The organism is Maricaulis maris (assembly GCF_003634045.1).
In the GTDB taxonomy this organism is placed as follows: domain Bacteria; phylum Pseudomonadota; class Alphaproteobacteria; order Caulobacterales; family Maricaulaceae; genus Maricaulis; species Maricaulis maris.
This window is the reverse complement of record NZ_RBIM01000006.1, coordinates 224,619-282,289: the sequence shown is the minus strand read 5'-3', so window position 1 is coordinate 282,289 and position 57,671 is coordinate 224,619. Positions and strand designations below refer to the sequence as shown.

The 57,671-nt window shown below is 63.7% G+C and carries 29 protein-coding genes (2 of these 29 cut by a window edge); 19 read left to right on the top strand and 10 right to left on the bottom strand.

Annotated features, from left to right (window positions below):
- A protein-coding gene (locus C7435_RS13780; RefSeq protein WP_121212133.1) for a hypothetical protein crosses the window boundary here: on the bottom strand, positions 1-152 show its beginning. 637 nt of this gene lie to the left of the window's left edge; 152 of the gene's 789 nt are visible here — the first part of the coding sequence; the start codon lies at positions 150-152; the stop codon falls past the left edge of the window.
- A gap of 57 nt (positions 153-209) precedes the next feature.
- Positions 210-1,115 carry a hypothetical protein gene (locus C7435_RS13775; protein WP_121212132.1) on the bottom strand — a complete coding sequence of 302 codons (906 nt, stop codon included), beginning with the start codon at positions 1,113-1,115 and terminating at the stop codon, positions 210-212.
- Positions 1,116-1,298: 183 nt separating this feature from the next.
- Here C7435_RS13775 and C7435_RS13770 point away from each other — a divergent pair, with 183 nt between their 5' ends.
- Both C7435_RS13770 and C7435_RS13765 read left to right on the top strand, forming a co-directional pair.
- Complete coding sequence (locus C7435_RS13770) at positions 1,299-3,053, top strand: amidase (RefSeq protein WP_121212131.1); 1,755 nt, start codon at positions 1,299-1,301, stop codon at positions 3,051-3,053.
- Positions 3,054-3,077: 24 nt separating this feature from the next.
- On the top strand, positions 3,078-3,707 hold the full coding sequence (locus C7435_RS13765; RefSeq protein ID WP_121212130.1) for a glutathione S-transferase family protein: 630 nt from the start codon (positions 3,078-3,080) through the stop codon (positions 3,705-3,707).
- A gap of 35 nt (positions 3,708-3,742) precedes the next feature.
- Here C7435_RS13765 and C7435_RS13760 read toward each other — a convergent pair whose 3' ends face one another.
- Positions 3,743-5,698 carry a S9 family peptidase gene (locus C7435_RS13760; protein WP_233350780.1) on the bottom strand — a complete coding sequence of 652 codons (1,956 nt, stop codon included), beginning with the start codon at positions 5,696-5,698 and terminating at the stop codon, positions 3,743-3,745.
- 376 nt (positions 5,699-6,074) lie between these two features.
- On the opposite strand from C7435_RS13760, the gene C7435_RS13755 reads away from it, so the two are divergent.
- The 3 genes from C7435_RS13755 (at position 6,075) to C7435_RS13745 (ending at position 10,444) form a co-directional block, all read left to right on the top strand.
- Positions 6,075-8,621 (top strand): TonB-dependent receptor, encoded by a 2,547-nt coding sequence (locus tag C7435_RS13755; RefSeq protein ID WP_121212129.1) that lies wholly within the window; start codon positions 6,075-6,077, stop codon positions 8,619-8,621.
- 95 nt (positions 8,622-8,716) lie between these two features.
- The gene (locus C7435_RS13750; RefSeq protein WP_121212128.1) at positions 8,717-9,844 is read left to right on the top strand and encodes a hypothetical protein; all 1,128 of its coding nucleotides are present in this window, start codon (positions 8,717-8,719) and stop codon (positions 9,842-9,844) included.
- Positions 9,845-9,847: 3 nt separating this feature from the next.
- Positions 9,848-10,444 carry a helix-hairpin-helix domain-containing protein gene (locus C7435_RS13745; RefSeq protein ID WP_121212127.1) on the top strand — a complete coding sequence of 199 codons (597 nt, stop codon included), beginning with the start codon at positions 9,848-9,850 and terminating at the stop codon, positions 10,442-10,444.
- 8 nt (positions 10,445-10,452) lie between these two features.
- On the opposite strand, the gene C7435_RS13740 is transcribed toward C7435_RS13745, so the two are convergent.
- Together C7435_RS13740 and C7435_RS13735 are read right to left on the bottom strand one after the other, a co-directional pair.
- Positions 10,453-10,929: a CC0125/CC1285 family lipoprotein gene (locus tag C7435_RS13740; protein WP_121212126.1), complete on the bottom strand. Its 477-nt coding sequence runs from the start codon at positions 10,927-10,929 to the stop codon at positions 10,453-10,455.
- Positions 10,930-11,045: 116 nt separating this feature from the next.
- Positions 11,046-11,318: a hypothetical protein gene (locus C7435_RS13735; RefSeq protein ID WP_147422704.1), complete on the bottom strand. Its 273-nt coding sequence runs from the start codon at positions 11,316-11,318 to the stop codon at positions 11,046-11,048.
- Positions 11,319-11,505: 187 nt separating this feature from the next.
- Here C7435_RS13735 and C7435_RS13730 point away from each other — a divergent pair, with 187 nt between their 5' ends.
- The 3 genes from C7435_RS13730 to C7435_RS13720 all read left to right on the top strand — a co-directional run bounded on the left by C7435_RS13730 (position 11,506) and on the right by C7435_RS13720 (position 13,016).
- Positions 11,506-11,838 carry an ElaB/YgaM/YqjD family protein gene (locus C7435_RS13730; RefSeq protein ID WP_075189529.1) on the top strand — a complete coding sequence of 111 codons (333 nt, stop codon included), beginning with the start codon at positions 11,506-11,508 and terminating at the stop codon, positions 11,836-11,838.
- A 6-nt stretch (positions 11,839-11,844) separates the two neighbouring features.
- On the top strand, positions 11,845-12,243 hold the full coding sequence (locus C7435_RS13725; RefSeq protein WP_075189530.1) for a nucleoside transporter family protein: 399 nt from the start codon (positions 11,845-11,847) through the stop codon (positions 12,241-12,243).
- Between the two features lie 104 nt (positions 12,244-12,347).
- The gene (locus tag C7435_RS13720; protein ID WP_075189531.1) at positions 12,348-13,016 is read left to right on the top strand and encodes a hypothetical protein; all 669 of its coding nucleotides are present in this window, start codon (positions 12,348-12,350) and stop codon (positions 13,014-13,016) included.
- 601 nt (positions 13,017-13,617) lie between these two features.
- Here the strand turns inward: C7435_RS13720 and scpA are convergent.
- Positions 13,618-15,774 (bottom strand): methylmalonyl-CoA mutase, encoded by a 2,157-nt coding sequence (scpA, locus tag C7435_RS13715; protein WP_121212124.1) that lies wholly within the window; start codon positions 15,772-15,774, stop codon positions 13,618-13,620.
- The gene (locus C7435_RS13710) at positions 15,771-17,213 is read right to left on the bottom strand and encodes a methylmalonyl-CoA mutase family protein (protein ID WP_121212123.1); all 1,443 of its coding nucleotides are present in this window, start codon (positions 17,211-17,213) and stop codon (positions 15,771-15,773) included. Before C7435_RS13710 ends, scpA begins: the two co-directional genes overlap by 4 nt.
- Positions 17,214-17,370: 157 nt before the next feature.
- Between C7435_RS13710 and C7435_RS13705 the strand changes: the two genes are divergently transcribed.
- On the top strand, positions 17,371-18,105 hold the full coding sequence (locus C7435_RS13705) for a DUF2793 domain-containing protein (protein ID WP_121212122.1): 735 nt from the start codon (positions 17,371-17,373) through the stop codon (positions 18,103-18,105).
- Here C7435_RS13705 and pip read toward each other — a convergent pair whose 3' ends face one another.
- On the bottom strand, positions 18,106-19,125 hold the full coding sequence (gene pip, locus C7435_RS13700; protein WP_121212121.1) for a prolyl aminopeptidase: 1,020 nt from the start codon (positions 19,123-19,125) through the stop codon (positions 18,106-18,108).
- Positions 19,122-19,589: a hypothetical protein gene (locus C7435_RS13695; RefSeq protein WP_121212120.1), complete on the bottom strand. Its 468-nt coding sequence runs from the start codon at positions 19,587-19,589 to the stop codon at positions 19,122-19,124. The genes pip and C7435_RS13695 overlap by 4 nt, the downstream gene beginning before the upstream one ends.
- Before the next feature lie 49 nt (positions 19,590-19,638).
- Here C7435_RS13695 and C7435_RS13690 point away from each other — a divergent pair, with 49 nt between their 5' ends.
- The 6 genes from C7435_RS13690 (at position 19,639) to C7435_RS13665 (ending at position 42,532) form a co-directional block, all read left to right on the top strand.
- Positions 19,639-20,265: a beta-barrel domain-containing protein gene (locus tag C7435_RS13690; RefSeq protein ID WP_121212119.1), complete on the top strand. Its 627-nt coding sequence runs from the start codon at positions 19,639-19,641 to the stop codon at positions 20,263-20,265.
- Between the two features lie 647 nt (positions 20,266-20,912).
- On the top strand, positions 20,913-21,353 hold the full coding sequence (locus C7435_RS13685) for a hypothetical protein (protein ID WP_147422703.1): 441 nt from the start codon (positions 20,913-20,915) through the stop codon (positions 21,351-21,353).
- Between the two features lie 22 nt (positions 21,354-21,375).
- Positions 21,376-23,112, top strand: coding sequence for a Hint domain-containing protein (locus tag C7435_RS13680; RefSeq protein ID WP_121212117.1), 1,737 nt, complete (start codon positions 21,376-21,378; stop codon positions 23,110-23,112).
- Positions 23,113-23,133: 21 nt separating this feature from the next.
- A complete protein-coding gene (locus C7435_RS13675; protein WP_121212116.1) occupies positions 23,134-25,644 on the top strand; it encodes an RHS repeat domain-containing protein in 2,511 nt (836 codons plus the stop codon).
- The gene (locus C7435_RS13670; RefSeq protein WP_121212115.1) at positions 25,641-33,758 is read left to right on the top strand and encodes an RHS repeat-associated core domain-containing protein; all 8,118 of its coding nucleotides are present in this window, start codon (positions 25,641-25,643) and stop codon (positions 33,756-33,758) included. Before C7435_RS13675 ends, C7435_RS13670 begins: the two co-directional genes overlap by 4 nt.
- Positions 33,759-33,775: 17 nt before the next feature.
- Positions 33,776-42,532, top strand: a complete 8,757-nt coding sequence (locus tag C7435_RS13665) for an RHS repeat-associated core domain-containing protein (protein ID WP_121212114.1) — start codon at positions 33,776-33,778, stop codon at positions 42,530-42,532.
- A gap of 224 nt (positions 42,533-42,756) precedes the next feature.
- Here the strand turns inward: C7435_RS13665 and C7435_RS13660 are convergent, their stop codons facing one another.
- The gene (locus tag C7435_RS13660; protein WP_121212113.1) at positions 42,757-43,557 is read right to left on the bottom strand and encodes a LytR/AlgR family response regulator transcription factor; all 801 of its coding nucleotides are present in this window, start codon (positions 43,555-43,557) and stop codon (positions 42,757-42,759) included.
- A 489-nt stretch (positions 43,558-44,046) separates the two neighbouring features.
- Between C7435_RS13660 and C7435_RS13655 the strand changes: the two genes are divergently transcribed.
- From C7435_RS13655 to C7435_RS13640, 4 genes are all read left to right on the top strand, one after another.
- Positions 44,047-44,895: a LytR/AlgR family response regulator transcription factor gene (locus C7435_RS13655; RefSeq protein ID WP_121212112.1), complete on the top strand. Its 849-nt coding sequence runs from the start codon at positions 44,047-44,049 to the stop codon at positions 44,893-44,895.
- Positions 44,896-45,074: 179 nt separating this feature from the next.
- The gene (locus C7435_RS13650) at positions 45,075-48,035 is read left to right on the top strand and encodes a TonB-dependent receptor (RefSeq protein ID WP_121212111.1); all 2,961 of its coding nucleotides are present in this window, start codon (positions 45,075-45,077) and stop codon (positions 48,033-48,035) included.
- 300 nt (positions 48,036-48,335) lie between these two features.
- On the top strand, positions 48,336-51,242 hold the full coding sequence (locus C7435_RS13645) for a TonB-dependent receptor domain-containing protein (RefSeq protein ID WP_121212110.1): 2,907 nt from the start codon (positions 48,336-48,338) through the stop codon (positions 51,240-51,242).
- A gap of 444 nt (positions 51,243-51,686) precedes the next feature.
- Positions 51,687-57,671, top strand: the 5' portion of a protein-coding gene (locus tag C7435_RS13640; RefSeq protein ID WP_147422702.1) for an autotransporter outer membrane beta-barrel domain-containing protein. It continues 4,404 nt past the right edge of the window; only the first 5,985 of its 10,389 coding nucleotides appear in the window; its start codon is at positions 51,687-51,689; its stop codon lies off the right edge, out of view.

The window sequence follows — 57,671 nt, the reverse complement described above, 5'->3', positions numbered from 1 at the left end:
ACCACCCGGTGCGGCGGCAGGGCGCCGGCGAGACACAGGGTCTCGCTGTCATACTCCTCGGGCGTGAGGGTGAGATAGAGATAGGTGATGCCACCGAGTACCGCGGCAATGATGGCCATGTTGAACAGGCCTATGGCGTCGCGTCCGGACATTTCCCCCCCCCGTCGCTACGTTGAGCGTGTGATCCGCCCAGCTTCGCAGGTCGCAGCTTAGCTGCGCTCGCGTGGACCGGCCAAGTCCTGACAGATCTCATCGAGCAGGTTTTTTGCGTCGACGAGTTCCTCAAGCTCCGGCTGGGAGAGTTTGCGGGCGTCTTTCCAGCCCGTCTCCAAGGCCTTTTCCAGATCGCGGGCGGCGCTTTCCAGGCGGCGGGTGACGCCGCCATAGCCCGGGATTGCATCGTCGAATGTACGGCCTTTGAAGGCAGCAATCGCGGCGAAGGTGGTCCCCAGCACGAACAGAAGCAGGGCTTCCAGCGTCTGCAGGCCGAACGGGTTTGTGCGGGCCTCGATGACCGGGGTCAGCACGGTACCGGTCGCCTCGGCGCCGCCAAGCGCCAGGGTCGCAGCGTTCAGCTCGAGCAGGTCGCGGAAATGTGCGGCGGTCAGATTGAGCATCACCAGCACCGCCACACCGACCAGGACGCCGGCGCCGGCAAGGCCGGCCAGGATGGGGCGATTGCGGTTGGACATGTGGCGCAGGCCGAGAAAGCCAACCAGGAAGAAGGCGGCGATGACATTGGTGAAAGAGACCGTGATCGCCTGCAGCCAACCGCCCAGCAGTCCGAGGTCCGAACCGGTGGAGAAGAAATAGGCGTTCGCCAGGCCTTCAAACAGGATCAGCGTTGCCAGGATCGAAAAGTGCAGGATGTGCGAATCCGGATAGATCGCCGCCCGGTCAATCGGCTTGACCGCCGGCTTGTCCGTGCCTTGCGTATCGTCGACGGCACCGCCCCAGGTGCGGCGGAATTTCAGCAGGTCTTCGCGGCGTGCGCGGGCAATGGCACGGGCACGGCCAAGCTGGATCAGTGCGCCGGGCGCACGGGTTTCGCGGAATTCAGCAAGGTCTGGACGCAATTCCAGATCAGGCTCGATGACATTTTGATCTAAGGGCATGGCCACCCCCCCATTTCGACCAAGCCGGATTGGCTCTGGCATCATGGTTAATTTGCAATTGTGAAGCGAAATGGCTCGGATTGCGGCAATTTTGAGGGGAAACCTGCCTCATTCACCCGGTGGGCTATTGAAGTCTGCCCGAACGCGCCGCACCTTCTGGCCGATATGGGAGAGGGGATTATCATGACGGATCGGAAGACATCGCGCCGGGATCTGCTCAAGGGCGGCGCGTTCGCGGTTGTGTCGGCGGGCGCAACCGGTGCCGCCATGGCCGGCCAGCAAAGCGCTGCTGCGCCTGCCAGCCAGGCGGCGGCCGGCCCGGTTTCACCGCAGACCCTGCAGTGCGCGGAATCGCTGTTCGACATTCACTACACCGATGCCGAGCGCGAACAGGTCGTGCAGGAGATCGACGGCTGGATCGACCGGATGACCCGTCAGCGGGCGCACGAGAAACCGAACACGCTGTCGCCGGCCACCGTCTTTGATCCGCGGCTTCGCTCGCGCAGCTATCGCGACCAGCCCGACCGCGTGGTGCCGTCCAACACCGATGCCGGGGCGTTGCCAGCGAGTGATACGATGATTGCCTTTGCGCCGGTCTGGAAGCAGGCGGCCTGGATGCGTCGTGGTCTTCTGACCTCGCGCCGGCTGACCGATATTTATCTCGACCGTATCGAGCGCCATGGTGCGGCGCTGGAATGTTTTGTCACCGTGACGCCGGAGATCGCCCGCGCCGAGGCCGATCAGGCGGATCGCGAACTGGCCGCCGGTCAGGATCGCGGACCCCTCCATGGCATCCCCTACGGCATGAAAGATATCATCGACGTCGCCGGTGTCCGCGCGAGCTGGGGGGCGACGCCCTTTCAGGACCGGGTCGCCGAGGTGGACGCCACGATTGCGGTGAAGCTGCGCGAGGCCGGCGCCGTCCTGCTCGGCAAGACGACCAATGGTGCACTCGCCTATGGTGATCGCTGGTTCGGTGGCATCACCCGCAATCCGTGGAACACCGAGGAAGGCTCGTCCGGCTCCAGTGCCGGCTCGGCCTCTGCCACGGCGGCCGGGTTGGTTGCCTTCGGAATCGGTACCGAAACCCTCGGCTCCATCGTTTCACCGTCCAATCGCTGCGGCACGACCGGGCTTCGCCCGACCTTTGGCCGGGTGTCACGTCATGGCGCGATGGCGCTTTGCTGGTCACTCGACAAGATCGGCCCCATTTGCCGCTCGGTCGAGGATACCGGTTTTGTCCTCGCCGCACTCAATGGCTATGACGCTGCCGATGCCGGCTCGCTGGGCATGGGGCTGGAGATCGACGCCGGTCGGCCCGTCGCCGGCATGCGGGTCGGCTATGACCCGGCCTGGTTCGAGGCTGGCACAGAGGCCGATCGTGCGGCCCTGCAAGCAGCACGCGATGCCGGCGTCGAGCTGGTCGAAATCGCGCTGCCGGATCTGCCCTATGATGGTCTGTTCGCCGTGGTCGAGGCGGAATCCGCGGCCGCCTTTGAACAGCTCACATTGTCCGGCGAGGATGACAGCCTGGTCTGGCAGGACACGGCGGCTTGGCCGAATACCTGGCGGCGGGCGCGTTTCATCTCGGCCGTCGACCTGATCAATGTCGATCGTTTCCGGCGCGAAGTGATGGAGATGATGGATAGTATGATGGACGGGCTCGACGTCATGATCGGGCCGAATTTCGCGGGTGCGATGTTGCTGATCACCAATTATACCGGTCATCCGCAACTGGCCTTCAAGTCAGGCTATAACCAATTGCAGACCCGGACGATTTTCGGCGACCCGGTCGGCGAGGACGCCCCCACCCACCGGGTACCGCAAACCACCAGCCTGTGGGCGCCGCTTTTTGAAGAGGGTAATCTGATCGCGCTGGGGCGGGAGATCGAGCGCCGTCTTGCCGTTGCCGATGACCATCCACCCGCCTTTCTCTAGTCCAGCTGATTGCAGGGATTCCTGATGAAATTTTATGACTACAAAGCCGCACCGAGCCCGCGCCGCGCCCGTATCCTGATGGCCGAGAAGGGCATTGATATCGAGATCGAGCAGGTCGATCTGGGTGCCAAGGCGCAATTCGAAACCGGTTTTCGCGCCATCAATCCGCGCTGCACCGTTCCGGCCCTGCAGCTCGATGACGGCACCGTGCTGTGCGACAATGCCTCGATCGCCCGCTATTTCGAGGAAGTCTTCCCCGACCCGCCGATGCTGGGCCGCACGCCGCTGGAAAAGGCCCTGGTTGCCGAGTGGCTGGCCCGGGTTGAGGGTGAGGGGCTGATGGGTGTCGCGGAAGCGCTGCGCAACCGCTCGAAATTCTTCAAGGATTCGTCCGTCACCGGCCCCAATCGCTATGCCCAGGTGCCCGAACTGGTCGAGCGCGGTCGGGCGCGGGCCACGGCCTGCCTGCACGATCTCGACGTCCGGCTCGGCGAGGCGGCCTATCTCGGCGGTGATGTGTTCAGCGCTGCCGATATTGCGGCCTTTGTGTTCGTTGACTTCACCGCCTGGATCAAATTGCCGATGCCCGACGGACTCGACAATCTCGCCCGCTGGCGCGAAGCGGTCGCGGCTCGCCCCAGCATTGACGCTTGAGGCCTGCCGCCCGGGTGATCACGGCGCCCGGGTGATTACGGCGTCGGGGCGGTCTCGGTCGGACCCGGATCATGCTCGTCGAACCAGCGCAGGATTTCCGCGACCTTGGTCAATAACCGGCTTGGCCGTGAGTTGGAAATGCCGTGAAAGCTTTCCGGGATGATGACCAATCGGGTCGGGACGCCGTTGAGGTGCAGGGCGGAGTAGAATTGTTCCGTTTCCGCCCGCGGCGTCCGCAAATCCGCGCCACCGACCATCATCAGGGTCGGGGTTGTCACATTGCCGACGAGGGATAGCGGCGAACGACGCCAATATTCGTCCGGATCCTCCCACGGCGCGCTGGCAAACCAGTAGCGGTAGAAGAATTGTGGCAAGTCCGAGTAGAGCACAAAACTGGTCCAGTTGATGACCGGCTTGACCGAGGCTGCCGCGGCGAACCGGTCGGTATTGCCGATGATCCAGGCCGCCAGCAGCCCGCCGCCGGAACCGCCGGTTACAAAGAGACGGTTTTCGTCGATGAAGCCGCGCCCGAGCATGTGATCAACGGCGCCCATCAGGTCGTCATAGTCGTCGCCTGGATAGGCGTGGTGGATCAGGTTGGCGAATTCATAGCCATAGCTGGTTGAGCCGCGAGGGTTTGTGTAGAGCACGACATAGCCGGCGGCGGCCATGAGCTGGAGTTCGGCCGAAAAGGTCGGGCCATAGGCGGTGAACGGGCCGCCATGGATTTCCAGGATCATTGGCCAGCTTCGGGTCGGATCGAAACCGGGCGGATAAAGCACCCAGCCGTGAACCTCGCGACCATCCGCCGGCGAGGCCCAGCTGATCGCTTCTGCGGCGGAGAGTTGGACATTGGCGAGGGTGTCGTTGTTGAGGTTGGTGAGTTGGCTTTGCGTGCCGTCGGCGCGCACCAGGGCCAGCTCCGCCGGCTGTTGTGGCGAACCGGTCGTGATGACGATATCGCCATTCGCTGACACTGAATAATCGCCGCCGGCATAGGGGCGGCCGAAAGTGGCGCCGATCAACCCGTCCGCAACAATGCGCAGCTCGCCTGCGAGATCGACAAAGCCGACCCGGGTCGCACCGCGATCATCGAATTGCACGAACAGGCCGCTGCTGTCGCTGGCCCACTGCGGATTGCCAATGGACCGGTCGAGCGCCGCGGTGAGTGATCGCGGCTCGCCGCCCTCGGCGGGGAGGATATAGAGCTCGGTATTGTGATAGCCCATGCGATGGTCGTCATAGCCGACATAGGCGATCCAGTTTCCGTCCGGCGAGGGCCGTGGCGCAGCATCCGGTCCGGCCCGGTCCGTAAGCTGGACGATCGCGCCGGTCGCGATGTCGAGTCGGTGGAGTTCACTGTCGGGTGGTAATTCGCCCATCTGAGGGCGGCGGTCCGCGGAGAAGATCAGGGCGTCTTGATCTTGCGACCAGACGAAGTCGCCTGATCCGCCCAGCGAGTCTTCACTCAGCGGGGTGACGGTCCCGCTGTCCACGTCAATCATGTAGAAAAGTTGTGTGCCCGGCGGGATGGCGCCGGCCCCGTCGAGCCGGAACACCAGCCGGTTCTCCACTTCCGCGACGGGCGCCCGCTCGGCGTCGGGGCCCGCGGCGGGCAAGGCTGCCGCGACGGGGCCGGGTGACGGCCGGAATATCGACCAGGCCAAGCGTCGCCCGTCCGGGGACCAGGCCAGACCGCTTGGCTGACCGGACAATTGGGTGAGGTGTCTGTCAGTGCCGTCGGCGTCACGAACATGCAGGCTGACGCCATCCTCGGTCAGTCGGGTATAGGCGAGCAGGCGGCTGTCGGGCGACCAGCGCGGCGACCCGGTGATGGCATCACCCTCGACGAGCGATTGATGCTGGCTGCCATCCGGCGCGACGAGCCAAATCGAAGATTGGGTTTGGTCTGTCTCTGCGTCATTTGTGCGTCGCACATAAGCAATGGTCGAACCGTCTGGTGCGAAATGCGGGTCAGACGCGGCCTCCAATTGGAAGACAATCTCGGGACGGAGGGGTGTTGCGGTTTGTCCCCATGTTGCACCTGCGAAGGCGAATGCGGCAAGAAATCCAGTTACCGGTTTGATCACAAACACTCTCCGTCCTGTCACTGCCGGGTCAATCGAGCCCCGACCTGATTCCTGGCACATCACCGTGTCAGGACTGTGCTCCGGCTGCAACAGCATCGCAAAAAGCATCAAAATTCGAGCATGCGGTGCGGAAAATCGTGTGGGCGATGCAGCAAATGTGCTTCACCGGATGCGGCAATTCGATCAGGCTGTAGTCGCATGATGCGGCAAGACCCGATCGACCGCATCAAAAAAGAACGACGGCTGGACCGTCGTCCCAACGGGAGGAAGTTAGAGTATGTCAGTCACCACACGCACAATTCTGTTCGCCGCAACCTCGGCGATCGCTTTGTCGGGCGCCGCGGCGCTCGCCCAGGAAGCCCGCACGGTCGATGTGATCACCGTGACGGCCCAGAAACGCGAAGAAGGTATCCAGGACGTCCCGGTCGCGGTCACCGTGTACGGCGAGGAACTCCTGTCCAACGCCGGCGTCAGCGACATCAAGGATCTGGCCGTCATCGCGCCGGGCCTGAACGTCACGTCCACGTCGAACGAGTTCTCCACCACCGCCCGCATCCGCGGTATCGGCACGGTTGGCGACAATCCGGGACTTGAGTCCTCGGTCGGTGTGGTGATCAACGGTGTGCCGCGCTCGCGCAACGGCATCGGCTTTGGCGATCTCGGCGAACTGCAGGGCATTGAAGTCCTGCGCGGCCCGCAGGGCACGCTGTTCGGCGCCAACACCTCGGCCGGCATCATCAATATCCGCACCAAGGAGCCGGAATTCGAATTCGGCGCCCATGGCGAGGCAACGGTCAGCGGCGGTGGTGCCGATGGTTGGGGCATTTCCGGTGGTATGACCGGCGGACTGTCCGACAGTGTCGCGGCCCGTGTCTATGTGGCCCGTCGCCAGCGTGATGGTTTCCAGTCGGTCAACACCCACAACGGTCCGCGGACCGAGACCGAGGACGCCAATCAGGATTTTTACACCCTGAATGGTCAGCTCCTGTTCGAAATCAGCGACAATGTCAGCCTGCTTCTCGGCGCCGACTACACCAGCCGTGACGAAGATTGCTGCGGCGCGCCGAGCATCGGGTCCGGCGCGACGGCCGGGATCGTCAACGCGCTGGTGCCGGGGGCTCGCCCGCTGCCGGGTTCTGAAGATCCGTTCAGCCGCCAGATCGACTCGAACCGCGACACCACGCAGGAGATCGAGGATTCCGGTTTCCAGGGTGAACTGAACTGGGCGTTCGACAATTTCGATCTCACCCTGATCGCGTCTGACCGCAATTTCCAGCTCGCATCCGGTCAGGACACCGACTTCACCGGTGCCGACATTGTCTACCGCCTGGCGGACGAAAACACCGTGGAATTCGACACCACGACGTTTGAGGCCCGGATTGCCGGCTCGACAGAGAGCTTCGACTGGATGGTCGGGACCTATTTCTCCGATGAGACGCTTGTGCGCCGTGACGCCATTCGGACCGGCGTCCACTTTGAGCCCTTCTTGGCCCTGCTTGCCTCGGGCGGCACTTCGGCGACCACTGTGGTTGACTTGGCGAACGGCCTGGCCGGTGTTTCCGCCTTCCTCGGCAATCCGGTCCCCGGTTTCGTCGGCCTGGCCCCGGGCCAGGGCATTCCGGCCGGTGCCTGGAACGTCAATGGCGACCAGTACAATCAAGGTTCGGAAAGCCTGTCCTTCTTCACCCACAATACGTGGCACATGACGGACAATACCGACCTGACCTTTGGCCTGCGCCACACCAGCACCGACAAGTCGGCCACCTTTGACTTCGGCGACAGTGAAAGCCCGGCCTGTGCGGTCTGGGAACATGCCTTCGGTCCGGCGCTCGATTTCTCGACGGCCAGCGCCCAGCAAACCCTGGCCGTGCTCTCCGGTGCAACCAGCCTGCCGGTCGCATCGCTGGCACAGCTTGGTACCTTCACCTGTCTGCCGCAAAGCCGCGACGTGTATTCGATGATCGACCACACCCAGTCGATCGAGGAAAACGAGATGTCCGGCCTGTTGTCGCTGTCGCACCGTTTCAACGACGACCTTCTGGTCTACGGAACCTATTCGCGCGGCTACAAGGCTGGTGGTTTCAACCTGGATCGCTTCACCCAGGCCGGTACCGCAGCTGTCAACTTCACCAATGTGTTGGCGGCTCCGGAAACCTATCCGGCATCGTTCGCACCGGAGACGGTCGACAGCTTCGAACTGGGCATCAAGACAGAATGGGCGAACGACACGATCCTCGCCAACTTCTATCTCTTCCGGTCGGATTTCGACAGCTATCAGCTGAACACGTTCAATGGCATCGCCTTCTTCGTTACGTCGATCGATGGCGCGATGACGCAAGGCGCTGAGGCGGAAATCCTCTGGCTTCCCGAGAGCATGCCGGGCCTGACCGTCCAGGGTGGCGTGACCTATGCCGATGCGACCTATGACGAATTCGCCCCGACCGGTACGCCGGATGTGGATCGTCTGTCCGGTCAGAATTTCTCGTTGGCGCCGGAATGGTATGCGTCCGGTGCGCTTACCTATGAAGGTGATTTTGAGAATGGCATGACCTGGCTCGCTCACCTCGACGGTCGCTGGATGTCGGAACAGAATACCGGTTCCGATCTCGATCCGGAGAAGGTCCAGGACGCTTACGCCCTGTTCAACGGTCGCCTCGGCCTCGGCAATCAGGATGAGACCTGGTCGCTTGAAGTCTGGGGACGCAACCTGCTGGACGAGGAATATATCCAGGTCGGTTTTGACGGCCCGTTCCAGTCGGGATCCTTCAACGCTTTCCTGGGGCAGCCGCGCACGTATGGCGTAACCCTGCGCGTCCGCAACTAGGCGTTTCGACACTGCATGCGGAAGGGCCGGAGCACGCGCTCCGGCCCTTTTGCGTTGACAGGCCCCCCTTGCCCTAGGGAGGTGCCTGACCTTAAATGTTATTTCCGCTTTGGACGCTGGCCTTCAATCCGCCTTTTTCCGGTGATTTCTGGCCGCATTCTTTGGATGATTTCATGCTCGACCTCGCCATGACGCCCCGCATTCGCAAGACCTTGCTCATGGCTGCCGGGATTCTCGTCCTGGCGGCGATTGTGCTGTTTTCTTTCGGCCCCTTCTCGGTCGGGGCCATCGAATCGCGTCTGGCAACGGGGGCCCGCGAAGCGCTGGATGCGCGCGGTCATGACTGGGCCAGCGTGCGCATGGACGGTCAGCGCGCCATCGTGACCGGCGCCGCGCCGGACAATGAATCGCGTGAGGACGCACTTGCCACGGTCCTGGCCTCGACCTGGAGCGGCGGTCTCGTCGCTGGCGGGGTGACGCGGGTGAGTGATGAAACAATTGAAGCGCGCTTGCAGTCCGGTTTCGTCTTCCGCGCCGACGTCGCGATCAACGGTCGTGTCCTGATCCGTGGTGATGCGACCGATGCCGGTGCCCGTGATGCGATCGCACGTTATGCCGACGCCAATTTCCCCGGCGGTGCCGACACCGACCTGACCCTGGTGCCTGGTGGCTCGTCGTCGCCGGATTGGGAGGAGGCGGCCAAACGCCTGCTCGGCCAGCTCGCTCGTCTGGATCGCGGTGCGGTCGTGCTGCGTGGCGAGCAAGGGGCCTTGGTCGGCGAGGCACCGAACCCACAGATTGCCCAGTCGGTCAGCCAGGCGCTCGAGACCATGCCGATGCCGTTCCGGGCGGCCAGCGTGATCACCCCGTCCGGCGCGCCGGCGGAAGTCCGCGTCGCCGATGTCGAGGCCTGTTCGGCAGTTATCCTGGCGGCGCAGGGCACTGAAACTTTGCGCTTTGAACGCGCCGGGGCAACACCGAGTCCGTTCACCTCGGTCGCCCTGCGGCGCATTGGCCGCATGTTTGCGACCTGTCCGGACACGGCCGGGCTGACCGTGTCGATCCGCAGCGATACCGGTGATGCCGCGCTCGACGAGGCGCGCGTCGCGGCGGTCGCCGCCCTGGTCACCAATATCAGCGCGGAAGACCCGCGCATCGCCGTCGTTCTGGCCGATCGTCAGGATGACGCCATATCATTTGCAATCGCGACGCTTGAGGGCTGAGGCATGTTCTACCTGATCTGGGAAATGGGTATTTTGCTGCTGTTGGCAGTCGGGTTCGGCGTTTTCGTCGGCTATCAGATCTGGTCCGGCGACGCGCGCAGTGCCGAGGCTGACGCCGCCCTCGCCGAAAATGCCCGCCTCCGTCAGGAAAACGAGAATCTGGCCCGCCGCCTCGGCGAAGCGAAGTCGTCTTCGCGCGTGGTCGCGGAGCCGGTGGCAGCCCGCGCTGAAGCGCCGGAGATCGCCATGCCGGAACCGGTCGAGGCAGCAACCGATATCGCACGGCCCGGCGATACCCGGTCGACCGGGGATATCGAGCCGGTTGCCAAACCCAAGGCGAAAGCGAAGGCCAAGGCGGCATCAGCTTCGAATACAGCCAAGTCACAACCGGCCGCAACGTCGGATGCCGGACTTTCCGATATCAAGGGACTTGGACCCAAGGCTGCCTCGGCACTCAAGGCGGGCGGCGTCACTTCGGTCAGTCAGATCGCGTCATGGACCGACGCTGATATTGCGCGTTGGGACGAGGCGATCAATGGCCGCGGCCGGATCGTCCGCGATGATTGGGTCGGGCAGGCCAAGTCTCTGAGCGGCGGATAGGTCGCGCTTCAACGGGTGGCAATGGCCAGTACGTCGCGGGCGTCATAGGCGCGGACATCCCTTGGGCGCTCACCCGAGCGGACCAGTATCTCGATTGAGACCGATTTTTCGCCGGCCGAACCGTCAAAGCGCAATCCGATGCCGACGCCGCGTGAGGAGAAGCCCCGCGAGCCCGACGAGATGCCGACACCGGTGGAGACGCCAACCGGGTTGCGGTCATTGCCGTCCTGGTGACGGTTCGTGACGAGAAACCAGTCGCCACCCTGTTCCAGCGTGATTTCCGCGGCGCGCCGCAAGGCCATTTGCTCTGCCGCGTCAAAATCCGTGTCATTGCCCGCGGCAAAACGGATGCGATATCGATCTTGCTCGATCCGGGTTTGCGACCAGCCGCGATCGCCGCCATTGGCCGGGCCATACTCCGTCGGGGCATTGGCGCAGGCGGCGAGGCTGACGGCCACGGCGATCATTGAGAGTTGCAAACGCATGCAGGCCTCCTTGGCAGTTTGTCGCCTCGGTGTGATCTGTGTGTCGATACGCGTGCGTCCGGGGCAGGCTGAAGCCTGACACAGTCAAACTGACAGGTCGATGAACATGGTTCGGCTCAACGTCGGAGATAGCGATCATAAGGCGACGGTGCATGATGGCCCAGGCGATTGAGGGCCTTGTCCAACCAGTGCCAGCGCTTGCGCCGACCGCGCAGGAAGGTCCGGAAGCGGGCATCGGTTGGAATGAGGATGGCCATGCCGACAGCGACCAGGACCGCGCCGAGCGGAACTGGCGATACCGCCAACACAGCCCCGGCTGCGATCAGGACGTAGCCGACCACGCGGGTCAGAACCTGCAGGAGAATTCGGGAAATGCGGTCATTGGTCACGATCGGCCTCATCGGGCGGCAGGCGCAGTAGGGGCGCCTGCCTGAAACAATGCGCAATGGCGCGCACCGTTCCGCCAAACCATCGACGCCGGCGCGTACACATCGCACCAGTGCGGCATGACCGCGGAACGATCCCGATGGTCTCGCGTTGCGAATAGGCAGTGTTTAGCTGAAAAGGAGTTGGGACATGCCAACGAAAACCGAAGCGAAAACGGCCCAGGCCAACGGTCAGGCCCGCGATGCCGCCCGGTCCGTGAACGCCGATATGGACGAATTGCGCGACGACCTGAAAGCGCTGCGCGGCGATCTCTCGAAACTCCTGTCCGACACCGGAAGCTACGCCTCGGCCAAATCGCGCGCCGGGCTTGAAAGGTCCAAGGACCTGACCCAGAGCGCGCAGAAAAGCCTCGAGGACACCCGCGAAACGGTCGAGGACAAGGTGCGCGAAAACCCGTTGGCTGCCCTGGGTATAGCAGTCGGAGTGGGGGCTTTGTTGTCTTACGTCTCGTCGCGCCGGTAGTTCGTCATGGAAAAGGCCAAGCTTCGAATGCTGGCTGCCGTGGGCGGTGTCCTGTTCGGCTTCGCCGGCACCCTGTCCATGTCCTACGCCGTGATTGTGATTCTCACCCCGGTGCTGGGACTGGCATGGGCGGCGGTGACTGTCGGTGCAATCCTGGCGGCGCTGGCGATGGCTTGCCTGTACTTCTTCCTCCTGCCGCATAAGCCGGCAGAGGTGGAGGCAAGCCAGGCCGGGGCGCTGACGGCTGAAACCCTGGCCGACCTGCCCTTCGACACGGTCAATGAGATTGTGCGCAAACACCCGCTCAGCGCGCTGACCGTGGCCTTGGCCGCTGGCTATGTCGTCGCCAAGGATCCCGACAATGCGTCGCGGAGCGTGTCGCGCGTGCTCACCGGATTGCTCTGACCTGCCGGAACCGGGAGCATTGACATGACCAGCCGTGATTTTGCCGCCAAGCTGCGGCAGACTCGCGGCGACGGGTTTTGAAGGCATAGGCAAGCGGCAGGACGATGAGCGTATTCAGGATTGCGAGCCTGGTCGTGACGGCGGTTTCCGGCGGTGTCTTCATCGGTCGAAAACTGCTGGCCGACCAGGTCCGCAAGAAAAAGAAAGCGCTGGTTGAGCAGGCCGGGCAGGAAGTGCGTGAGCGCATGACCAGCCAGGCCCGTGACTTCGTGATCGACCATTTGAGCCGATTCTGCCTCGTCTCCTTCGTGAAAGCTGCCCTGCTGCTGATCGTGGTGGCGCTGGGCGCATCGGGCCTGCTTGCCGACTGGCTCCATGCCAGCCTCGTTTTCGTGCTGTTGGGCCTTTTCATTGTGCGCGACATCATCGTCAGCTGGCCTGTCCTGCGGTTCTCTGTGCGCGAATTGCACAAGAATCGCTGGCGGCCGCGGCTGACCCTCGCGGAAGTGGTTGCGGCCTCCACTTTCGATCAGGTGTTGGCTGAAAGCGCGCAACAGCCCCGGCTCTGGCATGACGACCTCCTGCTCGCCCTCGCTGGCGAAAGCCGGGATGGCATGGTCGAAGAGATTGCGCGTGAAGTGGCGCGCATTGCGTCCGAAACCTCCTGGCCGACCCTGAAACCCTATTTCCTGACCGGTGCCGGCATGAGCCTCGTCCTGTCGTTGCTATATGCCGGCTTCGCCTGGCTGGCCTTGCATGGGCTGGTGATCTGATCGGGGACAGGGACGCATGTCCTTGTATCCGGCACGCGTTCGCATCTCCGCCGCCCGCATTTGCGCCGGAGAGATGGGAGGAGAACGGGATGTCGGCCAATGCCGATAACCGGTTTGATTTGAAAAACGTGACATCGCCGACATCCCGTTCGCGGAGATTTCCCGGACGCTCTCGCCCCCGATTCCAATGCGCCAGGTACTGAGGGTCGGTCGTTTAGTGCCCCTGGACCTGATCGCACGCCCTGCCGGAGCATCGGGATGTCATCCCCGACGCGCGGACAGGCTCCGCTCGTTTCCGGGCACAAGTGACAGGGCCCGCGCCTCCCGTCCCGAAAACCGAGGGGAGTATCCCATGGGGTGAAGGGGGGGCGGATAAGTTTTGTGATTTTTTTGCCAGAGCGCAGTTTCCCTCTCCCTGGGGAGAGGGCCAGGGTGAGGGGTAAATCCCGGTGAACGCAGGACGAATCCCCCTCATCCGCGCTACGCGCACCTTCTCCCAAGGGAGAAGGAAGATGGTGGAGGGCGGGGATAAGTTGCGTCGGGAAGGGCGCCCCGCTGCGCGCACTACCATCCCGCTCTTCAATGGCCAGGACCGTCAGTCTCAGCCGTCCTCCAGCTCCATCCCCATGCGCTCCAGCAGCACCAGGGCACTGTCGGCGATCACGGTGCCGGGGGGGAAGACGGCGGCGGCGCCCATTTGGCGCAGAACCGGTTCGTCATCGGGCGGGATGACACCGCCGACAATGACCAGCACGTCCTCGCGGCCGCGTTTGGACAAGGCGTTGCGCAGTTCCGGGACGAGCGTCAAATGCCCGGCCGCCAGTGAGGAAGCGGCGGCGGCGTGGACCTTCTCGGAGACGGCGAGGTCTGCGGCTTCCTCCGGGGTCTGGAAGAGCGGGCCGACGACAACCTCCCAGCCGAGGTCGGCATAGGCGGAGGCGACGACCTTTTGGCCGCGATCATGCCCGTCCTGGCCCAGCTTGGCGATCAGGATTTTCGGCTTTTCCCCAAAGCGCGCCTCGAAGGCCTCGGCGAGCGAGCGGGCTTTCTTCACCCGGTCATCATCAGCGGCAATCTCGCCATACACCCCTTTGACCGTCTTGATCTTTGCGACATGGCGGTTGAAAGCGGTTTCCATGGCGTCGGAAATCTCGCCGACGGTGGCCTTGGCACGGGCGGCATCGACGGAGAGGGCGAGCAGATTGCCGGTCCCGGTGCGGGCGGCTTCGCTGAGCGCGTCCAGTGCCACCTTGAGCGCTTTGGGGTCACGTTCCGCGCGCAGGCGTTCCAGCTTCTCGATCTGTTGCTTGCGGACGAGGTAATTGTCGACCTTGAGGACGGGCACGTCCTCTTCTTCGTCGAGGCGGAATTTGTTGACGCCGGTAATGGTCTGGCGGCCGCTGTCGATCAGGGCCTGGGTGCGGGCGGCGGCTTCCTCGATCCGCAGCTTGGGAATGCCGGCCTCGATCGCCTTGGCCATGCCGCCGAGCGCGTCGACCTCGGCGATGTGATCCAGGGCGCGGGCCGCCAGGTCATGGGTCAGCCGTTCGACATAGTGCGAGCCGCCCCAGGGATCGATCGCGTCGCATAGATGCGCCTCGCTGGCCAGCAGGAGCTGGGTGTTGCGGGCGATGCGGGCCGAAAAATCGGTCGGCAGGGCGAGCGCTTCGTCGAGCGAATTCGTGTGCAGGGACTGGGTGTGTCCGTCGACCGCGGCGATCGCTTCCAGCGCCGTGCGGCCGACATTGTTGAACACGTCCTGGGCGGCCAGCGACCAGCCTGACGTCTGGCAATGGGTGCGCAGGCAGATCGACTTGTCGGATTTCGGGTTGAAGCGCTCCTTGACCAGCTTGGCCCACAACAGGCGCGCGGCGCGCAGCTTGGCGATCTCCATGAAGACATTCATGCCGATGCCGAAGAAGAAGGACAGGCGCGGCGCGAAGGTATCGACATCCAGTCCGGCATCAATCCCGGTCTGGATGTATTCCAGACCGTCAGCGATCGTGTAGGCCAGCTCGAGGTCGGCCGGGGCGCCCGCCTCCTGCATGTGATAGCCGGAGATCGAGATCGAGTTGAAGCGCGGCATGTGCTCGGACGTGTACTCGAAAATATCCGAAATGATCCGCATCGAAGGCGCCGGCGGATAGATATAGGTATTGCGGACCATGAACTCCTTGAGGATGTCGTTCTGGATCGTCCCGGAGAGCTTGTCCGGCGTCACGCCCTGTTCCTCGGCGGCGACGATATAGAGCGCCATGATCGGCAGGACGGCGCCATTCATCGTCATCGAGACCGACATCTGGTCGAGCGGAATGCCGTCGAACAGGGTGCGGGTGTCGTAGATGCTGTCGATCGCCACGCCGGCCATGCCGACATCACCGGCGACGCGCGGATGGTCTGAGTCATAGCCGCGATGCGTGGCCAGGTCGAAAGCGACCGAGAGCCCCTTCTGGCCGGCCGCCAGATTGCGGCGGTAGAAGGCGTTGGAGTCTTCTGCCGTGGAGAAACCGGCATATTGCCGGATCGTCCACGGGCGCTGGCCATACATGGTCGGGTAGGGGCCACGCACGAAGGGCGCGGCGCCGGGGACGGAGCCCAGAAAGTCGATCCCGTTGCTGTCCTCGGCGCGGTATTGCGATTGGACCGGTATGCCTTCGGCGGGCGTCCACGGCTCACGGGCACCCGAGCCGGGGCTGCGGGCTTCGCCGAGATCGATGGCGGTAAAGTCGGGGGCGGTGGTGTGGGTTGAATGGGTCATTGGGCCGCCTCCATCTCGTCTTCAAACCGCGCGGCAAAGCGGGTCGCCGACAGGGCGCCCTCCGGCGCGTTAAGGTCCGGCCAGTCGCCATCGGTTTCGACGGGCCGCGGATCGGGGTCCTTATATTGGGTGACACCGAGGATCGGCGCCTTGCCATCGGCAATGCGGGCCAGAGAGGCCTCGCGCGACTTGTCGATCTCGCCTTGCAGCCAGCCGGAGGCAAAGGCGTCGACCAGCCCGCCACGACGCTCGATCTCCTGGAACAGCGACCAGGCCGATTGGGCCAGGCTGTCGGCGAGGGTCTCGTGCAGGTAGGAGCCGGCGGCCGGGTCGGTGACCTTGCCCAGATGGCTCTCTTCGGCCAGCAGGATGTGGAGATTGCGCGCGACCCGCCGGGCAAAGCCGGTCGGGCGGCCGATCGCTTCGGTCATCGGTCGCACTGTGATCGCGTCGGCGCCACCGGCTGCGGCGGCAAAGCCGGCGCAGGCATTGCGGATCAGATTGGTCCAGGCGTCGCGCGCCGACAGCATGCGGCCGGCAGTGGTGACGTGCAGGCTCAGGCGACGGGCCTCGCCCGTGGCGCCGAAACTCTCGGCGATACGGGCGAAGATGCGGCGCGCGGCGCGCAGCTTGGCGATGGTCAGGTGGATGTCGGTGTCGGCGGCAAGGTGCGCCTCGATGGCTTTGGCTGCAGCATTGGCGTCGAGGCCGGTTTCCATTATCAGGCGCATATAGGTCGCGGCAGAGGCCGCCATGATGGCCAGCTCCTGGCTCTCACTGGCACCAGCCTCGAACATGTGGGCGGCGTTGCAGCGGAAAATCTTGAGATTGGGGAAGGCGGCCTGGGCCAGTTCGGTGAGAGCTGCGGCCTTGGGGAAGCACTGATCGTCCAGCGCAATGCCCTGGCGGGCGGCGCGTTCGACGGGGTGCAGGCCAAGACCTCCGCTGACCTGTTCGCCATCGATGCGGCGACGGGCGAACAGGGTCAGGAGGAGATGGGCGTGATGGCCCTGACCGCCAAGACTGTCGAGATGGATCGGGGCGAGCGTGAGGTCGACGCCTTTCAGGGCCGAGTCGAGCAATTCAATCTCATTGGCCTTGAGGCCGAACTCACCGGTCGGATCGAGCCGCAACTCCAGCTCCGACGTGCCGCCCATCAAATCATCAAGCGCCGCCATATTGGCGGCTTCCGGTGTCGTCTCCACCAAGGTCTGGCGCATGCCCCAGGGCAGGTGCAGGTCGCGCGGCGTGGCGTCGACCGCATGGGCGCCGTCGGGGCGGGAGAAGAAGGCTGGCCCCCGTTTGATTCCGTCGATCGTCGACCGTCCGAGTGTCGCGTCGAAATCAGCGCCGCGCAGGGCTTTTTCGGCCAGTCCGGCCCAGGTTTCGGGCGTTTGCGGCGGGAAATCCCCGGCGAGCGAGCGGATAGTGTCAGTCATGCCCGGTTTTCCTCGATCTTCGTATCGTTGTTCTGTGGCGGAGAAAATGCGCGCACGGCCCGTGCGTCAAGTGCGCCGCTGAGACGAGGACAGTGCGTTGGCCAATCCCCGCTCCGCCATTCTGCCACAGACTGGCGGGCCAGCGAGGAGAAACCCCATGTCCCAGACCAGTCCGAGACTCGATTTGCCGCTCATCATGCCGGCCCAGGCGCAAAAGCATGTCACCGTGAATGAGGCGCTGCTGCGCCTCGATGCCCTGGTGCAGACGGTGGTGGAGAGTGCCTCGGTCGATACCCAGCCTGCCGATCCTGATGAGGGCCGTGTCTGGATCATCCCCGACGGCGCCAGTGGTACTGACTGGTCCGGTTATCTGCCCGGCTCGCTGGCCGTGTTTCGCGACGGGTATTGGGCCGCCATCCCGCCGCAGGGCGGATGGCGGGTGCATGTGCGCGACACCGGATTTGACCTGGTTCACGACGCCGCAGCGGCCTGTTGGCGCGAGGCGGCTGCGGTTGAAACGATTGCGGCGGGCGTCAGCGGTGCGGCCAGTCAGGCGATTGTCATTGAGGAGATATTGTCCGGACTCGACGGAGCCAGCGCTACAACCTCCGTCGTGATACCGGCCCGCTCGGTGGTATTTTGTGTGTCCGTGCGAACCCGGGGCGCGATCAGCGGCGCGGCGTCGTTTGATTGCGGCATTGCGGGGGAGACATCGAAATTTGGTGGATCGCTGGGCATCGCGGCAGGTGCCAGCAATCTCGGCGTCATCGGACCGACCGCATTTTACAGCGACACGCCGATTGTGCTGACGGCCAAGGGTGGCGCCTTCACCGGCGGTGAGGTCGCGGTGGCGATCCATGCCTGGTTGCCGGTCGCGCCGGCTCCCGGGTGATCAGGACAATCTGGCGGCGATACAGGCCATCAGATCGTTCAGCTCGTTCTGGGTGGCTTCGGTCATGCCATGACCGTTGACGGCGACGAGCCGGAAGTCGGCATGTGGGCAGGCCGCGGCGAGGTCGAAGGCGCTGCGGGGCGGGCAGATCATGTCATAACGCGAGTGCAGAATGCCCATCGGTATGTCCGACAGGCGCTCAGCCTTGGCGAAAATCTCGCCCTCGTCGAGGAAACAGCCATGGCTGAAATAATGCGCCTCGATCAGGGAGTGTGCCGCAATGAAGTCGCGGCCACGCGGGGCCAGGGCAGTTCGTACAGCGTCGGGTGGATTGTCGAGATAGGACAGGCGGTCCTCATACTCGGTCCAGCGATAAACTGCCGAACGGCGCAGGCCCACCAATGGTGTATCCGGATCATCGAGGCCCGCGAGGTCGGGCAGGCCGGCGGCAATCTCGTCCCGCATTGCTTCAAGATACCAGGCCGCGATCGCCCGGGGTGATTGGCGCAGCGTCGGGGGCACCGGTTCAATGAAGGTTGCGAACGCATCGGGGAAGAAGCGCGGCGCCCCGGCAGCGCTGTGCCACCAGTCATGTTCTTCAGCGCGTGCCGTGAACACTGCTTCAACAATCAGGGCGCGGACCCGGTCCGGATGGGCCTGGGCGTAGACCAGGGCGAGGGTCGATCCCCAGGACGGGCCGAAAACCATCCAGGCCGGCAGGTCGAGATGGGTCCGCAGCGCTTCAATATCGGCGACCAGGTCGGCGGTGGTGTTGTTCTCCAGCGCGAGGTGCGGCGTCGACTGGCCGGCACCACGCTGGTCAAACAGGATCAGGTCGAACCGGTCCGGATCGAACATGCGACGGAATTTTGCCGAAATGCCGGAACCGGGGCCGCCGTGCAGAAACACGAGTGGTAGGCCGTCCGGATTGCCGCAGCGTTCCCAGTACAGCTCATGTCCGCCGGTAACCGCGAGGCGTCCGGTCTGATGGGGTGTGCATCCGGGAAAGAAGGCGGTCATCGGGTCTCCGTGACGAGCAGGGCACCGCTGTCCTGCGCCAGGGATTCCAGGGTATCTGCCGTCCGACTGGGCGCTGTCCGGGCCTGACGTGTCATGGAACGCCCCTTGTAACTGACGCGTATCGTCCAGATGCAGCTGGGTTCGGCGCCCGTGGTTCCGGGGCTCGCCGACGCCGCCAGTTCATGCAGGAAAACGTCGGGGCCGTCGGCGAGCGGACTGTATTCGAGCAGGAAATTCGTATCGGCAAAGCCGGCTTCGATCCGTGACCGGGCGCTTGCCAGATCAAGCGGACAATTGTGTCGGTCGGCCAAGCGTTCGGTCATGTTTATGATGGTGTAGACGACCGGTACCGCAGCGCTGTCGGCACTGGCCGGAGCGCGCGTGGTCACAATCCCGGCGGCGCCTGCCAGCGCGATCAGCAGAACGGCCGCCGCGCGAACCCCATCCGATTGAAATGCCTGCAAAGCACAGCCCCGTCCGACTTCCCGGTGCTGCTGCCAGCAAGCCCCGTCCCTGTTCAGCCAATACCAGACCAGCGCGCAACGACAAGCATCATCACGAGTCGGCGCGATATTCGGATGTGTCGGGCTGGCCTGTGGTGGGGCGGGGGAGCTGTCGGAAGCGGAAAGCAATATCGCCACCCGCACCGAAATCCTCGAAAAGGCCGAGGCCCGAGCCGCCCGCCTGACCTTGCTCAGCCCGGTCGATGGCATCGTCAATGCGGTCAATGTCACCACGATCGGCGAGGTTGCCGAGCCCGGCGAGCCGGTGGTCACCCTGGTCCCGGCCGGCCGCGAACTCTATGTCGAAGCCTACCTCCTTAACCGCGATGTCGGCTTCGTCGCCGAAGGCCAGGAAGTCCGCATCAAGCTGGAAGCCTTTCCCTTCATGCGCTACGGATATCTCGATGGAATTGTTGAGCAAATTTCCCCCGACGCGATCGTTGACCAGAATAGGGGGTTGGTCTATCCGGCACGAATTAGGGTTGTCTCCAATGAGATCCTGCTCAATGGTGTGCAACCTGTACTGGCTGCGGGGATGACAGCCACGGTGGAAATCAAGACCGGTCGGCGGCGCGTGATCGCGCTCCTGTTGAGTCCGGTGATGCGGGCGATGAACGAGGCGGGGCGGGAGCGATGAAGCGGGTATCTTGGGTATTCACCGTGATGCTGGTGTTGGGATTATGCACCGCATGCGGCCACGCCAAGCGTGGCACCCAAGCCGTTTACCAATATTCGACAGTCTCAAACACACAGCAGACGTGGCGCTTTTACATGCGTGACTGCTTGAATGTTGACCAGTATGCAGCAAACCCCGCCGAGTGTTCTCAGGCCATTGAAAGCCTCTCATTCGCAATTCGCAACTCGGGAGCGTGCCAACTGGAATTCCAATTGCCGTCACGGACAGATTTGTCGAACGAGATGTGTCCGATTTCCGCTCGGTCTGTTGAAAATTTCTCAAATGTCGTTCGCTGCGGCCATGTCGATTGCAATGACGAGCTAGGTGACACCCCATTGGGGGCAAGCCATACGCTGTTTTGCGAGTTTGCGAGGCCAGATTATCTCCCAATAATTGCAGGTTCGCCGGCGCCTTGGTTTTACGATGAAGCCTTGCAGCTTCATTTTCTGCCGGCAGCAAGTCCAGAGTTGGGTCAGACCCAGGTGGTGCTGAGTCCTGATGAGGCTTTGTCTGCGTGCCACCCAATTTTCTTTCGCGGGCGACCGGCTCCCAGTGCCGACTGTCCCATTTGTTGACAAAGATCGGCCGCCCGGAATTCCGGCCAGGGGGTGGTCGAATTCATCGAGAAAAGAATGGGCGATCGTCGCCGTTTCGGCTGTCGCCGCCTTGGCATGCTTCTGGCCCGGGAGGGGCTGGCGGTGCGGCGATTTACAGGTAAGCGCCGTCCGATGGTGGTGCCGAGCAGATTCACTCAGCGCAGGAGCCTGGGCTTCAGGTCTGATGCCCCCACGGACGAGCGTCGCCTCGGCACGCTGAGCGTGGTCAACGACTGCATCCGAGAAGCGCCGGCGATCACGGGCGACACCTCCAGTCGCGAACCGACTTCAAGGAAAGCCGGGCCATTGCCCTGGCCGAGCGGCGTCGGTTTGCAGCCTGAAGCCGAGCGGCCGGCGGCCGTTCAAGAACGATCGGCCTTCGTTGGACAACGACCGGACCAACGATTTCGCTCGACGCGCGAAATCACACACGCTATGATGGAGATATTCTGAAAAATAACTTGGGGGCGAATTCATGATCCGGTCTTTCCTTCAGCGAGGCGCGGTACTGTCAACCGCCCTCAGCGCACTCTCCCTGGCCCTCGCGGCCGTTTCCGGCGCCAGCGGACAGGGGGCCGATCGGGCCCCGAATGGCGAAAATTTCGCGGATATTTTCGAGGGCGTCCGCAATCTGCAACCGATACCGCTCGACATGTCGAACGAGCGTCACCGCGCCTATTTTCTCGAACAGCAGAGACTGGCAGGCCTGACGCCTGACAATAGCGAGCATCTCGCTCATTTCATGGAGCTTGCCCAAGCCTATCACGGCTCGGTGGGCATGCCGTCGGCTGGTCGGGTCACGCTGACTTCGGAAGGGGAGCGGTTCGATCCCGACACTGGCGAGGCGACCGACAACGCTGTAGGCCCGGTCCATACCATCACATCTTTTCAACAGGACCAGGCCAATCCTTTGACCTATCGCGCGTCCGCGCTGGCGTCGATTGCGGATCAGCCGCCAACCTGCACTCACACCCTGATCGTTACAGACCAGGACGGTAATCCGCAGGGCAATGGGACATCCCTGGTCCAGCAATTTGCCTGCGAGGCTGTGCATCTGAGTGCACAAGGCACGCTCGACGAGAGTGACGCCTGGGCTGGTACGCAGATGACGTATTACTGGATCGACCAGAGTGGAACGCCGCATTCCGGAACGCTCCGCGCAGCGGGTTCGACCATCCCGACATCCATCGTGTCGACAGATCCTGCCGACAAGAATGGCGATGGCATGATCAAATTCTGCTTCGGGCGTCAGGCTGCAGATTGCGATTATCAGCCGTCTGGCGCTTCCGCCAGCAATGTCTTTCTGCCGATCGTCGGCTATGCGACCTACGACACGGCGATCATTGATCCGTCCACGGACGCCGAAGCGAGCGTTTACATTGCGATCTCGCATCCCGAACCGGAAGCCGGTGGTGGCTGCACGCTCCAGGGCGATACGTCGACCTTCCTTCAGGACTATGTGACGCTGAGCAACGGGGACATGCAGGTCAACTGGAACGACCCGACCACACATTTCCCGGCAATCGACAGTAGCTGCATGCCGCATGGCTCGATCGTCTACTACACGATGACCATGAATATCGATCTGACCTCGGGCGGGAACACGATTCCGGTCTTCTTCGGCGTTTCCAGTTCGCCGGAGACGCCAGTTTCGACTGGCCGCTGGTATCAATTGCCCTCGACCCGCATTTACTACAGCTGCGTCGCGGCCGGCACGCAGGTCACGCTTGCGAACGGCGAATCTCGCGCTGTGGAAACGCTCGATATAACCGACCGGATTGCCTCCAATGAGGACGGCGATGCGATGACGGTCTATTCGGTCTATTCCGGCGAAGAAGAGACCATGGTCCGTCTCGTGACCGTGTCGGGGCGCGAATTGCTGATCACCGAGAGTCACCCCGTCGTCCTGACGACAGGGATCGTGTTGGCCGGCGAAATCCGCCCGGGCCAGAGTGTGCGGACGGTCGATGGCCCGGAAGCGGTCCTGTCAGCGGACCGCGTTGCCTATAACGGCCCCGTGCACAACCTGTCGGTCGGCACGGAGGCGGACGGCATCGCATTGACCAGTCACAATACAACCTTCTTTGCGAACGGCGTTCTCATCGGCGACAACGAGATGCAGTGGACGTTCTCGAGCGAGCGTCGGCGCGACATCCTCGCGGAACGCGGCGAAGTTGAGGCGGAGACCGTACGGCAAGGCATCTTGCGGTAATCGGCACGCGACGCGGCCGCCATGACTGCACCCGTCATTCTTCTCGCCGCCTACGACCCCGGTGCCTTCCATGCGCAATGGCAGTTGCCGGGGGCGGCCCCGGCCGGCCTGTCGGGCTTCCGCCTCGACATCACCGGTTCCGGCGGTTTTGCCGCCCGTGAGGAGGTTGGCGCGTCGAGCCGGTCAGACATGTGGGACGTCACGCTCACAGACCTGTCGCAGACCTATGTCTTCACCGTCACGGTGCTGATCAACGGCGCGCCCGGCGACACCAGTCTTCCGGTGACGCTGTTGACGGCGGCTCTGTCCCTGACCGGTATCGTCTACGACCTTGACCCCGATACGCTGACGTTGAGCTGGGCTCCGCCGAAGAGCGGCGCCGAAGGCGGGATGGCGACCGTCACCGGTGGCGGGGGGACGCATAATGGCCAGGGCAAGAATGGCACCCGCATTGCCGTCACGCTCGACCCCTCGGACACTTATCAGATCACGGCAAGGGCCTATGCGGATGCGGGCGTCGTCCTGGGGCCGACGAGCCCGGTTTACGCCCCCGTCATTCTTCCGCTGACGCTCACGGCAATCACCTATGATCTCCAGCCGGATATCGTGACCGTCAGCTGGGTCCCGCCGACCGGCACGGCAACCGGCGGGCTGGCAACCGTCGCGGGTGACGGGGCCACGCGAAACGGGACAGGCACGGTCGGAGCAAAAGTCCGCGTCACGCTCGACACCACAAAGACCTATCAGGTTACGGCGCGCGGTGCCGCCTATGACGGGCTGGTGATGGGGCCGGCAAGCGATGCCTATGCGCCAATCGCCGACCCGCTCAGCCTGACCGAGATAACCTATGACACCGACCCGGCGGACGTACTTACCGTCGGGTGGGGATCGCTGCGGGGCGGAGCGGATGCGGGCCTCGCAACGCTTGTCGGTGGCGGCGCCGTCCACAGCCAGTCCGGGGTCTCGAATGCAGTCTTTCCCGGCACGCTGAATTCCGGGACGGCCTATCAGATCACCGCCAGGCCGACCTCGCATGACGGGCTCGTGCAAGGGCCGGCCAGCCCGGTCTACGCGCCGATCATCGACCCGCTCGACGTAACAGTGATCAGCTATGATCTTTCGCCGGACATGTTGAGCGCGGAATGGAATCCGCCGCCTGCGCCTGCAACCGGCGGCAATGCGACACTGGTGACACCGACCGCCGTCCTTAACGATTCCGGTACAGTGTCTGCCGTGTTCTCCACCACGCTGGATGCGGCGAAAGCCTATAGCCTGACGCTGCGACCGTCGGCACACGGTGGTCTGGTACTGGGCCCCGCCAGCCCGGCATTCACGCCGATCGTCGAGCCTCTGCCGCTGATCTCCCTCGTCTATGACGTCGGACAGCTGACGGTGCAGTGGACCCCGCCCGCAGCGCCCGCCGCCTCCGGACAGGCGACGCTCACCGGGCCGTCGATCTTGCGCTATGGCGAGGGAAAGGCGGGCGCGCCGTTCGCCATCACACTCGATCCCAGCCTCAGCTATAGCGTGACTTTCCGGCCGGTCAGTGCCGACGGTATCGTCCATGGTCCGGTCAGTGAGGTCTTCCACCCGATCGCGCAGCCGATCGCGCTGAAATCTATCGTCTACGACGTCACGCCCTCGGAAACGCTCGGCGTGGCTTGGGAGGCGCCGGCTGCACCTGCCGCGGCGGGGCTCGCCGTCCTCCACACGTCCAGCGGGGTAAAGAGCCAGACTGGAACGAGCGCGGTCAGTTTCGCCACCGCCGTCACGACGGCCGACACGATCACGGCACGCCTGATCGATTCCACCGGCCGCATCGAGGGTCCGGCCAGCGCGGACCACACGCCGATCGTGGAAACCACGACGATCAGTCTCGTCAGCTACGATCTTGACCCCGATCTGGTGACGGCCGACTGGGCACCCGCCAGTGCGACACCCAACCCGGCCTATCGCGCCGAGCTGACCCCCGCTGGCGGGACGTCGCAGTACGCCACCGGCAGTGCGACCACCGCGCAATTCCCGGGGACCCTGCCGGTCGGGGAGGATTCGTCCGTTAGGGTCCGCATCACCGATGCAGCCGATCTGGTCAGAGGCCCGCAAAGTGCGGCGGTGATCCCGATCACCGAACAACCCGGCGGGGCGCGGCTCGATTATCTCACCAGTGACCAGTTCCGCGGTACGTGGTCGGCGGTGACCGGATATGATGGTTATCTCTATCGCTTCGATACGGGCGACACGCCGGGGACACCGACGGCCTCGGCTGGCCCGAATGTGACGATCGATCAGGCCATCGCAGCGGGCACTGCCTATGCCTTCCGTGTTCGGGTCAAGACCGCGAACGCCCAGGGGCCTTGGAGCACGCCGGCGCCTGGTCCCTATTTGATGAGTGCCCAGACCGAGCATGACGGGCTCGGCCGGCTAACGCGTTTCTCGGCGACCGGATTTGGCGACTTCGTCTATTCCCGCGATGCTTTCGGAAATATCCTGTCGGCCAGCTTTGCGCCGGCAAGCGGCGGGAGAGGCGAATGAGCGCGCCCGCGACCGCACCCGACCTGACGCTGTCCTATGTGACCGACTATCTGCCGCCGGCGACGACGCTTGTGCTCGATGGCCAGACGCGCGCCCAGCACACCTTCGCGGGAAGTGGTGGCGATAATTTCCCGCGGCTTCCGCTGACATTGGGGCTCTGGATCGGCACGTCGGACAGCACCGCCGCCACGATCATCGAGTATGCGGCGAGCGGTACCGGTGGGACGACGCTGTCGCTGTCAAACGCGTCAGCCCTGACCGTCTCGATCGGCGGCACGGACTGGGCGACGGGCGTGTCTGTGGCGACCGGACGGTGGCGTCACATCTGTGTGGTGCTGACGCCCGGACGATGGGGCATGGTCGATGCACTTCTACAGGTCGACAGCGTCACGGTGGCGGTCAAGCCGGCCGCCTTCAGCATCGCGGCCGGAGCGCTGGGTCCGGCCGGCACGCTGACGCTCGGCGGGACGAGCGCCGCTGCCCAGCTGACCGCGAAAGTCAGCGAGCTTCAACTGTGGGCTGTCGCATTCGATGCCGGCGAACGCCTGACCTGGCTTCAGCGACGAGCCGCCGCAGGTACAACGGGGCTCTCGCTCGGATGGGCGCTGAGCGATACTGCAACGTCCGGAACCTTGTCCGGAGCCGGCGCCTCGTCCTTCGCCCCGTCTGCTCTGCGCTTCCGGACGCACAGGCCCGCAGAGACCGCGATGGCGATGGCGCGTTGGACGACCGTCAGCGGCAGTACCGGCTATGACGTCGAGGTCCTGTCTTCTGCAACCGGTTGGGTGTCGAGGGCGAGCGGTGTCAGTGCGATCGAACTCGCCCTCGACGCTTTGCCGATGGGAAGCCCGGCGAGCGGGCGCGTGCGGGCGGTCAACGCTGACGGGGCAGGGCCCTGGAGCGCCATTGCGACATTGACGCCGCTTGATCTTGAAGCGCCTGCTGCGACGCTTGGCTGGCAGAGTAGTGATACCGAACTCTGGGCTGACTGGTCCGTGCCCGGCCAGTCCGACAGTTACACCTATCGCCTGGTGCGGACGCCAGCCGCGTCGCCGCCTGCCGATCCTGTGACGCAAACGGGGACGAGCGCGAACATCTCGACCTGTCTCGCCGACCCGAATGGCTGGCAGGTATTCGTCACCGCCGCCGTGGCGGGCAGTCGCGGGCCGGAAAGCCCCGCCGGGCCGGTGACCGCTCCTGATGTCTCGCTTTACTATGTCGACCAATCGGGAAACGGTCAGTTCGAGTTCGACTGGCCGCCGAACGAAACCGACCTACCGTCCGCCAGCTTCTCGGTCAAGACGGGCGCAACTTCGCTGGCCGGGGCGGTCGTGCATTCGCCAACCTCGCCGCAATCCTTCGATAGCAACGCGCCGGTATCGAGCGGCGAGACCGTGACTGGCAATGCCCGCTTCGTGCGGCTGGCGGCACTGTCCGCAACCACTGAGCGCACGATCACAATCAATGATATTCCGGAACCGGCACCATGTTTCGATATCGCCCCGACGATTGCCACCGAAGCGGTATCCTGGACCTGGGGTAGCGTCACGCAGACGCCGGAATTTGACGTCACGCTATTCCAGGACGGACAGCCGGTCGAACAGTCTTTGAAGACGACCGCTCAGAGTCTTGCTCTGACCAGCTATCTGCCCTCGGAGGCGGCGGATCTCGCAAGGTTGACGATCCGTGTGCAGGGCGTCGATGGAGGGACGGTCGGCCCGCCCAATGCTGTGACGGATGGCGAAACGACGACCGGGGCGCTGGTTTATCGCTGGCCGGGCGGGACGAATCCCGGAACCGCAGCTTTCGAATGGACTCCCGGCACGGCGACAGGCCAGCAGGTCTATGGTCGCGTTTTCAAGACCGGCGAGGTCGCGACCTATTTCCATGGATCTGCGGATCTTACCAAGAAAGTGCTGACAGTTTCGGCGCCCGATACAGGCTTTGCCGAGGGCGACACCTATACCGCGACGCTGAGCGTTCTCGCCGCCGGTTCCTTCACCGGCATGTTCGCTTCGTCATTGACGATCCACAAGCTCGTTGCTCCGAGCGTGACACTTCGGGCCGATAGCACGAATACAACTTTGACAGCGAGCTGGAATCCGCCTGCCGGCGCCCCCGCCCAAACCAGTTACGTTGTGTTGTTGAACAGCGCGGCGCAGGCGGCAAAGGCCGACACGACCTGTGATCTGACAAGCCATCTAGCCGATTCTGAGGCTCTTTCGGTGCAGGTGGAAGCGACCCTCGACAAATCCTACAGCGCGCCGAGCACGTATAGCGACGCCCCGTCCCCTGCGCCCTCGCTGATCTATCAGGCAGCTACCGGAGGGGGCGGCACCCTCACCGGCAGCTGGAGCCCGGCGGAGATCACGTATTACGAACTGACGGCCGGGCAGACAACGACAGCCGTGCTGGCCGATGACGGTAGGGCGCAGTTGACGGTCTCCAACCCGGCTGTCGGGACAGATTACACGCTGAAGGTCAAGTCGATCGCGACTTGTCAGCTGGGTGCGATGGCGGAGGCGCCAACGGTAACGATTGTTGACCTTGCCGCACCGAGCGTGAGATTCGCCGAGGCGACTGGCGCCGACCTGACCGTGAGCTGGGCAGCAATCGATCCGGGCACCGGTTCGGCGGTCACGTATCAGGTGCGTTTGGATGGCACCAATGACGGCGCCCCGGTCAGTGCGACGACGACCACGCTCACGGGCGTCCTCGATCGCAATCCGGGGCAGGCCGAGCGGATCGACGTCCAGGCGATCACCACGGGTTCGCACGGCCTGTGGAGTGCGGTCGCGACGGTCGATGCGCCCTCGAGCCTCGGGCTGCTCTACGATCCGGAGACCGGGCAGGCGACCCTCAGCTGGCCGGCGGCCACCGGTGCGACTGCCTTTGCATTGACGGCAACGCCGGGCAGCGGCGCCGCCGTCCGTGGCTGGACCAACGTGCCCGGCACGAGCCCGCCTGCGACCTATTCAGAGAGTATCCAGATCGGTTCGGTGCCCGCAAACACGGTCATCGCGGCCTCGGTGCGGGCACTCGGCGGAGGCATGATCGCCGCGGAAACGACGGCCAGCGTCACAATGCGGAATTTCCCCGCGCCCGGCTTCACCGCATCGAACGTGCAGGATGACCCGGGCAACCACCATCTGGACGTGTCCTGGGTGTTCGATCCCGCGGCCTGGGGGCTGACGTCTGCGAACACGACATTCGACGTCGAGGTCGACGATGGCGGCACGAAGGTTGGCTCCAAGACAGGCGTCCAAGGCAATTCCACGACCGTTCCCTATCCCGCCGGAACCACACCTGGCACGGTTTTGACCGTCAAGGTCCGGGCCATTGGTGACGGCGTTATCGGCGCTTGGACAGCGCCGGTCTCGATCAGCGTCGGCAGCGGGCTTGGCCAGCCAACGATCACATATTTCGCCTTTGACGCGCAGAACACGATGACGCTGAGTTGGACTGCGGTCGCACCTCCGGTGGCCGGTCAGGAGGTGACATACGAGATCGCGCTAACCGGGCCGGGCATTTCAGCCTCGTACAAAACCCGGACGACGTCGACCTCGGCCAATATTGCCGCAGGCACGACACATGTTGAGCAGCACCAGACCTACACGGCCACCGTGACGGCGGTGGAGCCGGCGCCGGCCGGACCGGCCAGCGCACCGCGAACTGCCTCAACCAACCAGCTACAGCCCAGCCCGCCAGGTGGCGGCAATGGCGATCATGGTGGCGATCCCTTCGATCTCGCGACCGGTGCTTATCTCTATTCGCACGCCGATCTGGCGGTGACGGGTGTCGTGCCGCTGCGACTGGTTGTGGCCTATAATTCCATGCTGGGCTGGCCGGACGATCACCCGATGTTCGCTGGCCAACCCCTCGGGCCGCGCTGGACGCATTCCTTCAATGCCCGAATCTACATTCCCCCGACGCAGCCGGCGGAGCCCTATCTGTCGCTACTGCCTGGCTCGCCTTCGGTCATCAGCTACGACTTTCCGACGGCAGTCGGCGTCGTGACCCAGCGTGATCGGCCCACGGGCGATCTGCTGGTCTACAATTCCGACGGCAGTTTTACGCTCGACAAGCTCGACGGCAGCCGCCAGTTCTTCTCTGCACAGGGCCGACTGACGCGGATCGAAGATCATTTCGGCAATGCGCAGGTTCTGACCTACACACCGGCTGGCCGACTCGACCGCGTCACAGATCAGGGGTCTGGCCGTTATCTGCAGTTCGCCTATGTCGATTCCAACGATCCGGAGAGTCTGCTGGCCTCGGTCAGCGACAATACGGGACGGACGGTGAACTACGCCTATTCCGGCGGCCTTCTCAGCGCCTCCACCGGACCGCAGGCGGGACCACGCCGTTTCACCTATACCGGCGATGCGCTGATGGCGACGGCGGGCGACGAGAACCAGCACACGATCGTCTCAAATACCTACGACCCGACGTCGCACCGTATCGTCCGGCAGCGGACACCCAATGGCAGCGCCCAAGGCCAGCCTTGGGACTATGTCATTACCTGGTCGAGCGGAACGGATGCGGAAGGGCATGAGACCGTCATTGCCGCGATGACAGACCCGAAGGACCAGCAAACGACGACCACCAGTCTCGCGGTCACATTCGACACCGTCGAACAGGTCATTCCGCTTTCGGACAGCATTGTGGCGCGCAAGACGCGTGTGTTTGACGGGGCAGGACGCCTGTTGAGCGAAGCGGCGCTCGAAGGAGCGGGCAGCGCACCACCGAGCGATGGACCGGCCGTCACCTACGCCTATGACGATCGCGGCCGGGTGACTCTCATCGATCCGCCAGGCCTCGGTTCCGTATCGCGGAGTTATGACACGTCCGGCAACCTCCTGACCGAGGCCGATATTCTCGGGAATATCACCCGCTACAGCTACAACGCCGACAATACCCTCGATAGCGTCACCGAGGCCGATGGCACACGGACACAGTTCACCTACAAGCCGGGTACGATCCGGGGCCTCGCCATCTATATCGACAGCTATCCGGGAGACGGGGCGGGCGGCACGACGAACGCGCCCAACCGCGTGAGCCAGACCTTCACCAGCAAGGGACAATTGCAATCGCGAACCGACGCGACCGGCAATACGGAGAGTTTCGAATACGCCTCCGGGACCGGGTGGCTGACCAAGCGCACAGTGGCCAATGCCGACGGAACGACAGCTCTGATCGAAGTCTTCGACAATGATGCTGCGATGGGCCTGGTGACCACTTTATCGCAGCAGTATGAGGGGCAAGCGGCGAGCCAAGCTTTCGTGACGGGCTTTGTTTACGACCCGGTCGGCAATCTCACCCAGCGGACCGGTGCCGCAGGGTCGGTGTGGGGCTTTACCTACGACGCCGCCAATAACCGCCTGACCGAGACCTTGCCGGAGATCGACGGCAGGCGCGATGTCCGGACCTATGACTATGACGAGATCAACCAGCTCACCGGTATCGTCGAACAGGCAAGCGGCCCCCGCGTGGCCTACGGCTTCGCCTATGACCCGCTCGGCAGGCTATCGGCCACGACCGATCCCAACAGCCATACCATCGACATCGACTACGCCCAGATCGGGACGGGCAATACGGCCCTCGTTCGGGAGACGATGACCTATCCCGCGCCGGCTTCCGGGGGCAAGACGATCTCGGTCTTTGTCGATCGCGACGCGCTCGGGCTCGAGCATGCCTTGAGCCTGCCGACCGAGGACGGCGCGACGCCCGTCGTCCTGACCCAGGCCTTTGCCGCCGAGCCGGGTCTGGCCGATAGGACGACCGGCCTGCGCCGGACGCTGACCGTTCCGCCCCCGAGCGCTGGCGGAGCCACAACCACCCAGTCCTGGGTCACCGACGCCGGGGGTGGGCTCTATGCGTATACCGACCAGAAGGGCAAGGTTTGGAACTGGCGTCGCGGCACCCAGGCTTCGAGCGTTGGCAGTTACGTCAATCTCACCCGGACGTTGACCGACCCGACCGGCCGGCGGCGCGTCAATGTCGTCGATCCGAACGGGATGAGAGTCGCGGTGGAAATCGGTCCCGACGGGAGCACGCACACGCACGGCTTTGCCTTCGACGCGCTCGGGCGGATCCGGCAGGTCGTGGAACCCATCCCGGCCGATCCCCCTGCCGGCGGGGGAACGCCGGGGCCGGCGACGACGCTGTTCAGCTACGGTTTCGACGCGGCGCAGAGCCAGACCACACTCGATGTCATGCCCTATGGCACCGCCGCCTCGCGCTATTTCTACGACGGCGAGGACCGGCTGGTCGGCTATACCGCGCCATTGGGCGTCAGCGGCCGCTATACCTATGGACGCGGCGACTTGATGACTTCCTGGACCAATGGCCGAAATCAAACCGTCAATTATGGTTTCGATTCGGCCGGTCGGCTGGTCTCGGCGCAATATCCAGGCGGCGATACGATCACCCACACGCTTGATGCAACCGGAAACCGGCTGGAGACGTTGCGCAACGGCGCGGCCGAAATCCACCGCACGTTCGACGATCTCAACCGGATGACCGCGCGCACCGCCGGAGGGCAGACGGTCGGCTATAGTTTCACGCCGTCGGGGCAGGTTCATGTCCTGACCTATCCGGACGGCAGCAAGACGGTGACTTACGGTTATGATGGGCTCGACCGCCTTTCAACCGTTACCGATTGGGCTGGCCGGGAAACACAATACACCTATGACCCGACGGGGCGCGTGCAGGTCGAAACGCTACCCGGCGGGGTCACCGTCACCAATACCTATGACGACGCAGGACGGCGGCTGTCGATGGCCGCAGGCAGTCCGGACGACGTCCTCGTCGCCCGCACCGCTTACACGTATGATGACTTCGCGCAGCTGCAGACATTTGACCAGATTACGCCGGTTCCACCGAGCGCTCCAACGACGTCACCCGATTTCACCTATTCAGCCGACCGTCTGACCCAAATAGGGGCAGATCACGTCACGTATGACGATGACGGCAACATGCTCGGCTGGGCCGCAGTGGGTGAAAGCGAGATCGGTTATGATGCGCTCAACCGTGTCGCGGCGCTGGGGGATCTGTCTTTCACGTATGACGCCGATGGTCTCAGAGTCGACATTGCGGGAGGGGCTGCCGGAGACCAGGCCGTCGTTCACGACATTGCCGACTATTGCGCACCGCGTGTCGAACAGGCTGATCCGCAACGGGCGATCCGGCTGGTCAGCCAAACCAATTCCCTGCCGTCCATGCTCATTCCCGAAGGCGGTCGCGGCCTTGCTGACCCTGCGCCGGAAGAATCGCCGCTCGACCGGGTACTGGCCCTGACCTCCGGCGGCAAAACGTCGAACTTTGTGTATGGGCGCGGCCTGATCGGCCGCGAAGACGGGGATGGTCATTATGAAGACTACATATTCGATCCGCTTGGGAACACGCTTGCCCTGACCGACGCGTCCGGTGCGGTGACCGGCGCGCGGGTTTATGACCCGTATGGAACGCCGCTCGGGGCGAGTGGCACCTCGCCCGCCCCCTTCGGCACCGTCGGGCGCTGGGGCGTGTCCGAGGACCTGTCCGGCTGGACGTACATGCGTGCGCGCGAATATGCGGGCAGTGCATACCGCTTCACGACCCGCGACGTGATCTATGGCGATCCGCGTCTGCCGCAGACAATCAACCGCTACGCCTATCTCTCAGGACAAGCGCTGCGAATGATCGACCCAACCGGGCTCGGCAATGATCACGATGGCGGCGGCGGTGGCGGCGGTGGCGGCGGTGGCGGCGGTGGCGGCTGGGGTCTGTTCGGTGCCATCGTCGGCGGGGTTGTGGTTGGCGGACTTATCGGCGGTGCGATCATCGCCGGTGGCGGCGTGATCGGCGGCGGAGGCGCAGCGGGTGGCGGCGGTCTCGCGGCGGCTGGTGGCGCTGGAGCGGGCGCCGCCGGAACCGGGGCGACAGGCACCGCTGCCGGCGGAACTGCCGCGACCGAAGCCGCGACGTCCACCCGTTGGGTCGTCCGCGCGCAAAGAGGCCTTCAGACATTGCGACAGCGTATCAGCACGCCTGTGCGTAACGGATATGTGCGCGTTCCGAGTTCCGGCGACATCGAAATGGATGTGTTGGCCGCCGACCACCCCCACAGTCTATGAGGTCCGGTTGATCGATCATGCTTACGCTGAATGACTTTGCCAACAGTATCGACCCGGCGACGGGCAATCTCGCTTTCTCGCTGCCCCTCGCGGCGCTGCCGGAGGGAAGCGGGCCGGAATTTGCCCTTTCGGCGCAGTATGCGAGCGCACTGGACGGGGCGGCGGAGCAATCCAATCTGACTGCGCCGACTGGCTGGCTGGGCCTCGGCTGGACCCTCAACCTGCCATCCATTGTCGCCGTGCCTGAACCGGATTCCCTGACGCGGGGACGGCGCCTCTTCCTTGTTCGCGACGGGCGGATGACCGAGCTCGTCCCCATTGAAGACGAGGCAGACGGCTCGGTCAGCTATGGCACTGTCGCCGGAGATTTCTGGGTTATCCGCTATAGCGCCGCGAATGAAAGCTGGACGCTGATCGATGAGGACGGGCTGCGTTGGCGCTTTGGCGGCACGCCATCCTCGATCGAGCTGGGCGTGGCTTGGGAGGGCTGGAGCGGAGCTTCATCTGTTACGACCGGGCAGTCCTCGCAGGCGGTGACCTGGTGGCTGTCTCGCCTGACCGATCTCTGGCAGCAGACGGTCGACCTCACTTACACGCAAACCACCGAAACCGTTGGCGACGGCAGTGCGGCCTACACGCGGAGCACCCGTCTTGCCCGGGTCACGCGCGGCGATGGCGCCCGCATTGATCTGAGCTATCAGCCCAAAACCACTGACGAATACGTGCCGGCTCACCAGACGCCGCCAGCGCCAAATGCCTGGCAGGACCGCTATGATTCCCATTTTCTTGCCTCCATCAGCGTTACGGCAGGCGGCGGCGGGCTGCTAAACCGCACCGAATTCTCCTATGCGCTGATGGGTACCGGGCCGCTGACAAAACGGCTTCTGACAGCGGTTGCCTATCATCCTGGCGGCAGTCCGGGCATGCCGGCCACGACTTTCAGCTATCAGGTCGCCGCTGGAGCGGATTACGGCATGATGACCGGAATCAACACCGCGCTCGGCGGGACGGTGGAGGTCGAGTATGCGGCCGTCACGCCGGCCTTTTCGGACCGCTCCCAGTCTCTGTCCGCGCCCGGCGGCGGCCCGTTCGGAACGCCCGTGCTGGGTTTCGCCGCTGATTTCGTCGTCGCCGCCTGGCCCGCGACCGATTCGAGCTCGGTAGCGCTGCAGGCGTCGAGCTGGGATGGGCGATGGGTGCCGGCCGATCTCGGCACACTTGCCACGAGCACAGCCGCCCCGGACTGCGCGGTAAAGACGGCCGGGCTCACCTTCGCGGCGCAGACCGCGACCCAGTTCAAGGCCTGGCGCACTGACCCGCGCATGTCCGGCGCGTGGACCGCATCCGACACCGTGACAGTCGCGCTGTCGACGCCGGCGAGCGTCGATCTCAGCACAATTGACGACTGCGCCGGCATACTCGGCAGCAATACCGCGGTGTTTCAAGCGTTGATCTGGAATGGTTCGGAATGGGCCGAACGCGCCGCGGAAACGCTTGGCGGGGCGGATAGCAGCCCGCTTTGCGCGATGGATGGTGCGGGCGACGCGCTGGTCGCGGTCGTTGCTGACACGACAAATGCCGGCAAGGGAATTACCGTCCACCGGATGGGGCCGGGACCGTTCGCGGCCTGGCAGAGCTCCAGCGACGTGCTGGTTCGCGATTCCGGCACGCTGAGCACAGTTTCGGTGACAGCCGGTTGCGGTTTTGCGGTGATCATCGTCGCCGGTCCGGCCGGCGGGCGTACGCGCGCGCGTGCCATCATCGTTGACTGGCTCGGAAGCGGCGGCCAATTCCGATCGACCTCCCTCACACAGTTCAACGTTGATACTGGTGGCGATATTCCGGAACCCGTGGTCAACGGGTCGAGCATCGCGCTGGGCGAACTGATCGCTCGCTATGACGGCCAGCAATGGACGATCAATAGCGTCGAGGCCATCAAACCATCCGGCGCGCAAACACTTCAGTTGATCTCTTGTGCTGCCGACCAGATCGTACGGACCTATTCGACGGCAAGCGGAGACCTGGTCGCCAGCCTCACCGCCTACAATCCCAATACCACCACCGGCGCGCCGTGGGCCATTGCCAACTCCGTAACCGTTCCGTCGGGCGCCTATGCCGCTCGTGCGGCGGCGGGCACGGTTTGGGCCAATCGCTATGTGCTCATGCCGCACACCTCGCAGGACGGGCAAACGACCGGCAATGCGATCTATTACCAGTCGCCGGACATGAGCTGGGGGTTTGCAGGCGTGTTGTCCGATACGCTCTCAGCGAGCGACCTGCCGAGCCTTCAGCTCGCTGGAGAGCGCTTCCTCGTCTATCAGTCCGGCAGCTCGGTCACGGCGATTCCATTGGCCGACGGTACGCTTGACACTGCGAACAAGAGCGCGATCAGCGGTAAGCTTCTCGTCTCGGGCGCCGCGGCAAATCTGTTGGTCGGACCGACGGCTTTCGCGACCTATAGCGGTGACTGGACCAGTGGCCCGACGATCAGCCTGCATCGCGTGACGCGGGGCGGGGCGGATGGACCCGCCTCCGTCATGACGGTCAGCCGCCTGCGATGCCTGCCCGGCAACACGACGGACACGACCACCGGCTATGCGGTCATCGACCGCGCCCCGAGCTATGAGACGGCATCGGCCGTGATGGCGCCGTCGGGTCGGGCGGCCGCCTTCAACCGGACCACGATCGCGAGCCAGTCAGGCAGCGGTACGGCGTGCGGGTCCGTCCTCTACGAGATGTTCAACATGCTGACGGCTGCTGAGGCGGCCTCACTGCCAACCGCGAAACGCCCCGATTATCCGACGGAGACTGGCGCCGATCCGTCCACCGTCACGCGCCTTCTGGCGGGGCTGACCTACAGGACGACGACAAGTTGGCTAGACGACGCACAGGTGGCGCAAAGCAATACCACTGACTCCGTTGTGAAGGCTGTTGCGCGTCAATTCCTGCCGGCGGGCGGCGACTATGCGCCCTGTGGCTTTTTCTCGCGTATCGTCAAGACCATCGTGGTCACGGACGGCGTCACTTCAGTCTTGTCAGTCCAGTACAATCAGAACGGCTTTCCGGCCAAGGTCACGGGCGCTCGTTTCGACGGCGAAGGCCAAACCGAAACGCTGGAAACTGACATCACCTATTTCCCGGAAGTCTACACGACCGACGTGCCGGAAAACCTCCTGTCGCCAGTCGTGCAATCGATCTCCAAGAGCAATGGTGCGTCGGTGAGCGGGCAGGCAACCACCTGGTCGAGCGACTGGGGCACGCAGGCCACGGATTGGGCGGTTCAGCGCATGTTCGTCGCGGCCGACAAGGATTTCGTCCCCTTCGACGCCTGGACGACCGGTGCCACACCGACGGGATGGCGGCTCGAAACCGAAACGCGCCAGCGCAACAGCTTGGGCAGTCTTGTCGAGGAGGTCGACACGATCGGACGGGCGGTTACGAATATCTATGACCGTTCCGAACGCCATCTCGTTGCCCGGTTCGGACTGTCCAACCCACCGGAGGCGACATATTACGGCTTCGAGCCCTATGAGGCGACAGGGCCGTGGTCGTATCAGGGGGCGTCTTCAATCACGAGCCATATCGTCCAGACCCAGTACCATACCGGATCCCAGTCGCTAGAAATCGCTGCCAGCCCGCCCGCGTCTCCGCAAGGCGCCGTCGCCACACTGCGCGGGCTCGACGCGGATCGGCGCTATATCTTTTCGTGCTGGATGCTGCCGGCGGCTGGCTTCACACCCGATGACACCAAGGCCCGTTGGACACTGCAGGCCTATCAGGACGCCACATCCGCGACGCCGGTCGGTGATCCGGTGGTCGTTGGATTCCCGGCCAGCCCAGATGGCAAATGGGTCTATATCGAAGCGGTGATCGACCTTCCGGCGATTGCTGCGGCAGCCGGCCTGCCAGCCGACACGGTTCTCGGTGTCGGGATCGATGGTTTCAATGCCATCGATGGCGGTGCGGCGGTCTATGTCGACGAGCTGCGTTTCTGCCCGCTCGATGCCGTTTATTCTGCGGTTGTTTTCGATCCGTCGACCTGGATGATCACCGCGTCGCTGGGCGAGAACGGCGCGACCGCGCGTATCGTCCGCACCGAGAATTTGCAGACTGTCGCGACGATCGGTCCGTCGGACGACAATGTCGGCGTCATCTCCGCGACCGCCTATGCGCGAAACCTGTCCGGCCAGGCTGACAGCTATGATCCGGTGCTTCCCAACCAGGTCGTGCGCGTCAGCTCGTCAAGCTTCGGCGGATATCAGGACTTTGATCCGTCCGACGTCGCTGATTGGACATTGGCGAGCGGATGGGGCATCGCCAATCGCCAGCTCACATTTGCCGGTTCAAGCTCCGATCCGATCGGCAGCCGCGCGGAGCTGAAGAACTTCACCTCGAGCAATTACGCGGGCCGCGTCCAGCTGTCCGGCGTGGACCCCGCCTTGACGACCGTGTCGATCGGCAGCGGCGACCTGTTCGTTTCCTGGGTGCCGGGCAGCCCAGGGAAATGGCAATTGCGGCAGTCGGACGGCGGTGGCGGATGGACGACACTTGCCGAGCGCGGCGGTGCGTTCGGAACCGGATGGCTGTTCGCGGTCGTCGATGGCGTTGCTTTTTTCTTTGTCGACGGCAATCAGATATTCGGCGATCTGCTCGACTTTGTCCCGCAGGGCAAGCTGATCATCGCGGCCACTGGCGCCGCGAATTTCGAGCAATTGGTGATCGCCCGCGATCCGTCGATCGATGTGAGCTTCGTCGACGGGGCCGGCACCCTGCTTCAGACCATGGCCATGGTCGACCGCCAGACGGCGCAGATTTCCGGCATCCTGTTTGACGAATTCGGCCGCCCCAGTGTCCAGCGTGAACCGGTGCAACAGACGGTCGCCATTGGTGACGGAGCTGCCACGCCGGCCATCGCCAGCCGCACGGAAGGCGCGCTGACCACCTATCTGCCGGACAAGGCGGGTGGCACTCAGATGACAATCGCGGAATATCTCGATCCGGCCGTCAGCGATGCGCCGTTCAACCGGACGCGGATGGAAGCCTCGCCCTCCGCGCGCCCGTTGGAAATTGCTGGTCCTGGAGCGGACCATGCGCTCGGCAGCGGGCATACAGTCAGGCTCGGCTATGGCGCCAATGCCGCGGGAAGCTGGCTTGATCAGGTGCTGACCTCCGGCGCGCCCGGCCGCGCCGCCGGCAGCTACTATCTGAATACCGTGACCGACCCGAACGGAAATCAGCTGCAGACCGCGACAAACCAGTCGGGTCAGGAGATCGCCAAGGCGTTGATCGAGAACGGGAGCACGACGCCGATCCGGATCGAATCTTACCTTTATGACGGGGCCGGAAACCGGACCGAAACCCGACTACCCAACTATTACGACCCGCCAGCGGACGCCGACAGCAATACGGTTTGGAAGCGTACATCCATTTACGACTTCCTTGGCAACCGCACGGGCGAGACCGGCCCTGACAGCGGGACGACCCGCTTCATGTATGACAGCGTCAACCGGCAGCGCTTCTCCATGGATGCCGCCGGCGCGGCCCTTAGTCCGCAGGTTATTCAGTACTCGAAGTATGACGCCCAGGACCGCGTGATCGAGACTGGCACGGTATCCAAATCGGGTCTGACCTGGGCCGATCTTGCGGCACATGTCGATGATCCGATCTGGCCGGAAGCCGCCGACGGGGCGCTGTGGCTCGAGCGTTATGAGTATGATCGTGTCGCCGGCCCGGGCGCACAGCCGCCCAATCAGGTTGGCCGGCTGATCGTCTCGCGGTGTAATCGGAGTGCGAGCTGGACCCCCGGGGCGACCGAGATCGATACGGAATCCTTCGTCTACGACCGCGCCGGAAACGTTATCACTCAAACCAATTCCACGCCCGGTTTCGATGACACCATTCGTCAGACCGAGTACGCCTTCGACAATCTCAACCGGCCTATCGAGATTGTTTTCCCGCGCGCGCTTTCCGGCACCGGACAACCGCAGGGCAATCCCGTGAACGCGACCTATTTCTATGATCGGCTCGGCCGTATGGCGTCTGTCGGGGAAGGTGCGGACGGCACCGAAGTACTCGACCCGGACAATCCCGTTCCAGGCCCTGAAGCGCGCTACGCCCGCATGAGTTACGACGCCCGCGGCCTGCTTTCGCAGACCGTGCTGGGCATGAATTCCGGCGGACCGATCCAGCAAACCGGCCGCTATGATATTGCAGGCCGACCGTTGACCGTCGGCGGGGACTATGTGCTGCAGACGCTCGCCTATGGGAATGGCGGTATCGGCGGGCCGGATGAAGCCGAGCGCGTGGCAACCGGCACAATAGCCTATATGCGCCACCCGGGCGCGCCCGACGATCTTGCCAGCGGTCTGATCGGCACGCCGCGCACCTGGCAATATGGCTATGATACCGCCGGAAACCTGTGCGCTGCGATGGCATCCGATGCCGGTGAGGATACAGCGCTCAACACCGGAACCGCCACCCACCCCATCACCTATGACGCGAATGGCACGCTTCTGACGGTACCGCGTGGCCCTGCAACCGAAACCTATCATTATGCTGATCCGGTGTCGGGAAAACGAAGCCAGGATCGTATCCTGAGCATCACGACCCAGGTCGATCAGGCCGTTGACCTCTCATCAGGCACGTTGCCAGAAGGTTGGACAGTGTCGGCGAGCAATGCCGGGCCCAGCCCGGTCGATATTGTCACTGGGGCAGGCGGAACAGTCGCCGACTACATCCAGATGGTCGGCGGCACGGCAAGCTATCACCAGACGCTGCGCTATTCCGGAGCGTTCGGCATGGCGCAGAGCTATCGACTGGCCTTTCAGTGGAAAAGCGCGGCGGGATTCGCGGCGGCGCAGGGTCCCGCTTTGCTTCAGATCGTCTTCCGCGATGCACAAGGCGACGTTTTCCGCACAACACTGACCGATCTCGGCGCCGGTGCCGACGACTGGACGGCGGTCAACGCCGATTTCGACCTCGCCGATCTTTGCCGGTCGCTCGCCATCATGCCGGCCGATGTGGTTTCCGTGTCCCTGGAGTTTATCAACGGCAAGCGGCAGGACGACGGTAGCGCCGGGCCGGCCCTGATGGTTGGCGCGCTTGTCTTGTCGACCCTGACCATGTCGGGGTCGACACTGGGTTACGATGCGGCAGGCCGACTGGTCTCCAATCCGCAACGCTTCCTCAGTGCGATTCAATACAGGCCCGGCAGCGGTCAGATGGCCGAAGCGAGTTTTTCTGCTCCTGCTGCGGTGCAGAGCGCCAGCTATTTCTATGGATCCACCGGCCAGCTGAGCACGATCACGGTCACGCCGCGTAGCGGCGATCCACGATCGACACTGTTGATCCGGGCGCCCGGCGGGGCAGTCATCGCCCGCTACGACCGCACGGGAAGCGGGCCGGCAACAGGCACTTTCGAAATTCCGGGCAAGGCGGCCGGACTCGCCCGGATCGACACGGATGCCAACGGCGCCGCGCGCTATTATTTGCGCGACAATCTGGGGTCGGTTCGTGGCATCGGGGTTGAGGGTAGCGGCAATGATGCCGGGCTGGAATCCTACTATGATTACGGCGCGTACGGAGAACTTGTTTCGGCCTCCAGCCTCGATACAGAAGGCGGGCGTTATACCGGCCAACGGCTCGATCCGGCCAGCGGCCTGACCCAGTTCGCGCTGCGCGGCTATGATCCGGCCTTGCGTGCCTTCCTCAGCCCCGATCCGGGACAGGAGACGCCGTGGCCTTACGCCTATGTCGGGAATGATCCGATCAACCGGATCGACCCCGACGGTGCCTTCATGCAGTTCGTAATGGCGGAGCGGACGCGCAACTGGGTCGGTCTTGCCCTTTTTGTCGGGGGCTCGATCAACATTCTCTGGACAGTTGGCCAGGCCGTGATTGAGGACCCTTGGGGCGGTGTCGCCGATGCCACCGAATGGGTTATTGGGCGGGTTGTGCTGCCACCGATCGCGGTGATGGCGACGGCTTCCTGGCTGCTCAGCCCGGTGCTTCGCAATTTTGCGAATGTCGTACATCGCGGAAATCCGCATCACCGGACTTGCCCGGTCGTCTCGATTACCATGGATATCGGGGCGGGCATGGCCGGCGCCGGAATGTTGAGCGCCGTACGCGACATCTCCCATGGCTATGTCCGTCGCATTTCCGAACCGCTCGGAGTGGGCGAAATGGGTTGGCGTGCTTTGGGCGAGGCCTGGAATGGTCTTGTTCCGGCGATTGTCGGCTCGCTCTATCAGCATTTGTACTCGCCGCGTCTGAATGCGTTCGGCGTCCGGGGCGTGCTGAACGGTCCGCGCGTCCACCGGATGGCGAATGGTGGCCACCATGAATATTTCCTGCGCGCTGACGGCTTCTACGCCTTCGAGGAATACATTGAGGAAATCGGCTGGATTCCGTCTTTCCTGGAGCAGGGCAATGCCGATATGCGGCGTGATACGAATTTGGCGCTCGCGATATGCCGCCCCTTCAATTATTTCGAACTCTTCGGTCAGCCGCGAATGCGCTATGGCAACCCGGCCTATAAAGCGACGAATCTTGTGCTCGAGCATCGGGATGTGTTCGGCTATGTGCTGTTCCTGAGCCATGCCCACCACACGCCTGGGCGCGGTGGGCCGCGTCATGTTGGCGTGTCGGCAATCATCCGCCATGGTCATTCGGTCAGCTACTATCTCTATGTGACGACGCGGGACGCGCTTTTGCCCGCCGCGGTCCCGAACGTGTTCACGCCAACGAACGGGACGCGCGCCCTTGGCCCATGAGCGGTGCGAGCAAGGTCGCGCGCTGGCGGCGCGGCGGGCGCGACACGCACTGGAAGATGGACGGGCGGATATTGCTTTGGGTATCCGGCGAAACGCACGGATCGCCTTTTGCCCGGCGCCGAATGGCGGCAACCCGCAGCCTTAACGCCGAGCATTCTGACAAATCCAGCCGATCTGCCGGTGTCGGACAGCTGGTCCGCCCGCCGGCATCCGCCAGCCTCCGTCTACGCGGCGACCAGGCTTTCGCCTTGTCGTCCGGCCATGTAGTCGGCCAGCTTGTTTCGGTATTTCCGGCCGATGCGAACCTGCTCGCCGTTGGCCAGGCTGAGTTGATAGGTGCCATGACGATTGGCCTGGGTACGGACGATATAGTGGACGTTCACGATGGCCGAGCGGTGCACGCGAAGGAAATGTGCGGGGTCGAGGCGGCTTTCAAGTTCCAGCAGCGATATGCGGTGCAGGAGCTGTCGCTGTTCGAGGTTGAAATAGGAGTAGCCACGCGCCGCTTCGATCCAGATGATCGATGATTGTGGAACCCGCACGGTTTCATGCAGGCTGCGAATCCAGAAATCGCGATAGACTTGCCCGATATTCGCGGACGCTTCGCCATTCCGGATTTCAGCAAGTGTCTCGCTGAGGCTGTCCACCTGCGCAAGATCACGCTGACGCTGCAATTCGAGACGGACTCGTCTGAGGCATTCCTCCAAGCGGATGGTGTCGACCGGCCGCAACAGGAAGTCGGTAACCTGGAGTTCGATCGCGGTGAGCGCATGGACCGGCAGGTCGCCCAGCATGACCACGACCGGCGTGTGATGGCCCGCATTGCCGTTCCGGCACAGGAGGGTCTCAAGTCCGGGCAGGTCGCTGCCCAGAAACACAATGTCGGGTCTCGTGCCATGCCAGACATCCCCATTACCGGGTGCGGCATGACTTCCAAGGCATTCAATATTGGGGTAGCGGGCGAGTTGGCGTTCCAGTCCGGATCGCGCTTTTTCCCGTTGATCCAGTATCAGGTACCTCATCATCAGGACTCCTTGCAACTAACTGAAATTGCGTGGATAATCCTTTAGGGTGTGTGGGGTTTCCTGCCTATTGGGGGGGCGGAACAAAGGGGCGGGACCCCAGCCGCTCGGTTTCGTCACACGGGCTGCAGGGATAATCCCGGTTACGGCGTTTTCCGGATCGGGCCGTTCGGGTTGAACCCAAGGCAACAATAAGCCGCAATTGGGTCACCCTGGCCGGGTGCGAAGGGTGTGCGGCGGCGGTTGGTGAGGCGGCCATTGCATTGGGGTGGCCAACAGCCCCGCCTGTTGCCGATCGTCGCGTTCGGTTGCGAATAGCCGCGTTTGGCGACTTTTTGCGGTCGTCGGGATGGATGGGCTGGTACTGGGCGGGGCCCAGTCGGCGCCGCCGCGTGGTGACGAAAATGTAAGCTGCCGGCTTAAACGTCGTCATCCCGTCCCGGGCAGGCTGCGTGACAAATTGGGGAATTGAAACAAGGATCAGACAGGCTGATGGTGCCCGAGTATTTCCACCCTGCCACCCGCATACCGCGCCGCTGGATGATGCGTATTCTGGCGGGGGCCAGCGTGTTTTGGGGCCTCCATGTGCTTGCGTTCGTCGCGATCCAGTATGGGGAGGCTGTTGCGGCCGGGGCGCCGCCCAGCTTCGCGTTGGGCGTTCGTCATCAATCGGTCTTCTCGGCGATCGTGTTGCCGGCGATTGTTTCGGGCGCCTTGCTGGGGCTCGACCATGCCCTGCGTGCACGGCATGTCGTGCGGCGGATTATCGAATCGATCGGGCTGGTCGCGGTCTTCGCTATTGCCGACTATTTCTGGACGGTCCTTGTACTTGCCCCCTATACCGGCGTCCCACCCCAGATCCTTGTCGGTTCGACGCCGTCATTGTACTGGCTGCTCCTGCCCAGCTTTACGGTGATGGCATATTTGGCTGGCGCGCAGCTACGGGCGATTGTCGGTCGTGGCGAGCAGCGGGCCGCAGACGGCAGTTCGCCCGGCCGGCTCGCTGTGAAGTCCTCCGGCCGAACCGACTATGTTACGCTGGCCGACATTGTCGTCGTCTCCGCCCAAGGCAATTATGTGTCCCTGATCGATCGGTCCGGACGCGAAGTCCTGCACCGCGCCACCATGATTGAAATGGCGCAAGTGCTTGAAGGGCACGGTTTCATACAGATCCATCGCTCCCATTTCGTGCGCCCGTCCGAAGTGGTGTCCGCCGAGCAACGGGGCGACCGTATTTCCGCCGTTCGACTCAAGAGCGGCTCGGTGTTGCCTGTCAGCGCCACGGGCAGCGCCATTCTCGCCCAAGCGCTCGCAGGACCCCGGCTCGTCTCGTCTGCCTGAGCCGTGACTGGGTGCCGGGGCCGGCCGTTCGGGCCTGCCATCTCCGGTTTGGCGCATACTCGTTGAGGCGTGTTCACCCGCATTGGTTTGATCGCTGCGTCGTTATTTGTCCGTTCGCGGACGAGGCGGCGTTCGATCAGCAAGTGAGAGGGCCGGCCTGACCGGCCCCGGGGGACAATATGACACAGATCAAGACGACACTTCTCAACACGACGACCGCGATCGGTCTGGCCTTGACGGCCGCGGTTGGCATCGCGGTTGCCACCGGCCCTGCGGCCGTCGCGCAGTCATATACGACAGGCAGTGTCGGCGGTACGATTGTCGACGATGCCGGCCGGCCGGTGGCGGGGGCGAACGTGACAATTGTTTCGAGCGCGCGCGGGGCGACCCGGACGGTGACATCCGGTGCCGACGGTCGTTTCTTTGTGGGCCGCTTGGAGGTTGGAAGCTATACACTCCGGGTTTCGCGCACCGGATATCAGACGATCTCCGACGAGCAGGTCAATGTCTCTGTGGGGACATCGTCGGACTACCGGATGGTGCTGCCGGCGGGCTCGAGTGCGGACGTTATCACGGTCACGGGGCAAGCGATTCAGGCCGATGTCTTCCAGGCATCCGAAACCGGACTCGATCTGGATGTTCAAGCGGTCTTTGAACAGGTCCCGATCGGCCGCGACGTGACGTCGCTGACCTTGCTGGCGCCAGGTACCATTATTGGCGATACCGATTTCGAGGATGGCATCAGTACTGGTTTTGCCTCGATTTCCGGCGCCTCGCCGGGCGAGAATGCCTTCTATATTGACGGCATGAATATCACCGATTTCCGCAATTTCCTCGGTGCATCGGCCGTGCCATTCCAGCTCTACGACCAGCTGGAGGTGAAGTCAGGCGGCTACCAGGCCGAATTCGGCCGTTCGACCGGCGGTGTGGTCAATGCCGTTACGCGTTCGGGCACCAATGAATGGCACTACGGCTTCAACATCTTCTACTCGCCCGACGAATTGCGCGAAGATTCGCCGTCGAACTTCCGCTACGCCAATCGTTTCGATCAGCGCATGACCTTGGAAAGTGATCTCTGGGTGTCTGGTCCGCTGATTGAGGATCGCGTGTTTTTCTACGGTCTCTATTCGCCGCGTCTCATTGAGGCGATCAATATCACCGAGGCAGGACGCGAAGAAGTTGACCGGAGCGACGATCCCTTCTTCGGTTTCCGCATTGATGCGAACCTGTTTGACGGTCACACACTGGCCTGGACGAGCTTTTCCGACGACCGAACGACTGTTCGCGAGGCCAATGACGTCACATTCAGCGCCGATGGCAGTGAAATCACCGGTCGGACGGCGGTCGCACAGACCAATTTCGAGGAAGGTGGTGACGTCAACATCCTGCGCTACTCCGGTGCATTGGCTGACTGGCTGACCGTGTCGGTCACGGCAGGGCGCCAAACCTTCAACCAGACCATTGCAGGCAGCACCGATGGAAATCCGGCCATCCTGGATGCCCGCGATACCAGCGGCACTGTGATCCAGCTGGGCAACTGGGGCGAGATCGTGCCGTCCCAGGGGGGCGATACCCGTGACCTCATCCGTGCGGATGCCGACATTTATGCCAGCTTTTTCGGCGAGCATAATATCCGGGTCGGTGTCGACCAGGAGACGCTGACCGCCGAGGACGTCTCATACTATTCCGGCGGCGTGTATTATCGGCTCTACGATCCGGCCTCGTGCGAGGCCCAGGGTGGACAGGCCGGTCGCGAGTGTGTGCGGGTTCGTCATCTCAACCGCGGTGGCGAGTTCGAGACCGTGCAGACGGCCTTTTATATCCAGGACTCCTGGCAGGTCACCGACCGGCTCAATCTCAATCTCGGTCTGCGCAACGAGACGTTCGACAATCGCAATGCCGGGGGTGATACCTTCACCCGGATCGAGAACCAGCTGGCACCGCGCCTAGGCGCATCCTTCGACTATTTCGGCGACGGAACGCTGGAATTCTATGGCTTCTATGGCCGCTATTTCCTGCCGGTGGCGACCAACACCAATATTCGCATGGCGGGCGCGGAGCTGTTTACCCAGGACTGGTATCAGTTCACTGGCCTGGATGCTGAAGACGTCCCTCAGCTGGACGGAGCACCATTCCTGGAGGAGGTGTTCGGAGACGGGACGGTGCCCGACACCCGGGCAGTCACGGACCAGTATTTGGATCCGATGTATGTCGACGAATTCATTCTCGGCGCGCGCTGGATGATGAATGACCTCTGGGATTTCGGTTTGAACTACACCTATCGCGACCTCGGTGTGACGTTGGAGGACGTGGCGATCGATGCTGCGGTGATCGCCTATTGCCACGATAACGGCCTCACGGTTGGTGGGACTCCGTGCGAAGACATCTGGACCGGCTTTCACCAATACGTGCTGACCAATCCGGGCGAGGACATGCGGGTCTATCTGCCCGAGCTTGATCAGACCGTCGATCTCGATGCCGCGGCGCTGGGATATCCGACGCCGACGCGGACCTATGAAGCCTTGACCCTGACCTTTGACCGCGAGTTCGACGGTGGCTGGGATCTGCATGGTTCCTGGACGTTGTCCCGCAGCGAGGGCAATTACGAAGGTACGGTGAAATCCGACAACGGTCAGGACGATGCCGGCATCACAACCTCGTTTGACCAGCCTGGTCTGACCGATAATTCCGACGGCTTGTTGCCAAACCATCGGGCCCACAAGATGAAGCTGTGGGGCAGTTATGAGGTCAATGAGCTGTTTTCGATCGGTGCCGCAATGCAGGCGAATTCACCGCGTCATTTCGGCTGTATAGGATTTCACCCGACCGACGCTTTCGCGCAGGCCTATGAAGCTGAATCCTTCTTCTGCAATAGCGCGGCAACACCGCGGGGCAGTCAGTTGGAGAGCGACTGGATCTACAATGTAGATCTGGCTTTCATCTATCGACCGCAGCATTTGCCGTTGGGCGGCGACCCCGTGTTCCGCATGGATATCTTCAATGTCTTCGACAGTTCCGGGGTCACTGATATCCGCGAAATTGGCGAAACCGCGCTTAATGTGCCGGATCCGAATTACGGTGCCGCTCTGCGCTACCAGGCGCCGCGTTCGATCCGCTTCGGGCTGTCCTGGGACTTCTGAGTCCCGGGGCCTGCTGACCGGGGTGGCTGCCCTGGGGGCTGGGAAGCGGCGGGCTTTGCCCGCCGCTTCTTTTTTGTTCGCAGCGGCTGTGTGCCCAGCGCCGTTGCTTGTCGCCAACACTGTCATTCGCAACGCCATCCCGTCATTGGGGCAGCCGCCTCTTTAGTGCCCGTTCGTCTCCTGTCTCATAGCGGGCTTGCGCCCGTTGTCTCGGGCGAACGGGACGAATGGCCGGAACGGCTGTCGTGCCCGAGAGGGAAGGGGCCGCTTGCCGGTCCCGGTGTATTTCGAGGGGAAACCATGTCGCACCATACAAGAAAGAAACATCTGCTCCTGACCAGCATCCTGGCGGGAGTTGTCGGATTGTCGTCGGCGCCGGGATTGGCGCAGGACGCAGCCGACGACACAACGGCAGCCGAGGATGACGAGGTCATTGTCGTTACCGGGTCGCGATTGCGCCGCAACGAGTTCACATCAGCTTCGCCCGTGCAGATCGTTACTGCCGAGGAGGCGACGCTGGAGGGGCTGGTGGACGCGGCGGAAATGCTGCAGGGCGCCAGCGTCGCTTCGGGTTCGGCCCAGTACAACAACCAGTTCGGCGGCTATGTCGTCTCCGGCGGGACCGGGGTGAATACGATCTCGTTGCGCGGGCTTGGCGCCCAGCGCTCCCTGGTCCTGGTCAACGGGCAGCGTCTCGGGCCGGCCGGCGTGCGTGGCGAAGTGGGCGCGTTTGACCTGAACGTGCTTCCGCCCGTCGTCATAAACCGGTTTGACATTCTCAAGGATGGTGCGTCCTCGGTCTATGGTTCGGACGCTGTGGCCGGTGTGGTCAATGTGCTGACGCTCGACCGTGTCGAGCGGCCCGAACTGACCGTCTCGGTCAATGCCCCGTTCGAGGGCGGCGGCGAGACATATGATATTTCGGGACTCTATGGGCTGGACTTTGCCAATGGCCATATCGTCCTAGCCGTCCAGTACCAACTGCGCGAAGACCTGTCCCTGGGTGACCGGGATTATCTCGCCTGTCAGCAACCGATGATCTATGACGCGCCGGGGGGCAATCGGATCGACCGAGAGGACCGTTCCATCCTTGCCGGAACGGCTCTGGGCGGGTGCGAGAATATCTATTTCAACACCGTGTTCGATCAGGTCAATGGTGGCCGCTACATTCCCGATCCGGACGGCGTCGGTACGCCGGAACTGCCCGGCTATCGCCTGCGGGTGGTTGGCCGGTATGACACGCACGGCCAAGCGTTCTACGAGGACGTGCAGAATGATGCGCGCTACTTGTCGTCGGACGCGATCAACCGGCAGGAACGCAGCAGCGTGTTCGCCTCGGCGAACTTCGAGTTCGACGCGCTTGGCGGTATCGAATGGCGTGCTGATGCTCTCCTCACGCGCCGGGAGACTTTTTCGGAGGGCTGGCGCCAATTCTTCCCGCTGATCGGTGGGGCCACGGCCCAATCGCTCTTCGGTACCTATGGCTATGCCAATGACCCCGGCTATGATCAGGATCTCATTCTAGCCTTGCCGGTGACCATGTGGCCGTCCAACTACGCGGCGGACGTGCGTTACGCCTCCATAAATTCTACGCTCAGCGGCGAGTTGGGGACTGGATTCGGGCCGTTGGCGGGCTGGGGCTGGACAGTATCGGCCCAATATTCCCGTTCGGAAGGGGAATACACCAATAACGGTATCAGGGCTTCGGAATCCGGTGATGTCCGTTTTACCGACGATGCGCCGGACTATGACCCGCTCTCGTTCGAATTCCTGTCAGGCAATTACGGCGCTGATCTCTATGATCAGCTTACCGTCATGGCGACCGGTCTGACGATTTATGAGCAGACGGTCGTGAATGCCACGATCGCCGGCGACCTGTTTGATTTGCCGGCCGGTCCGGTGAGTGCCGCCATTGGCGCCGAGCGTCGCGGCTTCTCCATCGATGACACGCCATCGGAAGCCTCGCGCACAGGCGAATTGTGGAACTCGACCTCTGCCCAGATCACCCGTGGTGAGGACAATGTGTCGGAGTTTTTCGGGGAGATCGAATTTCCGCTGCTCGCCGACCAGATGTTCGCCGAAAGTCTCTCTCTGAACCTGTCCGGTCGCGTCTTCGACTATGAGTCGGCCGGGTCTGATTCAGTCTGGAAGGCCGGCGTGAACTGGCAGATCACGCCGAGTGTCCGACTGCGTGCCACGGAAGGGACCTCGTACCGCGCGCCGGCACTATATGAACTCTTCCTGGGCAACCAGTCGGCCTTCCTGGCGCAGCTCTCGATCGATCCCTGTATCGACTGGGGCTTGAGCAATAATGACGATGTGCGTCGCAATTGCGCCGCCGAAGGTATTCCCGATGACTATTCGGGGGCCGCGTCCGGTGCCACCATCTATACCGGTGGCGGCCAAGGCGTTCTGGAATCGGAAACGTCGGAAGCGCGCACGATCGGATTGGTCTACACCCCGCAATCGTTGCCGATCTCGATCGCGGTGGACTATTTCGAACTGGAGGTTCTCGACCAGGTGTCTCAATTGGGAGCATCTGCAATCATTGGCGGTTGCTACGGCGCGGCCAATTATCCCAATGCCTTCTGTGACCTGTTCGATCGCAATCCGGGCTCTGCCCAGCTGGATCCGTTTGCCATCACGGAGGTGCGTGACAGCTATATCAATGTGAACTCGCAATATACGTCAGGCGTGGATCTCACGATGCGCTATGCGAACGAACACGATTTCGGCGCTCTCATTGTCGATCTGCAGACAACCTGGACGCTGGACGACATTGTCTACCTGTTCGACCCGAACATTGCGTCCGGTTATGCCAACAATGATTTCAATGGCGTGATCGGTGATCCGCAATTTGTTGCCAATCTGCGCGCTTCGCTTACCCGGGACGCTTGGACCTGGAGCTGGTTTGTGGATTATGTCGACGGCACCACTGACCCGGCGCGGCGTGATCGCACCTTCAACTATCAGGGCTTCGAGAACGCATTCCGGGACCTCAATGTCGAAGGTGTCGTCTACCACGACGCATCCGTGCGCTGGGAAAACGAGGATCTGACCATCCAGGGCGGGATTTCGAACCTGTTTGACGAACATCCGCCAACCGTGTCCGACCCGATCCAGCGCCGGGGCAATACGGCCCTGTCCGGTACCCAGTACGACCTGCGTGGCCGGACCGGCTTTATCCGGGTCACCAAACGCTTTTGATCTAGCCCTTCGGGCAATCCTGAGCTGATGTCAGCCGGTCCGCGATACCACGCGGGCCGGCTGATCTTTGGAAGTTGGGCGTTGGCGCAACCACCGCGACTGGGTCAAGGAGGGCCGCCTCGCGCTGGACGAATGGCGCGACCTGGCTGCTGAAACGCCGAACATCCGGCTGGCGTGATACCACTTCGCTGTTGTCTGACAGCAATAACAGGACCCAACCCGGTCTTTCGAGACGGCTCTCATTTTTACATGATGTTGCCGCTTGCCGGCCTGCGGCATGCACGTCCCGAGACGGCGCTAGGTAAATCCTTAAGCTTCCGTTAAGGTCTTTCGGGGCCGGGGCGGCATTGTTTTTGCGTAAACCCCGGCAATAGCGTCAGTATCTTGTTCCCGGGGGGGATTGTCTTGTCCAAGTTTCCGAAGGCTTCCAATGGGGGCCAGAAGATGCAGTCCCGCCGTATTTCGTCTCTGCTTCTCGGCACCTCGCCGCACGCGATGAGCATTGCGCTGGCAGGAGCGAGCCTCGCTGCAATTGTCAGCCCGGCGGCCTGGGCAGTCGATGTCGGCGATACTGTCACCAATCCTATCACCGGCGGTACGGAAACCGTCCAGGCCGTCCTCGGCGACAATGTGGTGATGACGGATGCCTTCAATGTCATCATCGTCGCGACCGCGGTCGGCGAGACGATTGTTGACCCGACGGCCACCGCGGACACGCCCGGCAGCGCGGCCACCTATACGATCACCTCGATCAATATCGACCCGTTTGCGGCCATTGTGTCCTACACAGCCGAAGACGGCGACGGCAACAGCTTCACCTTCTCCTCGGTCACCTCCCGCAGCGGTGACATCACGACGGCCTCCTCCGGGGTGACCGGATCGCCGGGCTCGCCCGCGACCACCGTCAATCCGGCAATCCCGGCCGGAAACATCAATGTGTTTTCGGACCGGCAAACGGGTTCGAACGGCGCCGACGGTGACAATGCCTGGGGCGCCCGGATTTGCATCATCAAATGCTTCACGATCGGTGAGAATGGCGATCCCGGCGAGGATGGCGGTCCGGGGCCGGATGTGATCCACACGCTGACGACGTCCGGCTTCGGGGACATCGAGTCGATCACCGACAACCTGCCCGGAATCAGCGTGGTTTCAATCGGCGGCGACGGTGGCGATGGTGGCGATTCCGTGGGCTTTGGATTCCAAGGCTATGAAGGCGGCGCGAGTGGCGCAGGCGGCGTCGTCCAACTCACCAGCCATGTCGATGTGTCGACCTCGGGCGAGGCTGGACACGGCATTTTTGCGCTCAGCCGTGCCGGTTCAGGTGGCGATGGCGGCAGCGGATTTATCTGGTCGGATGGCGGGTCGTCAGGGCCGGCGGCTGAAGGCGGTACGGTCACGGTCGTCAATCACGGTGCCATCAGCACGACGGGTCTCAGCGCGAACGGTATTCTGGCGCAGTCAATGGGCGGTGCGTCGGGCGATGCCGGTTCGAGTTTCGGCATTGTCGGCGACGCGGATTCCGGCAGTACCGGCGGCAATGGGTCCACCGTCACGGTCACAAATTACGGCTCGATCATCACCACAGGGACTTATTCCGACGGGATCGTGGCGCAAAGCATTGGCGGCTCGGGCGGCGATGCGGGCGCATCCGGTGGACTGGTTGCCTTCGGCGGCGGAGGCGGCGGCGCCGGCAATGGCGGTCTCGTTGTGGTCACCAACGCGGCGACCGGCACGATCACGACGCGCGGCGACGATGCTGTCGGCATCACCGCGCAGTCCATCGGCGGCGGTGGCGGTCGTAGCGGCGCGTCTGCCGGCATTGCGGCGCTGGGCGCCGGCTCCGGCTCTGGCGGCGATGCCAGTACGGTTACTGTTTACAATGACGGTGCCATCTCCACCGGTACGACGACGACCGGTGACCGCAGTCACGGCATCATGGCGCAATCGATCGGCGGCGGTGGCGGGTCCGGGCGTGGCACCGGCGGACTCGTGGCGCTGGGCGGCACCGGCGGGTCCGGCGGCGCGGCTGGCGAGGTTCGGGTCGACAATGACGGGTTGATCACGACCACCGGCGAAGGCGCGCTGGGAATCCTGGTGCAATCGATTGGCGGCGGCGGCGGCAATGGCAGCTCGACCGTCGGTCTGGCGGCCATCGGCGGCGATGGTGATGCGGGCGGCAGCGCGGAGACGGTCACCGTCAGCGGGACCGGGACCATATCGACGACCGGCATGGACGCACACGGTGTTTTGGCGCAGGCCATCGGTGGCGGCGGCGGCAATGGTGGCACCAGCGGCGGTATCGTCGGGATTGGCGGCGACGGCGATGTTGGCGGTGATGGCGGTGTTGTCGATATCACGATGGGCAGCGTCCTGACCGAGGGCGACCGGGCATTCGGCATTCTCGCCCAATCCATCGGCGGTGGTGGCGGCAATGGCGGTGCCGGCGGCGGCATCGGCGCCATTGGCGGTGACGGATCCGGCGGCGGTACGGGTAACACAGTCACCGTCACGACAAGCGGCCTGATCCAGACGCAAGGCAATGGCGCGACCGGTATTGTCGCGCAGTCGATCGGCGGCGGCGGCGGCAATGGCGGCGGCGCGGGTGGCATGGTGTCCGTCGGCGGCCAAGGCGGTACCGGCAATTCGGCCTCGACTGTCACGGTCAATGCCAACGGCAATATCCTCACAACCAACGAGAACTCCAACGGCATCATTGCCCAGTCGATCGGTGGCGGTGGCGGTAATGGGGGCAGTGCTGTCTCCGGCGGCCTCTTCGCCAGTGTCGCTGTCGGTGGCGATGGCGCGGTCGGCGGCGAGGGTGGAACGGTCCGGGTCAACACCGCGGACGGGGCATTCATCGAAACCCGCGAACACGGTTCGACCGGGATTGTCGGCCAGTCGGTCGGCGGTGGTGGCGGCAATGGCGGCTATTCGGTTGCCGGCTCGATCGGCGCCTTTGGCTCGGTCAGTGTCGCCGTTGGTGGCAACGCCGGCGCCGGTGGCCGCGGCGGTGTTGTCGAGATGGACCTCGACGGCTCGGTCCTGACATTTGGTGATAATGCGCATGCTGTCCTGGCCCAGTCGGTCGGCGGCGGCGGCGGCAATGGCGGCCAGAGCTTTGCCGGTGCCGTCAGTGCCGGTGTTGGCGCGTCGGCGTCCGTATCGGTTGCCGTGGGTGGCGATGGTGGTGCCGGGGGGGACTCGGATTCCGTCACGGTCCGGACCGCAGACACGATTCAGACCAGCGGTGATAACTCCTTCGGCGTGCTGGCCCAGTCAGTCGGCGGCGGTGGCGGCAATGGTGGTTGGACCGGTACGGCCAACCTCGCCATTTCGACCGGCGCGGCGGTCAGCCTGGGTGTGTCGATGGGCGGCAGCGGCGGCGCTGGCGGCTTTGGCAGCACGGTTCTGATCGACGCGACCGGCAATGTGATCACCGCAGGCAGCAATGCGCATGGCCTTGTTGCCCAGTCCATCGGCGGCGGTGGCGGCAATGGCGGATTCTCCTTCTCCGGTTCGCTCTCTGCCGGGGGTATTGCCGGCGTTGGCGTCGATGTCGCGCTGGGGGGGGATGGCGGAGCCGGATCCTATTCCGGGCAGGTCACGCTCAACAGCGATGGTGTGGTCGCCACCTCCGGTGACAATTCACACGGCTTGTTTGCCCAGTCGGTCGGCGGCGGCGGCGGTAATGGTGGCTGGTCGGCGACCGGCTCGCTCAGCGTTGGCGGAACGGCGGGTGTCGGCATCGGTGTCTCTCTGGGCGGCGATGGTGGAAGCGGCGGTGTCGTCAATGGCGATGTCGTGGTGACCTCGGACGGGACCGTCTTCACCTTCGGCAATGTGTCCCATGGCATCCTCGCGCAATCGATTGGCGGCGGTGGCGGCAATGGCGGCTTTGCCTTCTCGGGCTCACTGGCCCTGGGTGGTACGGCGGGCGGCGCGGTGAATGTCGCGCTCGGCGGCGCGGCCGGTGACGGTGCCCATGCGGACGATGTGACTGTTGCGTCGACGGCGGTGGTCGAGACGACAGGCGCCGGATCCCACGGGATCGCGGCCCAGTCGATCGGTGGCGGTGGCGGCAATGGCGGCTGGTCGGCGACCGGGAATATCGCAGCCGGCGGCACGGCCGGTGTCGGCGTGGGTGTGTCGATTGGTGGTGGCGGTGGTGCCGGCTCCTATGCCCGCTCGGTCACGGTTACCCAGACGGATCACATCATCACGCGCGGGACTGACGCGCACGGCGTACTGGCGCAATCCATCGGTGGTGGTGGTGGCAATGGTGGCTTCTCGGTCGCTGCGGGTGCTGCCGGTGGCATGAGTGTCGGCGGGGCGGTCAATGTTTCGCTTGGTGGCTCCGGCGGGGTCGGCGGCGCGGCCTCGACCGTCAATGTGACCGTCGAGGATGTCGCAACCGGCGGTGACGGCGCGATCGGTGTGCTGGCGCAGTCAATCGGTGGCGGCGGCGGCAATGGAGGATTTGCCATTGCCGCGAGCCTGGTCGGCGGCGGCTCGGTTGGTGGTGCCGTGAATGTCGGCATCGGTGGATCGGGCGGCAGTGGCGGTTCAGCCGGTGATGTTACGGTCACCGCACAGGAAATCGCCACGCTGGGCGATGGCGCCCATGGCATCTCGGCGCAATCGCTGGGCGGCGGTGGCGGCAATGGTGGCTTCTCGGTTACCGGCGGTTTGAGCTTTGGCACCCAGGCTGCCGCAGTCGGCGTCTCCCTGGGCGGCGGTGGCGGCACCGGCAATACGGCTGGCGTGGTGACGGTCAATGCCACTGATCAAATCACGACGGAAGGCGACAATGCCAATGGCATTCTTGCCCAGTCCATCGGCGGCGGTGGCGGCAATGGTGGAGCCGCAATCTCCGGGACCATAACCGCAGGCAGTTCCAATGCAGCCGGTATCAATGTTGCCATTGGTGGCAATGGCGGTTCGGGCGGTACGGGCGGCGCGGTCAACGTCAACACGCTGGAGACGATCTACACGCTCGGCGACCAGTCCAATGGAATTTTCGCCCAGTCGGTCGGCGGTGGCGGCGGCAATGGCGGCCTGTCCATTACCGGCGGGATCAGCCTGGCGTCTTCCAACAGCGCGGCGATCGGTGTTTCGCTTGGCGGAAGTGGCGGCAGTGGCAATACCGGCGGTGCGGTCACGGTCGACTCGCGTGGCCAGGTCGGCACCGAAGGTGATCAGTCTGCCGGCATCTTCGCCCAGTCGGTCGGCGGCGGTGGCGGCAATGGCGGCTTCTCGGGTGCCTTCGGCGCGACCGGCGGCGGAAACAGTGCGGCGATCAATGTCGCCCTTGGCGGCGATGGCGGCAGCGGCGGTGTGGCGGGTGCGGTCGATGTGACCGTGTCCGGCAATGTCCAGACGCTGGGCGACCAGTCTTCGGCTGTGCATGCGCAGTCGATTGGCGGCGGTGGCGGCAATGGTGGCGCCAGCTTCGCGGCTTCGGTGGCCCTGGGCGACCGCGCCGGCGGTGTGGCGGTTTCGCTCGGCGGCTCCGGTGACAGCGGCGGCAATGCCTCGACAGCGGACGTGCTGAACTCGGCCGTCCTGGCCTCCTTTGGCGACAATAGCCACGGCATCCTGGCGCAGTCGGTCGGTGGTGGCGGCGGCAATGGCGGCTGGGCCGCATCGCTTGCCGGCGGATTTGGCAACAGTTCAGCCGGCCTCGGCGTCTCGCTGGGTGGCTCGGGCGGTGTCGGCGGCACGGGCGAAGGGGTTCAGGTGACCAATAATGGTCAGATCACGACCGCCGGCGACAATTCGGTCGGCATCCTGGCGCAATCCGTCGGTGGCGGCGGCGGCAATGGCGGCTTTGCCGTATCCGGCGCCCTCACGGCCGGTGACCGGTCCGTCTCGATCGGCGTTTCTCTTGGTGGCAGCGGCGGTACAGGCGGCACGGCCGGCACGGTCGATGTCACCAATACCGCCTCCATCGGCACGGCGGGCGACATGTCCAGCGCCATCCTGGCCCAGTCAGTCGGCGGCGGCGGTGGCAATGGCGGCTGGACCGGCAGCATGTCCGGCACGGTCGGCAATAACCGCGCCATGGGGATCAGCTTCGGCCTTGGCGGGAGCGGCGGAACCGGTGGCGCGGCCGGCGACGTGATCGTCGATACCAGCGGCTCATTGCTGATGACAGAGGGTGATCGGGCGCATGGCGTCTTTGCCCAGTCGGTCGGCGGTGGCGGCGGCAATGGCGGCATGGCGCTGACGGCGACCTTCGGCGCGTCGGACTCGGTCAATGTCGCGGCCAGTATTGGTGGCACTGGCGGCGAGGGCGGCACGGCCGGCACGGTTGATGTCACCTCATCCTCGATCATCCAGACCGCCGGCTATCGCGCGCACGGCATTTATGCGGAGTCGGTCGGCGGCGGTGGTGGCACCGGCGGCTCGAGCGGTTCGCTCGCAGCCGGC

Coding starts and splice junctions, on each gene's coding strand:
- C7435_RS13655 (WP_121212112.1), top strand. CDS start 44,047: ATGGTGCCCGAGTATTTCCACCCTGCCACCCGCATACCGCGCCGCTGG.
- C7435_RS13755 (WP_121212129.1), top strand. CDS start 6,075: ATGTCAGTCACCACACGCACAATTCTGTTCGCCGCAACCTCGGCGATC.
- C7435_RS13740 (WP_121212126.1), bottom strand. CDS start 10,929: ATGCGTTTGCAACTCTCAATGATCGCCGTGGCCGTCAGCCTCGCCGCC.
- C7435_RS13670 (WP_121212115.1), top strand. CDS start 25,641: ATGAGCGCGCCCGCGACCGCACCCGACCTGACGCTGTCCTATGTGACC.
- C7435_RS13765 (WP_121212130.1), top strand. CDS start 3,078: ATGAAATTTTATGACTACAAAGCCGCACCGAGCCCGCGCCGCGCCCGT.
- pip (WP_121212121.1), bottom strand. CDS start 19,125: ATGACCGCCTTCTTTCCCGGATGCACACCCCATCAGACCGGACGCCTC.
- C7435_RS13745 (WP_121212127.1), top strand. CDS start 9,848: ATGTTCTACCTGATCTGGGAAATGGGTATTTTGCTGCTGTTGGCAGTC.
- C7435_RS13775 (WP_121212132.1), bottom strand. CDS start 1,115: ATGCCCTTAGATCAAAATGTCATCGAGCCTGATCTGGAATTGCGTCCA.
- C7435_RS13720 (WP_075189531.1), top strand. CDS start 12,348: ATGAGCGTATTCAGGATTGCGAGCCTGGTCGTGACGGCGGTTTCCGGC.
- C7435_RS13770 (WP_121212131.1), top strand. CDS start 1,299: ATGACGGATCGGAAGACATCGCGCCGGGATCTGCTCAAGGGCGGCGCG.
- C7435_RS13710 (WP_121212123.1), bottom strand. CDS start 17,213: ATGACTGACACTATCCGCTCGCTCGCCGGGGATTTCCCGCCGCAAACG.
- C7435_RS13645 (WP_121212110.1), top strand. CDS start 48,336: ATGTCGCACCATACAAGAAAGAAACATCTGCTCCTGACCAGCATCCTG.
- C7435_RS13650 (WP_121212111.1), top strand. CDS start 45,075: ATGACACAGATCAAGACGACACTTCTCAACACGACGACCGCGATCGGT.
- C7435_RS13705 (WP_121212122.1), top strand. CDS start 17,371: ATGTCCCAGACCAGTCCGAGACTCGATTTGCCGCTCATCATGCCGGCC.
- C7435_RS13660 (WP_121212113.1), bottom strand. CDS start 43,557: ATGATGAGGTACCTGATACTGGATCAACGGGAAAAAGCGCGATCCGGA.
- C7435_RS13680 (WP_121212117.1), top strand. CDS start 21,376: ATGATCCGGTCTTTCCTTCAGCGAGGCGCGGTACTGTCAACCGCCCTC.
- C7435_RS13665 (WP_121212114.1), top strand. CDS start 33,776: ATGCTTACGCTGAATGACTTTGCCAACAGTATCGACCCGGCGACGGGC.
- C7435_RS13750 (WP_121212128.1), top strand. CDS start 8,717: ATGTTATTTCCGCTTTGGACGCTGGCCTTCAATCCGCCTTTTTCCGGT.
- C7435_RS13725 (WP_075189530.1), top strand. CDS start 11,845: ATGGAAAAGGCCAAGCTTCGAATGCTGGCTGCCGTGGGCGGTGTCCTG.
- C7435_RS13730 (WP_075189529.1), top strand. CDS start 11,506: ATGCCAACGAAAACCGAAGCGAAAACGGCCCAGGCCAACGGTCAGGCC.
- C7435_RS13675 (WP_121212116.1), top strand. CDS start 23,134: ATGACTGCACCCGTCATTCTTCTCGCCGCCTACGACCCCGGTGCCTTC.
- scpA (WP_121212124.1), bottom strand. CDS start 15,774: ATGACCCATTCAACCCACACCACCGCCCCCGACTTTACCGCCATCGAT.